Raw genomic sequence first — 57,671 nt, 5'->3', positions numbered from 1 at the left:
TAAGATTGTATCGAATCTTCTGAAAGGCGTCAACTCTCCGGCATTATTCAACGATACGGTCATTATAGAGAGTTTGCAGAAATGCGGCTTCTCGAATCAGGATGCACGCGAATACACTACATTGGGTTGTGTGGAGCTCGGTGCACCGGGTAAAACGTTTGGTTCCACCGATGCTGCCCTTTTCAATATGCCGATTTGCCTGGAGATGGCATTGAACAAAGGGAAACTTTTCAATAGTATGCGTATGTCTGGTTGCAAGACCGCAGACCCGGAAACATTCAAAAGCATTGAAGATGTAAAAGAGGCATACCTCATTCAACTCCAGTACAAGGTAGATAAATTAGTGGGTGTATTGGCGCCAATAGAGTTGGGAAACAAGAAATTTCATCCAACTCCGTTTACTTCCGCCATGATTGATGGTTGTATTGAAAAAGGTAAAGACGTTACGGACGGAGGTGCCGTCTACAATTTCAGCGGTGTGCAGGGCGTAGGGATTACAGATGTTGGGGACAGTTTATATGCCATACATCAACTGGTATTTGTAAAGAAGAAATACACGTTGGTCAATTTAATCAAGGCATTGAAGCGTAATTTCGACGGAAACGAAAAAATGAGACTAGACTTGCTGCATGCAGATAAATTTGGCAACGATATTTCGGAAGTGGATCAGTTCAGCAGCTGGGTGGCCAATACGTTCTACAGTTGCTTTGAAAATAAAAAAAATACACGGGGCGGTCAGTTTGTGGCCGGCTATTATTCTACCACCACCCACTACAGTTTTGGAAAATATACTGCCGCACTTCCCAGCGGAAGAAAGAAAGGAATGCCTTTTTCTTCAGGAATTTCGCCTATGAACGGTGCCGATAAAAAGGGTCCTACAGCGTTGTTTAATTCCATCACTGCGATTGATTATGTCAGGGCGCATAACGGGGTGAATGTGAACGCAAAATTTGATACGGCAACTCTGAAAGGAGAGCATGGCAGAGAAATTCTAAAAAGCCTTATGTCAACATATTTCAAGAAAGGTGGCATGCAGCTGCAGTTGAATGTACTGGATACGGAAATGCTGAAAGATGCCAAACTGCATCCTGAAAAATATACGTCACTGATCGTCCGGGTGTCGGGTTATTCGGCTTATTTCAATGACCTCTCTCCGGCTATGAAAGACGAAATCATACAGCGCAGCAGTTTAAGCTGCTGATAGGTTACACCAATTCCAGTTGTGCTGCAGCCTGCAGTGAGTTGTCGTTCATCTTATACTGCAGCCAGTAGTTCAGCGTATTCAGGTAGTTCGCTTTGCCGCTGTTTGATTGCAGGAAATCCATCCAAAGCAATGCAATCGTTACTTCCGCGATATAAAAGGCAATATCCCTGGCTGCGGCAATCCTATTGTCTTTGTTTTTCGTGTTTTTAATGAAATTTACTATGGTGTTTACTTTTGCTGACAGCACTCTCTTTTGCTGTTCCAGTTCCGAAATCCCGATGTCCGATAAGATGCCATCGGCAAATTCCTGAAAGGCAGACAAGCCGTTTTCTTTCTCGATGGCACGCAGCATATCCAGCGACAATACATTGGTGGTGCCTTCCCAGATGCTGAGGGTCTGCACATCGCGCAGCATTACAGGAATACCGCTGTCCTCGAGATAGCCGATGCCGCCAAACATCTCAATATGTTCCGACGCGTACTGTATGGCCTGCCTGGCGGTATAGAGTTTGGCAATCGGTGTCAGCAGGCGTAACAGTGACTGCTCCGATTCCGATGCCAACCGGCAATCTTCCCTGCCTAGCAAACGTGCCAGAAACAGCGCCAGCATCGTATTGCTTTGAAAGGCAATTTCCATTTCACGAAGGCTCTTTCGGTGCAGTAGATGATTCTCTATCTTTTGTCCGAACGATTCCCGTTTAGAACTGTAAGCTTTGCTCAAGGCGTACGCTCTACGCAGGTACGAAACCGCACTCACCGTATTGTAGATCCTCGTCACATTGAACAGGGTGGCAATCGTTTTAACCCCTTTCCCTTTTTCGCCCACCATTTTCGCCTTAACACCCGTCAGGTTCAGCTGAGCCGTCGGCAGGGCGCGTGTTCCCAGTTTATCTTTCAACGCTTCCACTTCTATGCCGTTCAGCTTGCCGTTTCCATCCCGTATGGGAAGGTAAAACAGCGAAAGCGTCGCATTTCTTCCCGGTTCGGAATGCTCGGTGGAGGCGAGTGTAAACGCCATATCCGCGGTGATGGCAGAGGTGAACCATTTATGTCCTCTCAGGAGGTATCCGTTTCCGTCCGGAGTGGCGAACGTCATGGAGCGCGACACATCCGATCCGCCGGTACGCTCGGTCATCCATTGCCCGCTTGTCTTAAACCGAGCCGGATTACGGGAAGTCAGTGCAGCAAAAGCATCCGCTTTCAATTCCTCATCGCCGTAATATTCTATCAGCCTTGCCGCACCGTCGGTCATCGCCAGCGGGCAGGTATAGATGGCGGACGATGCCGTGTACAGGTATAATTTGGTAAACTGATACAAACGGGAATGTTCCTGATAGCTGCGTTCGTAACCGATGGCTACCAGTCCTTCTTCGGCGGCCACTCTTTCCAGGTTCAGCCAGCCTTGTGAAACCTTTATCTCATCAATCCGGTTTCCCCAGGCGTCAAACTGTGTTAATACGGGAGGATTGGTTTCCGCTTCCCGCGCCCATTCGATGCAGTCCCCGACTACCCGCCTTCCGAACTGTATCAGGTCGGGTGTGATGGCCTGCAGCATGTCTGCAGGCAGATATGTCTGCAGGTAATCCTGCAAAAAGAGGTCATCGGTAAATTCGTTGTTCAGTTTGGGCAGCGACTGAATAAAATCAGAATATAGAGTAGCTTTCTTGTTCATAAGGAAGGAATCTTGGGACTGTAAAATTACGCTATTTTGGGGTAAGAAAAGAGCAAAATTACAGCATTGCAGTATTTTTGATTTCTTCTCGGTTTAATTTTCACTTCCTGGATATAATCACTTCTTATGAATGTCAGGCATGAATTGATTGGCACTTTCTGTATCCCGCCCAGGGAGGGATACAGGGAAAGGTAACTGTCTGTATTATCACGTAACTATTGGGAATAGTTGTTGCGAGAATGTTAAAGCGATACCAAGACCAGTCTAGGCTAGGTATTAGACACATAATTGTATTTTATGAAGCTTATACTCTGAACTCTTACCAATATCATCTATTACAAGATTATGAATTCTGACAAGATGATTGTTTACAAACGAAATTATTTCAATTAAATCTCTATAGTCATTTATTGAAATATTAATGCTCTCATGCATATAAAGATGTAAGTTATTTCGATACTCAAAATATGGTTTACATACTGAAATTATGTTTGGTGAAATATTAAATAATTTTTGATATTCCTTTGAAAGGAGCTCTTTCATCCCAATCGTATTCTTTAAGATTCCTTTTATTTGATTGCGCATTTCAGGATTAGTTGTTTGAAGTTTTTCATTAATTTCCCATTTGTTTGTACTTAATATTTCTTGAAGAGCTATTGGGCGATTAAATTGCTGATAATATAAGTCTTTAAAGGAATTTTTTTCAAGCTTATGGATAATATATCCATTTAACAATAAAAGTGACTTCATAAAATTTTCGAAACATAATGAAATTTTTATGCAATCCAATAACTGATTGAAACCAAATTCTGAAGCAATCCTATCGTCTATTGAGGCTTTTTCGTTAGCAAAACATAACTCTTTATATTCACCAAGTCGTTTTATTTTTTCAACTCTTTGAAATTGATGAAATCCAAAAGCCATTAAGTTCATTGCACAACCTTTACTATTGTGTGGATGAAAATATATTGCTTGATAATTTTGTTCTAAGTCGGTCATTAAAGATTGTGTCTTACTTGTTCCGAAGTTTAGTGTTTATCGGTTTGTATTAAGTATACTTTTGCTTCATTAAATACGAATGCCATCAGTTTGGATTCCCTACAACTGTATCGCCTTATTTGCCAGCAAATAAGTGATGAGCGCCAGGAGCGGGCACAATCCCTGAATAAAAACACCTTTCAGCATGTTGGGCTTGGAAACAAACAGGACAACAGCTGCCAGAAACATGCTGGCGCAGTTGAATAAAATGAGCGTTTTGCCTACGGTGACATGTTCCGTCGTCAATAAATACATTCCGGCAAAAATACCCGCCGACAGGAACAGGTTGTAAAAACCCTGGTTGAACATCGTCAGTCGGAGCGTTTGGGCATCTTCGATTTTTTTTACGCCAAAGTTGCGGTGCACTTTCGGGTTCATATAGAACACGCTTTCCATCAGAAAGAACAGAACGTGCAGCAAAGCGGCGAGAAAGGCAAATAGCAGGGTAACAGCAGGCATGGTATATCTGTTTATCCAAATTTAACAAAAAACCGCCGATTTGCCATCCTTTCAGATTTATTTCCTAATTTTGCAGCAATGTCGGATACTATTCTTCTAAACGGGAAGCAGATTCAACTGACGATAGAGCGGTTGAGCAGAGAAGTTATCGAATCCATCAATTTTCAAAACACCGTCATTATCGGCGTACAGCCGAGAGGGGTGCTGTTGGCAGAAAAAATTCATCAGAAAATACTGGAACTGACCAAAATCGATATTCCGTTCGGAAAAATCGATACGACTTTTCACCGCGATGATTTCAGGCGCGGCAAATCGCTGAATGCGAAAGTGACGGAAATCGATTTCCTTATTGAGGAGAAAAATGTATTGCTGATGGATGATGTCTTGTTTACCGGCAGAACCATCCGCGCGGCGCTGGATGCGTTGCTGTCATTCGGAAGGCCCCATAAAATAGAATTACTGGTGCTGATAGACCGACGGTTTAACCGTGAGCTGCCAATTCAGCCCGACTTTATGGGCGATGTCGTGGATACGATTGAAAAAGTGGATGTGGAAGTGCAGTGGGCCGAAAAGGATGGAGAAGACAGAGTGGTTTTTATTAAAGCGAAAGAATAAACGGTACAGGTATCGCAGACAAGAAAAATGAAACAGGAATTTAAATTGTCATCGATGAACTGCAACTGTGAACAGTAAACTGCAACCATATTATGAATCAACTAAGTTCAAAGCACGTTATCGGGATAGAACATCTGAACGTAGATGACATTCAGTTGATTTTAAAAACCGCTACCCAGTTCAAAGACATCATCAACCGGCCGATAAAAAAGGTACCGACATTGCGGGATATTACGGTAGCCAATTTGTTTTTTGAAAATTCCACCAGGACACGCATCTCGTTTGAACTGGCCCAAAAGCGTCTGTCGGCGGATATCATCAATTTTTCTTCCTCTTCCTCTTCCGTCAAAAAAGGGGAGACTTTGCTCGATACGGTCAACAATATCCTGTCGATGAAGGTGGATATGATTGTGATGCGGCATTCCAGTCCGGGCGCTGCGCACTATCTGTCCGAACGCATCGGCGCACACATCGTGAACGCCGGCGACGGCACGCATGAACATCCTACACAGGCTTTGCTGGATGCGTATTCCATGCAGGAAAAAATCGGAGACCTGAAAGGAAAAAAAATCGCCATTATCGGTGATATCATGCATTCCAGAGTGGCTCTGTCGAATATCTTTTGCCTGAAAAAATTAGGCGCAGATGTGGCACTCTGTGGTCCATCCACCCTCATTCCAAAACATATTGAAGCGTTGGGTGTCCATATCTCTCACAATGTGGACGAGACCCTGCAGTGGTGTGAGGTGGCCAATGTGCTGCGCATACAGCTGGAACGCCAGAACACCAAATACTTTCCTTCCCTGCGGGAATATGCCTTATACTTCGGGTTAAATAAACAACGACTCGAAAAGCTGCAGAAAGAAATCGTCATCATGCATCCGGGACCTATCAACCGCGGCGTGGAGATTACGAGTGATGTGGCTGACAGCGAACATTCCATAATCCTGGATCAGGTGGAAAACGGCGTGGCTGTGAGAATGGCAGTGATGTACCTGCTTGTGAATAAACAACAGGCAGACAACTGATTTTCATTTCAACATTTTCTTTCCTGACAATCATACGATTCTATCATTAAATATTTTACATGAATCTTCTAGATTAAGAAATTGTATGTTTTGTCAATACATGATTTTAGTCATAGCCTGCCGTATATTTATTTGCTACTTTTGACCTGTGAAAATCTTTATTCTGCTTATTCTGTCACTGCTTATGGTTATCCGGCCGATAGTGCCGGTATTGGAATATGCGGTTAATTATGAATACATTTCCAAGGTGCTTTGTATAAATAAACAGAGTCCTCAAAAAAAATGTAACGGGAAATGCCATTTGAAGAAGGAATTGAACGACGTGTTCGATGATAAAAAATCACCCCCGGGATCGGATAAATTGAGTTTAGTCGAAACTGTCATCATCTTTTTTGAAAAAAATGCAGCCTTCAACTTTGCCATTGTGACAGAAGAATCTCCTGTAAAGCAGATATCCTGGTATGCAGAATTGTATTCCTTTTCATTTTACAAGGACTTTTTTCACCCGCCTGCCTCCTCTGTCCTGTAATCTTTAACGGCTATCCTGATTGATAGTGCAATTGATTTTTCTATTCATGCGAATAGGATGCGCAAAGGATTCTCCAAGTTGTCAATTTATAAAAAATAAAAATAATTTTATGAAAAAAGTAATTTTTATGGCTATGGCCATGTTCAGCATATTCATGTTTTCCTGTAAAAAAGAGACACTCCCCGTAAATGAAACGGAAGGATTGGTAAAAGTACAGGAAATGTCAAATGATACCAATATAGTGGAACTTTATACCAAGACCGGTTCTTTACAGGTAGGGTATAATGAAGTTTATCTGCGTATAAGAGATAAGAAAACAGCCATCTATAAAACGGATGCGGTGATTAACTGGAGCCCTCTCATGCACATGATGGCTATGACACACTCCTGCCCTAAGTCAGCTATTGCAAAAGTAGCCGGAAAAACAACTGTCTACAAAGGTTTCATCGTATTTCAGATGCCTGAAAACGCAACGGAAAGATGGACGCTGTCACTGAACTTTCAAACAGGCGGAGCTTCGTCTTCTGTAGAAGATACGGTGTCTGTACCCAATTCTGTGAAGAAGCGGGTATCTGTCTTCACCGGTTCCGATACAAAAAAATATATCGTAGCCTTGGCAGAACCGGCAAACCCTGCCGTTGCAGTGAATGATCTGGTAGTGGGTTTGTTTACAATGGAAAGTATGATGTCCTTTCCGGCGGTTACGGATTTTACCATAGAAATGGACCCTAGAATGCCGAGTATGGGCAACCATTCTTCACCAAATAATGAAAATCCTGTTTTCAGTGCAACAGACAATTTATATCACGGAAAACTATCGCTGACGATGACCGGCTACTGGAAACTGAACCTGATCGTTAAGAATGCTTCAAGTGAGGTTGTAATGGGAGAGGCAGTAACGGTTTCCAATGAAAGCAGCAGCTTGTTTTTGGAAGTGGAAATATAACTTTAATGCTATCAGTATATAAGCTGTCAGATTGAAAGGCGGCTTATTGCTGATGCTGATAATAGCATTTTATGAAATCGTTTTTTCTTACAGCAGGTATATTGTTTTCTTTAATTCCGGTGCTGAAAGCTCAAGCCGAAATTATTGATACGCTGCCTTCCGTGAAATTGGAGGAAGTGGTGGTGGTGAGTAAGGTATTGATTAATTACAACAAACAATCCAAGCCCTTATCATCTTTGGATGAGTATTTGGAGAAATCGTCCAGGGTTTCGATGATTAAGCGCGGTAATTATGCATGGGAACCTATGGTCAACAATATGTCGTCAGAGCGCCTTCTGGTTACTATAGACGGCATGCATATCTTTGGCGCCTGCACCGATAAGATGGATCCGATTACCTCCTATGTGGATGTTTCCAATTTATCGGAGGTGAATATATTTTCCGGACAGGAAGGTTCTGCCTACGGTCCTACCATCGGAGGCGCCATCGATTTGGTAAGGACCAAACATGATTTCTGCTATCCGGGCTGGAGCGGGTCGGTAGATCTGGGATATGAATCCAACGGCAATCTATTTACTACCGGAGTCGGTATAAAATACGCACATCCAACCTTTTTTGCAGATGTTGATTTTATGTACCGGGATGCGGGTAATTATTCAGCAGGTAAAAGAACAGTTGTCCCTTTTTCACAGTTTACTAAATACAATACGTCGGTTACCTTAGGCGCTAAACTCCACGCCAAACACAGTCTTATCGGTTCATTTATCTTTGACAACGCCAAAGATGTGGGTTATCCGGCTTTGCCGATGGATGTCTCGCTTGCCCGCGCTTATATTGGAACGATTGAGCATACGGCGGAAAATCTGAATGCATTCATAGAAGAGTGGAATACGAAAGTATATTTTAATACCATCAGCCATAAGATGGACGATACGAAACGTCCGGACGTACCTATTCATATGGATATGCCGGGCTGGAGTACGACGTATGGCTTTTATACCCGGCTGAAAGCAACTAAGAAGAAACAGGAATTCGGCATTACATTGAATGCTTATTATAATCAGTCAAAGGCGGAGATGACGATGTATCCTGAGAATAAGGAGGAAAACATCATGTTTATGTATACCTGGCCGGATGTCAGAACCATCTATACCGGTGTCAACTTTAAAGACAAAATAAGCTGGAAGCAACGCCACGTGCTGAATTATTCTGCTGGTCTGGGTTTCCATAGAAATTATATTGCCAGTGATTTTGGATTAAACAGCCTGCGCATTTTTTACCCCGGAATGAATGCCGGCAAAAACAGGTTTATCATGAGTGCACAGACAGGTTATGTCTTTCAGAAAAATGGTTTCGAGGTATCTGCGGGAATAGGGTATGGAGAACGCGCACCTTCCGTTTCTGAAGGCTATGGATTTTATCTGTTTAACAGTTTTGACCGCTATGACTATATCGGCAATCCTTCTCTGCGAAATGAAAAGTCCATAGAAGTGAACGGTGGTGCGACGTATAAAATGAATAAGTTCAAGGCGAATATGACAACGTCCTGGTTTCATATTTTTGATTACATTATCGGTATTCCCAATACAGCCTTTATCCATATGACTATCGGTGCATCGGGGGTGAGGGAATATAAGGCACTCAAGTCGGTGAATATCTTTAATGCCGAGTTGGGATTGGATTATCGTCCTCATCCTTCGTGGAGAACCAAAGCGGCTTTTACCTATAGCGTGGGCAGGGATTATAACAATCAGAATCTGCCTTTAATCCGTCCTTTCAGTTTCAGGGTGAGCCTTGCTTATAAAATAAAGGCACTGGATATGGAACTGGGCGTGGAAGGAGCATCTCAGCAATATGCATACAGTAAAGCGTATGGGGAAGATAAAACTCCCGCTTATGCTGTTGTAAATTTCTCAGCCGGGTATATGTTATTGATACAGCAGCACCGTTTATACCTGAAATTTGGCATAGAAAATATCGGGGATACCCATTATTCTACCTATTCCGACTGGAATAACATTCCGAGGAAAGGCCGTAATTTCTTTATCAACCTGTCTTTCGCATTTGAAAACAGGAAGAAGCTGCAGGAGTAGGTTATGAAGAAAAGGGATTGTTAAAATGACCGTACCGGTCTAAAGTGATGTTCTTCTGCTTTATCTGAGTTTTCCTGAGTATAAGGTTCATCCGAAGAGATCGTATTCGCACCGGTACCGTTTTCGGAAGATGAAAAATACAGTACACCTGGCTTTAACCCCAAATCTACCGAACCGTTAAACTGCATGATTAATTTTAATTCTTCTACAGACGGCAAAAACCAATCACTGAAGCCATTCAATGTAAGGTTGGCACAGTTTTTTCCCGCACCATTACATCCGGCGGTTACGATATCCTGGGTATTTTGAGCACCAGTACCCACATTTTGTCCGTCAGCACCGGTAATGGTTGTTCCGGAACATCCCCAGGTGGATTTAGGATCATCGGCTGTGCCGTTCCAGCCGGATTTTGCCGCTATCAGTCCATGTTGTTTGGTGGCATCGGTCAAATAGAAAATGATGCCGCCCTGATGTTCCTGTCCGATATTCAGCCCTGTAAAGGTCTCGGGGCCCTTCGCACAGGAAGTGACAAGAAGTAGCAGCATACCGGTTATGGCAGCATACGGGGAAAGTCGTTTCGGAATATGGAGGTTTGCTTTCATGCTCTATTTTTAGGAAATTTGAAATTACAAATAAAATGGTTAATTCATTTCAAAAATACACAATACATCATAATGCTCATTGGTATCCTGAATGGATGTGATCTTTATTGTCCGGTTGCCGTCTACCTTATAAAGCACATATCCTAATTTATCCTGTAATTGAGTCAGCAGTTGCTTTTCGGAGGTTTCGTTCTTATTCAGGTTCTTGTTGTCGATTTCAATGAATAGAATCGGATGGAATTTTATAAGAGTGCTGACGCCACCGTTGATGACGAAATTTTCAAAACCTTCGACATCTATTTTTATAAAGTCAACTGTTGGGATGTTGTGTTGCCGGACAAACTCATCAATGGTGATGGAATAGACGACATCGGATTTGGATGATTTCTCCTTGTTTAAAGAAATGCCTGCGCTGTTTTTATTATCCGGAATCTCAAAAAATAACTCTTCCTTTTTATCTGAGACAGCCAGTTTTTGTAAGGAGATGTTGTGGAAGTGGTTGAGGTTGAAATTGGTTTTTAAACGCTCAAATAAGAAGGGAACCGGTTCAAAACTGTATATCATTCCTCTGGGTGCCAGCCGGGAGAAGTTGAAGGTGGTTTCGCCAATGTTTGCACCCACATCGAAACAGACGAAATCTTCCTTAATCAGACTATATAAGACCCGTCGGTCAAAGTCACCGCCGTCGGAGATGCCGAAGTAAATGGCATGTTCCATGTAATCACTGATATCTACACGGTAGTTGATATTGTTTCTGGTACAATTCCTGAAGGATCCTTTAGGATAAAGCTGGTTGCCGGCAATCAGTTTCTGGGATAATTTACTGCCGTTAATTATACTTTCCGCTAATTTGCTTTCAATCGAAGGTATCCGGCTGATTCGCCTGAAGAGGTTTAAAAAGCGTGTTTTAAGATTCATGCACAAATTTACTGTTTAATCATCAACTTAAAACCTACACCGTGAACATTCTGTATTTCCACATTGGGGTCGTCTTTTAAATATTTACGGAGTTTGGTGATGTACACATCCATACTCCTCCCGGCAAAGTAGCTGTCATCTTTCCATATTTTCACCAGCATATCTTCCCGTTTGACAGGTTGGTTGATGTATTTGGCGAGATATTCGAGCAGGGCGGCTTCTTTTTTGGTAAGTGAAGCAATCTCGCTCCCTTTATATAATTTTAGTTCATCCACTTTCAGGATATATTTCCCGATGGAAAATTCCTTTTGTTCCGGTTCAGCAGATTTGGTGCGTTTTAAGATGGCCTCCATCCGCATGACCAGTTCGTCAAAGTTAAACGGTTTGGTGATATAGTCATCACCGCCAACGATAAAACCCCTTAGTTTGTCTTCCTGCATTTCACGGGCGGTCAGAAAAATAATAGGCGTATCGTCTTTCTTTTCCCGGATTTCCTGTGCAAGGGTAAACCCGTCTTTCTTCGGCATCATGACATCCAGTAAGTATAAGTCGAATTTTTCTTTATAAATAATACGCTCGGCATCCAGTCCGTTAACACAATGCGTCACGTGGTAGCCTTTGTCGGTTAGGTTATCTTTGATGATAAATCCCAGATTCGGATCGTCTTCTGCCAATAATATTTTTACCTTTTCCATTTGCGTCAGATTTGATGAATATGAATAAGCTATCTTAAAGTTACTTAGATTTATTGTGAAACCAAATAGTAAATGTCGTTCCTGCCTTTGGGACGCTGTGTAAGGCTATTTTGCCTTTATGCAGTTTTATCATATTTTTCACATAAAACAAGCCGAGTCCAAACCCTTTTACATCGTGCAGGTTGCCGCTCGGAACCCTGAAAAATTTCTGAAAGATCATACGCTGGGACTCTTTTTCTATACCCTTCCCATTGTCTTTTACCGATATTTCAATTCCTCTGTGCTTATTGACGGTGGTCATCTGAATTTCCGGAATCTTGTCACAGTATTTGATGGCATTATCCAGCAGGTTGTATAAAATGTTGGTTAAATGTACTTCATCTGCGGATATCAATGTGTTTTGGGCATTCAGGGATAGTTTTATAGTGCCGTGCAGTTCCGCCACCCGCGGTTCAAAGTTCTTGATGATTCGATGAATCAATTCATGAACATCAACATCCGTCAGTTTGAGCTGCAGCTTATTGGAATCAATCTGGGAAACCTGCAATACCGACTCCACCTGATTTTTCAACCGTTTGTTTTCATCGCTGATGATACTGGCATAATGTTTCAGCCGTTCCGGATTCTGAATGATATCATCTCGCATCAAAACATCGCTTGCCAGAGCGATGGTGGAGATGGGTGTTTTAAACTCATGTGTCATATTGTTCACAAAATCAGTTTTGATTTCGCTGAGTTTTTTTTGTTTTAATATGACCAGAATGGTGTAGGTGAAAAACCCAATGACCACCAGCAAAACCACAGAGAAGAACAGCAGCAGGTTGAAATCGTCTTCCAGATAACTTCTCTTCTTGGGAAACAGCACGCCGATATAATAGTTTTCGGAGGGCTTAGCCTTGATTTTGAGCTGCTCGATTTCCCCGACATTACTCATGTTGATAAAGCGCCCGAAATAAAAGGAGTCGGTGGTGCATTCAAAGATACCATATTCAAAGTCGGCATTGAGGTTCTGGTTCTTTGATTCAATAATCAGGTAGCTCTCCAGCATGGTGACATTCACCGGAGAGCTGAAGTCGAGAGTGTAATAGTTGGATGCCTTTTTGTTAATTCCGTCTAACTCTACATTGTATTTGGAGTCCCGGATTAATCTGTCGGCGACACTTTTTAGTGCTACATATGCCCTGTGGTTGAATTGCTGTTCTTTTAAATCCACCGCTTTCTTTATCCAGAAAATCTGTGTGGTGATAATACCGGCTAATGAAATAAAAGCCAATAAAATGATATTTCTGACTGCAGCGCGTACCATGGAACAAAGATAATACTATATTTTTATAATCAAATGATTAACAATAATTTAGGATACGATTTTTTAATTTTGCGGCATTGGTCGTTACGAATCGGATAAAGAAGGAAATGGAGGGACTGTTCAGTCATCGATTTGTGTCAGCAAATATAAGATTCCGCGAAAAATCAGGGTGAGCAGATGCATCAATAAGTAAAATATAATAATCAATGCTGTAAATAAGTGCAGTTCACCGGATTGTTTGTAGGAAAAAACAGAGATAAAATTACCGGAGAAAAGAATATAGAAGGCAATTGAAATGAATATCAGAGTAGATTTTGTAAAATATTGGAGTGGTTTTTGCTGGAAAGCTCCGAGGACTGGATTGTAAAAACAAAACAGCAGAATGGGAGAAATCAGCATATCCCAGGCCAACATGGAATCTTGATGAAACACTAAACAGACAATCGAAATAAGCGTAACCAGCAATGCGGACAGCATTCCCTGTTGAAATGGACTCAGATTTACACAGTCAAATTTCAGATAATGAATCATTTGTACGGGAAATGCTCTAATTAGTCAACATCAAAAACAACTATTTGTTTCAAAATAGTAGATTTGTATAAAAAATCATGGATTCCAGGTTAATTGCATTTGAGCGTTTACTGAACATAATGGACGATTTGAGGGAAAAGTGCCCGTGGGATAAAAAGCAGACTATTCAGACACTTCGTAAGCTGACCATTGAAGAAACCTATGAGCTTTCAGATGCTATCATAAAGGAAGACTGGAAATCTGTTAAGGAAGAACTGGGGGACTTGTTTTTACACCTCGTTTTTTACAGTAAAATCGGAAAAGAACAAAATCAGTTTGATGTGACAGATGTTTTAGATGCCGTTTCGGAGAAGCTGACATTCCGTCATCCGCATATTTATGGAGATGTGGTGGTGAAAAATGAAGAGGATGTAAAGAAAAACTGGGAATTGCTGAAACTGAAAGAAGGTAAGCAATCTGTGCTGGAAGGTGTGCCGGCCGGATTGCCGGCTATCAACAAATCGCAGCGTATACAGGATAAGGTCAGAAGCTTAGGTTTTGACTGGGATAATAAGGAACAGGTAATGGATAAGGTGCTGGAAGAATTGGGGGAGCTGTCGGAAGCTGTAGCGTCCCAAAATCAGGAGGAAATAGAACTGGAATTCGGAGATGTACTTTTTGTGCTTATTAATTATTCGCGTTTCATTGACGTCGATGCTGATAAAGCATTGGAGAAAACAAACCAGAAATTCATGAAGCGTTTCCGCTGGATGGAACAGTATGCCAGGGAACATAATTTGGATATGCATAATATGAATCTGGAGCAACTGGATGAAATATGGAATAAGGCCAAAGAGACATTAAAGAAAGAAATTTAACAAATTGGATTTTTGGAGAAAACATAAGGTTGCCGTCGCCGCTGTTGCAGGCATAGTATTATTAACCGTTAGTGTGTTGATAGATACGATCCAGATGGTTGCACCCAACGTGTATAAGGCCAAAAGAATTGTAGAACGTAAGTTGCATGCGCAGGAAAAGGCTGCTGAAAAAATGGTTCAGTCACCGCAGTTACTGACTTCCGCGGATTCATACGATAAAATCATTGCGGTCAATAATCAGTATAACAAGGATGGGAAAATACTGCTGTATGTCTATAAGGAAGATGCACTTGTTTTCTGGTCTGCAAATTCATTCGTTCCTGAAAACATAGATAAACTTTCTGAACGCGACATTCATTTTCTTAAGGAAGCGAACGGATTTTACGAGGTGATTCATAAATCTTCTGAGGACGGATTGGTAAATGTTTATGCGCTATTACCGGTTTATTTCCAGTATTCCACCAACAATAAATTCCTTGCGAACGGATTCGTCTGGAATCATCCGTTCCTGAAGCGATTTGTGGTATCCAACAAAGAAACCAGTAAGACAAATTCCGTCTTCAGCCATAGCGGCACTTACTTATTCTCGATACGCGTGGCGGATAACGCTGACACCATCTACAATCCCTATATCGTTTTGGTGGAAATATTTGGTTTGCTCCTGTTGTTCTGGTCCATGTATCAGATCATTAAACAGATGCTGAACCGCAAGCGATACTGGACAGCATTTATAGTTGTCTTACTCATATCCTTATTTACAGAGCTGATGTGCAATCAATTGAAATTATTTTCACTGACTAAAACCTCTCTCTTGTTTTCTTCCAATCTGTATGCCTCAGCTTACTGGAGCAATACGCTGGGCGCCTTGTTGATCCGGATTTTTTTGCTGACCTGGTCGCTTTCTTTCCTAAGGTTCATTCCATCTGATAAAATAAGAATGAATTTTATCTATTTTATCCTGGCATTTCCGGTGGCTATTTATTTTGTGATGATATATATCATGCAGAGTGTGATCCAGAACTCCGTTATCAGTTTCAATTTTTACCTGATTAACACTTTAGACCGGTACACCTTTATCAGCCTGGTTGTCTTTGGGTTGCTGATGTCAGGTTTGTTGTACTGGATGAAATGGATTTTCGATGCAAAACCGGACAAACGGTTTGTTGTTTATCTTCTGGTTTATGCATTGATCGGTTGGGCAGTTGGTTATATTATCGGAGAGTTCACGGATCTCTTTTATCCTTTCTTTCTGCTCCTGTGGCTCTTTACTTTCTTTCTGTTCTTTTATTACGAACATTCGTTTATACAGAACAACAGGAAATACAGATTTATAGCTAATCTGGTTTTGTTGTCATTGATTGCTTTCCTCACTTCTGTGGTAGTTATCTACAATACCGGTAAAAAGGATATAGAAAAGCGTAAATACAGAATGGAGGAACTGGTAGCGGAGCGCGACGTAGGTGAAGAGTTTGGATTGATTGAGACGGAACAGCAGATAGTAAAGGATAATTTTATTAAATCCTATTTTAAGAGTCCCTATCTGTCAAATTTCGATGTTGATAAACGCATTTCTTCCAAATATTTTAAGCAGTTTGTAAAGCGGTATCATATTCAGACTTATATGTTTGACAAAGATGGGGTTCCACTGGTGGGGATTGCCCAAAAGGAATTTTATAAATTAAATAATGCCCGCTTTTACAAAAAAGCCAAATCAATCTCAGCTAATTTCTATTATCTGTCGATAAAGGAAAACGGAGAAAAATACCTGGGCTATTTCCCAATTAAAGAGGATGGCGTGTTGTTGGGTTACCTGTTTGTAGAACTCATTCCTAAAATATTCAGTTCATATAGTGCTTATCCCGAATTGTTGCTGAAACAGAAAAATTACTACGACGAAGAGTTTGACAATTTTTCATATGCCATCTATGACAGCAAATACCTGGTTAAGCAGAAAGGGGAATATGAATATCAGATAAAGTTTAATTTTCCCGTAAAGTCCAACAAGGAGTTTACTTACTTCAAGAACAACGACTATAATCACATGATTTACTACGGCAGGGATAAACAAATTGTGCTGTCCGAAAGCAATCAGCCTGCGTTGAGTACCTTGTCTGTTTTTTCCTATATCCTGATATTCTTTCTGTTCTTCTTCATCCTGATGGATTACATCGGGTTTTCTGAAAGATTTTGGGGTAACGACTCCCTGCGGAATTTCTTAAAAGGGAATACATTGCAAAAACAAATACAGAATTCCATGATTACACTGGTGCTCTTTTCATTACTGGTGATTGGCGTTGTAACCATGGTTTATTTTCAGTACCAGTACAACCTTTATCACAATAACCGTCTGCTCAAGAAAGTGAATACGGTGATGAAGAATGTATCACAATATTACCTCGAAGAATATCCTTTGTATGGCAGCAATACATTCGATAAGGTGATACAGCAAAAGACCAAAACGCTCTCGACCATACACGCTCTGGATATTAATGTCTACAGTCCTAAAGGGGAATTGCTGCAGTCCTCTCAGCCGGAGATATTTAAAAGAAATCTGATATCGGAAAAGATGGATGCCGGTGCTTATTATAATTTAATCATCAAAGGAAAGTCTAAGTTTGTACAGGATGAAACGGTCGGCAATCTTACCTATTTAAGCGCCTATCAGCCGTTCAGGAGCAATGGGAAGGTGTTGGGTTATTTTAATTTCCCCTATTACGGAAAACAAAAAAGCTTTCAGGAAGATTTGTCCTATTTTTTAGTGGCGCTGGTCAATGTATATGTGATTTTCCTGATAGCAGCCGCTTTCTTCGCCGTCGTCTTGTCGCGTTCGATTACCAATTCGCTGACGCTTATTTCCGAAAGTATTAAAGGCTTGCAGTTTGGTAAAACCAATACGCCGATTACCTGGAAAAATGATGATGAGATCGGATTGCTGGTGAAACAATATAACCTCATGCTGGCGGAGTTGGAAAAGAGCGCGGATTTGTTGGCAAAGTCAGAACGGGAAGGAGCCTGGCGGGAAATGGCCAAACAGGTGGCACACGAAATTAAGAATCCGCTTACCCCGATGAAACTGAGTATTCAGCATTTACAACGTGCACTCAGAGATGACTCGCCGGATATCAAGGATATGACCGAAAAAATAGCACATCGCCTGATTGAGCAGATAGATAATTTATCCAATATTGCTACAGCCTTTTCAGATTTTGCCAAAATGCCGCAGGGCAGTTTTGAAAAGGTGGACAGCGTACCCTTGCTGATTTCAACGATAGAATTATTCAGGGAAATGGAGCATGTGGAGATTTCCGTCAGCCCGTTGCCGGAACATGCGTACGTATACGGCGACAGGGAACAGCTGATGCGCGTGTTTACCAATGTGATTAAAAATGCCACACAGGCAATACCCGAAACAAGAGAAGGCCGAATTGATATAGAAATGAATGTAACTGAAGACGGTTATGTTGTCTTGGTAAAAGACAATGGTATTGGGATTTCGGAAGATAAGAGAACGCACATTTTTGAGCCCAATTTCACCACAAAATCCAGTGGTACCGGATTGGGATTGGCCATTAGCAAGAATATTGTGGAACGGATGAATGGAAAAATATGGTTTGATTCCGTCGTAAGTGAGCATACTGTTTTTTATATTCAGCTACCAAAATGGAAAGATGCCTGATTGGAAGACCGTCATAGAAAAATTTGGCAGAAAAGGGGAGAAAACCGGCTGGTCCTATATCTTTATTCCATCTGATATTGCCGAAAAGATGAATCCGGGTGACAAAAAATCGTTTAGGGTAAAAGGATACCTCGATGAAACTGCTATCAATGGTATATCGTTAATACCGATGGGCGAAGGAAATTATATTCTTCCATTGAAGTCAGACTTGCGGAAACGGATGGGGAAAAAGACCGGGGCGGAGATTTTTGTGCAACTGGAAAAAGATGAAACGGAATATGAATTAAACCGGGACCTGATGCTTTGCCTGCAGGATGATGCGGAGGCGTTAGCCTTTTTTACATCGCTTCCGTCTTCTCATCAGAACTATTTCAGCAAATATGTGGATGCGGCTAAAACCCCGGAAACAAAAGAAAAACGTATTGTCCGGATAGTGCGGGCAATGCTCCTGAAACAGAATTACGCCGAAATGATCCGCAGTTCTAAAGAGAATATATGATCATTTAATCCAAACAATACATCCGATTTCGTATTTTTACGCTTTATTTTTCTAGAGTGAATGAATGTAAACAAATGAAACAAGATAATTCCAAACGACTTTTTGAAAAAGCAAGATCCTTGATGCCGGGAGGCGTCAATTCTCCGGTGCGTGCGTTTAAATCAGTAGGCGGCACACCCGTATTTATGAAAAAAGGAAAAGGTGCCCATGTCTGGGATGAAGACGGCAATGAATTTATTGACTATTGCTGTTCCTGGGGCCCACTTATTCTCGGCCATGCAAATGATGCTGTTGAACAGGCAATTATTGAAACCGTTAAAAATGGCGCTTCTTTCGGCACGCCGACAGCTTTGGAAAACCAATTGGCGGAATTGATTATTTCGAATCATAGCTTTATCGAGATGATAAGATTCGTCAGCAGCGGAACGGAAGCGGTCATGTCCGCATTGCGTTTGGCGCGCGGTGTCACACAAAAATCAAAAATCATCAAGTTTGAAGGCTGCTATCACGGACATGTCGATTCTTTATTGGTGAAAGCGGGTTCCGGTCTGGTCACATTCGGTGAATCAACATCTGCCGGTGTGCCGGAGAGCTTTGCGAATGAAACCATCGTGTTGCCGTTAAATGACGAGGAAGCCTTTCGTACAACTTTGGAAAAACTGCACCACGAAATTGCCGCTGTCATCATAGAGCCGATACCGGCCAATAACGGATTGCTGATTCAGTCGCATAAATTCTTGCTGTATCTCCGCGAAATGTGTACGAAGTATAACGTTCTGTTGATTTTCGATGAAGTCATTTCAGGGTTCCGTGTCGGCTTTGAAGGTGCAGCGGGTCTTTATAAGATACAACCCGATATCATCACATTCGGAAAAATCATCGGCGGCGGAATGCCGGTAGGTGCCTATGGTGCCAGCCATGAAATCATGAATCATATCTCGCCGCTCGGCCCTGTTTACCAGGCAGGCACACTCAGCGGTAATCCGGTGGCGATGGCCGCAGGTGCGGCGCAGCTTACGGCATGTTTGCAGCCTGATTTTTACCATCAGCTGCAACATAAGACTGATAAATTGGTAGATGGCATCCGGCAGCATATCCGTGCGAAAGGCTACGAGATTACGATTTACAATATCGGTTCCATTTTCTGGTTTGCGTTTTCCGATATGGCACACCTGAATCGTGCCGACCAGATTAATTCAGGCAAGATGTCTTTATTCGCCAAGGTGTATCACTACCTGCTGGATAATGGCATCTATTTCGGTCCTTCCGGCTATGAAGTGGGTTTTGTTTCTGCGGCACATTCGGATGAAGATATTGATAAAACAACCGTTGTGATGAACAATGCATTTGATAATTTATTTATACAGGCGTAAATCTTTCATTTTTTTAAAAGAGACACGGATATCAAACATAAGGTATGATCAAAAAGACCGGCATATTACTCGTAAATCTTGGAACACCCGACAGCCCGAACAATGGCGATGTGTTTAAATATTTGAATGAGTTTTTAACCGACGGCCGTGTGATTGACTATCCGTGGCTGGTTCGCCAATTGCTGGTGCGCGGCATCATTGTTCCACTGCGCTATAAAAATTCTGCCAAAACCTACCGCGAGATATGGGATAAGAACCGAGGGTCGCCCTTGCTTTATCACCTGCAGGACCTGACTAAAAAAGTAGCTGCAAAACTGAATGGTGATGAATTTGTGGTGGAATATGCCATGCGGTACCAAAATCCAAGTCTGGCGAGTGTCCTGGAGAAATTCAGGCTGCAGCAGGTGAATAAGATTGTGGTGCTGCCCTTGTTTCCGCAATACTCTTCCGCCTGTAACGATTCAGTGATTCAGAAAGTACAGGAAATTACATCCAAATGGCTGACCATTCCGGATTTGAAATATATTCATCATTTTTACGACAAGGAGAAATTTATCGATGCGTTTGCGGCGCAGGGCAATAAATTCAATTTCGATGATTACGACCATGTCTTGTTTTCCTACCATGGCTTGCCGGCGCGTCATTTAAAGAACGCCGATATTACGGGTAAGCATTGTTTGCAAAACAAAGACTGCTGTGCGAAGATGACAGAAATCAATCAGCATTGTTACAAAGCGCAATGCTATGAAACGACGAGGCTGATTACGGAAAAATTGAATCTCCCGAAAGATAAATTTACCGTGACATTTCAGTCGCGTTTGGGGAAGGAAGTCTGGCTGGAACCCTATACGGTGGCAGTCATCCCAGAACTGACAAAAGCAGGTAAGAAAAAGCTGCTGGTTTTTTCCCCGGCATTCGTGGCGGATTGCCTGGAAACCTTGTACGAAATCCGTACGGAATACCTGGAACTGTACCAAGAACATGGCGGCGAAAGCATCACACTGGTGGAAAGCCTGAATTCCGAAGACAAATGGGTGGAAGCGGTCTGTGATCTCGTGACCGGGTAATCTTTAATACCCCAGGCTGATGATCTTTCCGTCTTCCATTTCTATGGTTCGGTCTGAGGCTCTGGCAAAATCCGTATCATGTGTGACGGCTATGATGGTTTGCTTGAAATCATGTGCCAGTTCTTTTAATATGTCAAATACGTTATTTGTATTGGCAGTATCCAGATTTCCGGTGGGTTCATCACCCATAATGATCAGCGGGTCGTTGATCAGGGCCCTTGCAATCGCCACCCGCTGCTGTTGACCGCCCGAAAGCTTGGAAGACGGTTTCAGTGCCTGGTCCTTTAATCCCAGCAATTTCAGCTTTTCATACGCTCTGGCTTCAATTTCTTCTCTGGAATATTTCCCAAGTTTTAATGCCGGAATCATGATGTTCTTAAGACAGGAAAATTCAGGGAGTAAGAAATGGAACTGAAAGATAAACCCGATTTTCTCATTGCGGATGGCGGCCAGTTGTTCCTGTTTATAGTGTGTCAGGTTTTCGCCATCTATGATCAGTTCGCCTTCGTAATCCGTATCCATGGTGGAAAGGATATAGAGCAACGTGGACTTTCCGCAGCCTGATTTACCAATGATGCTGAGGAATTCGCCCTGACGGATATCAAATGTTATGCTGTCCAATACCTTGAACTTCACCGGTTCATAGAAATATTTACCGATGCCCTTCGCACTCAATATGATTTTCCTATCCGTCATTTCCTGAAAATCCTTACCGGGTCAACATTGGCAGCTTTCCGGGATGGAATATAACCGGCGATAAAGGTGATGATTAATCCGAAAAGGATTCCTTCGGCTACAATAAGCGGTTCAAGGCGTATGGGGAAATATCCGGTGTCGCCGCCAATATAGACATTGCTCATCGCCCGCACCAGAACGAAGTTCAGCGCGATGCCTAGCAAAACACCTGCTACCCCAATGAATACAGCCTGTGACACAAAAATGCGTACGACATCTTTTCCGGAAAATCCGGTGGCTTTAAGTATGGCGATGTCATTCATTTTTTCCAGGATGGACATGTTCAGAATATTAAAAATGCCGAATCCCGCTACCAGCAGTATAGATAAGGAAATGGCATAACCCATAATTCTTCTTGCCTTGTAAGCCGACAGTATCGCTTCGTTGGCTTTTTTCCAGTCTTCCGCCGCATAACCCGTCAGTCTGGAGAAGGCAGGAATGGAGCGGTCTGAAATGTCGGGATTCTTGATGTTGACGTATATATCCGTTACATATGTGGGACCTGCTTGCAGGAGTTGCTGCGCCGCCGCTATGTTGATGTATGATTTCGATTTGTCGACCAGGGAGTTGTTTGATTGGAAAAATCCAACCACCTTCATTACCTTGAATACGCCTTTGGAAGAAGTCACCGTAATGTTGTCGTGGAGTTGAATGTTCAGACTGGCGGCAATACCCGTTCCAAGGATAATACCGTTCTGAGTGGTTTGTAAATCGTTAATATTGCCTTCCACTAAAAAGGATTCGATGTTGAACATTTTATTTTGTTCCGGCACATTTATGCCGGAGGCAATACCGCTTAGCTGAGACTTTCCGTTGTTGTAAAAAATATTGACCGTTACATTCGGCGCTACAGCAACGACATCCGGTTGTTTTTTCAGCATAGCGACAATCTGAAAGGGGTTAATCAGGTTTTTCGCGTCTGTTGCGATCTTGGGATTGATGATAACAGGGGTCGTGCTTTGGTAGGGATCCGGCAAGATGGATCTACTGATGACATCTTCTTTGTAAATCCGGATGTGCGGCATCGTTTTAAAAAAGGATTCATTGGCAGAGCGGTCAAAACCGGTCATCATGGAATTCATGAAAATATAAATAGCCACTCCAATCATTACCCCCAAAGCCGCCACAATAGTTTGCTTCCTGCGGGTGAGCAGGTGGGTAAGCGCTATTTCTACATTTACGGTGGTTCGCATGCAGTTATGGTAGATTTTCTGTGGTGATGAGGGTTGTCTCCTGAATACCGCCGGTGATTTCCACCCATTCGTCAGCAATGAAGCCGGTCGTTACCTTTACCGGTTCTTTCTTACCTTTGACCATCACTGTATTGCCATAGCCTAAATAGTTGCGGGGAATCAGCAGCGCATTCTTTTTATGGCCAATGATAATATTTGCCTGTAATTGTGTACGGGCTAACTTGAAGTCAAGAGAGTCTGTAAACTTGACCTTGCAGTAAAACGACTGGGTGCTTTCGTCAAAGGAAGGCAGTATCTCATACAGGTTGCCCTTATAGTATTTGCTTTTATACGTGTTGAGTTGAATTGCCACTTCCTGCCCGACCTGCACTTTTGCAATATTGGACTCATCCACACTTAACTTGGCATAAAGTACATTTGGATTTCCGATAGTCGCAATAATATCACCTTTGCGGACGTAGTCTCCTTTTTCCTTGAATTTTTTATAGACCTTTCCGCTTACGACCACTTTCAGCTGATTGTTGCTGTTCAGGTAATTATTTACTTTTGTTTGTGTTCGCTGCGTTATCAACTGCTGTTGCGTTTGTTTTTTCAAGGCGTCGTAAGAAGCCCTGAGTGCATCCAGGTTGGCTTTGGAACTGCTTGTCGCCAGTTGCCTGGTTTCATATTCATTCCTGGTAGCGGCACCCTTTTCATACAGTACTTTGTACCGTTCTTCCTGCACGATATCCAGTTTTAATTTTTCTGCTGCTGCGCTGATATTGGCTTCGATCTGTTTGAAAGCGGGCGCATTCTTATTGGTATTGTATTCTGCAACTGATAACAACTCATTAGAGCCGATAGCGCTGATGGTGTTTTGAATATTGTCTATCACCGCTACTACTTTTCCGGCTGGGATTGTATTGCCTTCTTCCAGATTTAATTCCGTCAGATGGCCTTCCGCCTGAGCCGTCAGATTGTATTGTTGATCCGGCTCCAGGGTGCCCGATGCAAAAACGGTTTCTGTGATGTCTTTACGGACTGGTTTGGTCGTTTCCGATTTTCTTCCGCAACTCACCAAAAAAAAAGCATAAAGCAGAAAATAATAATAGTATTTACGGGTAAGCATAGGTTGTCTGGCTATCTGTAGCTTTTTATCAAAACAATACCTTTAAAGGTACATTTTTTTTGAATGTAAATTCTATACAGGATATGATATTTATCAGGTGTTATTCCGCATTCACCTCTATCCGGCTCGCTAAGTAAATACACAGAATACCAATCAACACAGCAATATAGGCAATGTAGTTGTAGTTGTTCAAATGCCCGGTCACCTCGTCTTTGGTAAGAATCAAGCCGCCGATTAATGCGGAGAACCCTTCACTCATTTCTATCAGGGAAGATCCGATGACCAGGAATTTACCTCGTTGTTCTTCCGTTGGTGCGCCTGTAATTAAAGTCTGGGCAGCAATCATACGGCCACTGTTGAAGATAAACATGAAAGCACATATCAGTAAGGCCATCATGATGGATGCCTCATGGATATGCGAAATCACTAAAATAGGAATGAAAGATAGCAGAATCAGAATCCGGAAAGATTTCAGCTTTCCCAGTGTATCAATAAATTTACCGATAGTAGGAGACGTGAGCGAAACGGAAATGCCTCCAACGATATACATCCATTTGGTGTCTTCCAGTTTGAATCCCAGGTTGCCCACCAGATACGGGTTGATGAAAGAGATGAACATAAAATGACCCAGTACCAGAAAGAAGCCGAAGAGCAAAGCATTTTGCAGGTTCTTGTCCTTCAATACGCGCAGCACTTCCGCAATCTTCGAGATATTTACTTTCAGCCGGTATCGTGCCGCCCGCGAAAGATAATAGACGAAAGGATAGGCTGCCAGTGAAAATATGGCAAGCGCAATGTCCTGGATACTATTGTTGTCCGGCGGAATGTGGTCGCGCATTTCGGGTAAGTAGTAAATGGCGGGTATCAATGTGACTAAAGACAGAATCCCAATCACACGGAAAGGCCAGAAAACATCCATGTGTTCGCAAATGAAGATGGCGAATGGAATACCGACGATAGAAGCCAGCCCAAACCCCAGATTCAGGATACCCATCGCTTTTCCCCGCCGCTCATACGGTACCATGTCGCTGATATAGGCGGTAGAAACACCGCCCAGTAATCCGCCGAACAGGCCGGTAAAGAACCTGGCAAACAGCATTAGATGATACGTATGTGCAAAGGAACATAAGATACTGCCGATAGCGAAAAAGAAGAATGCAGTGAGCAAGACGGTTTTTCGGTCATAGCGGTCTATGTAAAATGCAGCCATAAAAGCCGAAATGCCGCCGCTCAGCGAAAATGCAAATATCAGCATGCTGTACTCCCGGGGCTGGATGTGGTATAAATGCATCAATTCCGTTCCGAGTGGCAGCATCAGTAAAAAATCCACGATGGCGCAGAACCAGATAAACGTGAGAAGGTATAATATGAATTTTTCGTTTTTCACGGTACGAAGTTACGTATCTGAAATGTAAACCACATAGAATAAAAGAATCTATTCTTTTCTGTGTTTTTATTGTATAAAGTGTTAAAGAACTTTTTTCCTATGAAAATGTAGAATTACACAAAATTCTTTGAATTTACTCATAGACGACTATATAGCCAGGTGGTTAATATATTCATTATTAACAGGCAATTATGTACTTTTACAACAAGATTACACCTTTAATTGTTAAACCATTATGATAACCAATGCAGATGTTGTTGAAGTATTGATTCAAAACCTGAAAATAGATACATCCCTCAAGAATATTGCGGAGAAAGTATTAAACAAAGAGCGAATCACGTTTGACGAGGGTGTACTCTTGTACCAGAAAGGTGAGTTGGGTTTTGTCGGAACACTGGCCAATTATATCCGCAACATGAAACACGGGGATAATACGTATTTCAACCGCAACTTTCACGTGGAGCCTACGAATATCTGTGTCTATACCTGTAAGTTTTGTTCCTATTCCCGTTTAATCAAGCATAGAGAGCAGGGATGGGAATACTCTATTGACGATATCCTGGACATCATTAAAAAATACGACGGGCAACCCGTTACGGAAGTGCACATCACAGGCGGGGTGATACCGAAACAGGATTTTAATTTTTATGTCGAACTGTTCAAAGCCATCAAGGCGCATCGCCCGGATTTACACATCAAGGCTCTGACACCTGTCGAATATCATTATATTTTGAAAAAGGCTAAGATGAGTTATGAAGAGGGTATGCGTGCCATGCAGGCTGCCGGGTTGGATTCCATGCCGGGCGGCGGCGCTGAAATCTTTCATTCGGATATCCGGGATGAAATAGCGGGCGGAAAATGCAGCGCGCAAGAATGGCTGGAGATACATGAAATCGCCCACAAAATCGGTCTGCCGAGCAATGCGACGATGCTGTACGGGCATATCGAAACCTTTGAGCACCGGGTAGACCACCTGGAAAGGCTGCGTCAGCTGCAGGATAAGACGGGCGGCTTCAATGCATTTATCCCGCTTAAGTTTCGCAATCAGCACAATGAGATGAAGCACCTTCCGGAAGCCACGATTATAGAAGATTTACGTAATTATGCCATCTCCAGAATTTATTTAGATAATTTCGAACACATCAAATCCTATTGGGCGATGATAGGCAGGAATACGACACAGCTGTCGCTGAATTTTGGTGTGGACGATGTGGATGGAACGATTGACGATACCACTAAGATTTATTCCATGGCCGGCAGTGAAGAACAGCATCCGGCGATGAGTACCCGTGAACTGGTGAACCTGATTAAAGCGGTTGGCAGAAAACCGATAGAACGAGATACCGTTTACAATGTCATTCAGAATTACAGTAATTATATTTTTGAAGAAGATGAAAAGGAGAAAGCGAGGTTGTATAATTAGTTAATTAGCTGATGTGAAGAGGAAGAGTATTATTTCTATAATTCAAGATTTAATTCTATTGAAATGAACCACCAAACCGCAGAAGGTTTAGGTTTATGATGTTTTTCAGCAATAGCTGTAAAATAAACGAAGCGTGGCATCAGCATCTGTGTTTATTTTATCAGCGGTTAAAAATCTAAAAATAGATTTTAAAATTGCCTTTAAACATCATAAAAGCTTTTGGTACTTTTTGGCTCAAAAAGTGACAAATGAAATTATTATTCAGATTGCTTCGTTCCACGCAATGACGTATTCTTCCAAAAGCCGCAATAAAAAAGCCCCGCAGAAATGCGGGGCTTGTAAAAGTAATCGGTAAGCTATATTATGCTATTTTAACATTAACTGCATTTAAACCTTTTCTTCCTTCTTCCAGCTCAAACACTACCTCATCGTTTTCTCTGATACTGTCGATCAGGCCGTTAACGTGTACGAAGTACTCTTTGTTTGATTCTGCGTCTTTAATAAATCCAAAACCTTTTGAATCATTAAAGAACTTTACAATTCCTTTATTCATTTTAATTATTTAATTGGTGCAAAGATACGCTATTATACTTCCCTTTTCTAATTTTGGCGCTGTTATTATGATAATTATAACATATAAGGCTTCTAAAAGGCAATTAATTAATGTTTTATACCGTTTTACGGTCTTTCTTATTCGAGATAATAGTTATAATTTCGGCATCTGAACAACGATTTACCTATTTATGCCGCAGGATTCAAGCCATTTTCCCAAAAAAATTTACGTTATTCGCCATGGTCAGACGGATTTCAACGTCAAACAGGTGGTGCAGGGACGTGGCGTCAATTCTGATTTGAATGATACCGGTATACAACAGGCTAAGGCTTTTTTTGATAAATACCATCCGGTCGATTTTGATGTTATTTACACCTCTAAGCTCAAAAGGACGCATCAGACCGTCGCGCATTTTCTGACTAAAAATATTTCACATGAAATCCGTGAGAATATTGATGAAATTGACTGGGGTATCTTTGAAGGAGTGGAGCACCATCCCGATTTACAGAAAACATATTACGACATTATCGAAGAATGGAAAAATGGAAATCTGACCATAAAGATTGACGGTGGTGAGAGTGCTCAGGACCTTGCGGATAGAGTAATGCCTTTTGTGGAAGAAATCAAACAATCAGCCCACCAAACCATACTGATTTGCACGCATGGCAGAACATTGAGGGTACTGATCTGTTTATTGTTGGGTAAACCGGTTTCGAAAATGGATGAATTTTCACATGAAAATACTTGTCTGTATCATCTGGAATACGACGGAATCAAAGTTGATTTAATAAAGGAAAATGATTTGGAACATTTGAATGATGCCAATCTGGAAAATCCAGGAATTCCAGCTGAAAAACAAAAATAAAACGCTCTGTGGTAAAGATATCTGCCGTTTCCTATCTGAATGCAAAGCCTTTCCTGCACGGGCTGGATCTTTCTTCCGTTAAGAATAAGATTCAGCTTAGTATGGATACACCGGCTGTTTGTGCGCAGAAATTATTGAACAATGAGGCGGATATCGGATTGGTGCCGGTAGCTGTTATCCCCCAGCTGCAATATCCGCAGATCGTGTCTCCGTTTTGTATCGGTGCCGATGGAAATGTGAAAACGGTGTGTTTGTTTTCCAATGTGCCGCTCGAAGAAATCAATACCGTTTACCTCGATTATCAATCCAGGACCTCCGTTTTACTGGTGCAGTTGCTGATGCGGGAATACTGGAAAAAGGAGGTGGCTTTTCTTCCGGCACTCGAAGGATTTGAAAAGTCCATAAAAAATAATATTGCTGCCGTAATTATCGGCGACCGCGCAATTGAACACATGGGTAAACACCGCTTTGAATACGATTTGTCCGCAGCATGGAAACAACATACCGGATTGCCGTTTGTGTTTGCTGCCTGGGTGAGCAATAAAGAAATCGATAATGGATTCCTGGATGATTTCAATGCAGCCCTTCAGATAGGATTGAGTACCAGAAATCAAATTGTGGATACATATACAGCTTTCAACTCGCCGTACTTTGATGTGAAAGAATACTGGAATCAGAATGTACAGTTTGACCTGGATGAACCCAAAAAGAAGTCCCTGGAGTTATTTCTTAAAAAACTAAACCCGAACCAGCAGTTTTTTTATTGTTATTAGTCAGACACTTACTATCTTGTCCAATATATGGCGTATCAGTTTGTCCGTTGCCCCATGAGGGTCATTGCTGAACGTGCCGTCTACCCTGTTCGCTAAAATGGCATTGCAGGACAAGGCATGATGACCTAACAGTTTACTCATGCCGTAAATGGCGGATGTCTCCATTTCCATATTGGTCAGCTTCCTCCCGCCGGGTAACACGATGGCAGATAATTCGTCGATGTATTTCTTGTCTTTCGGTGCAATGCGCACTGTCCTGCCCTGCGGACCGTAAAATCCGCAATTGGTGAGCGTAACGCCTTTTCGCATATCTTTGGCAACCGAGTTGAGCAAACTGTCAGAACCTTTGACAATCACAGGGTGCACACCCAGGTTTCTGACAACAGGTACAATAGGTTCTAAAAATTGACTGTCTTCTTCGGAGACTTCAAAATTGTAAAATCCCAGTAAGCCATCCAGTCCGACACCATATTCGCTAGCTAAAAAACTATCCACCGGAATGTCGTGCTGCAGAGACCCGCAAGTGCCGATTCGGATTAAATTCAAGGATGTCAGGATACTTTTTGCCGTTCGGGTGCTTAGATCCATGTTGACCAATGCATCTAATTCCGTCACTACAATATCGATATTATCGGTGCCTATACCGGTGGAAAGACAGGTAAGTCGTTTATTGCCTAAATAACCCGTATGGGTTACAAATTCGCGCTTTTGTTTCCTAACTTCAATTTTATCAAAATAGCGGGACACTTCTTCCACCCGGTCCGGGTCGCCCACCAGAAAGATGGTCTCAGCTATATCTTCCGGCAAGATGTTTAAATGATAAATGCTGCCATCCGGGTTGAGTATCAGTTCGCTTTCTTCAATTTTCATTTTATTGGATTGTATTCCAAAATACAAATTCCTTTTTAATAGCCGTATGATAAATATCAATATAGATATCAATTTTCCTGTTTCATATTGTATTTTTGACAGAAAGTGACTACCCGGCATGATATATTGAAAAAGTACTTCGGGTTCGATGAATTTCGGACACCCCAGCTGGAGATCATCCAGTCTGTTTTAGAAGGAAAAGATACTATGGCGCTGCTGCCTACCGGCGGCGGCAAATCGCTTTGCTTTCAGGTGCCGGCACTGATGCAGGAGGGGATTTGTGTAGTGGTCTCTCCGTTGATTGCTTTAATGAAAGACCAGGTATTCCATCTCAAAAGAAGAGAGGTCAAAGCGGCGGCCGTATTCAGCGGGTTAACCTATCACGAAATTGACATGATTCTGGATAATTGCCAGTTTGGGTATTACAAATTTTTATTCGTATCGCCGGAGCGCTTAAAGACGGATATCTTCATCGAGCGTTTTAAGCAAATGAACGTGTGTCTTATTGCAGTGGATGAGGCGCATTGTGTTTCACAGTGGGGATATGATTTTCGACCGCCCTATCTGGAAATTGCTGAAATCAGGCAGTTTCATCCTAAAGTGCCGGTTTTAGCTTTAACGGCATCTGCAACGCCCGCTGTCCAGGAGGATATTGTTGACAAACTGAAGTTCAGGAAGGGATATGCTGTTTTCAAAAAATCATTTATTCGGGATAACCTGAGTTTTGTCGTAAGAAAAGAAGAAGCGAAATATCCCAAGCTGCTGGAAATTATACAAAAATTAAACGGCAGCGGCATCATTTATGTCCGAAATAGAAACAAGACAAAGGACGTGGCGGAGTATCTGCAGAAAAACAAAATTAAAGCGGATTTTTATCATGCCGGGTTGAGTACCAGAGAGCGAAGCCTGAAACAGGATAACTGGCTGCAAAATAAGAAACCGGTAATGGTTTGTACCAATGCATTCGGAATGGGAATCGACAAGCCGGATGTTCGGTTTGTCATACATCTCGATGTGCCGGAAAATCTCGAATCCTATTATCAGGAGGCGGGCAGGGCCGGACGCGATGGCAGATTATCCTATGCCGTTTTATTTTATACGCAAAGCGATTTGGATAACCTGGGTGAAAAACTGAAGCAGAAATTTCCACCGGTTGAAGCGATTAAAAAAGTATACAATTCGCTGGGAAATTATCTGGGTGTGGCTGTCGAAAGCGGTAATAGGATGACCTATCCGTTTGATATGGCTCATTTTTCCCATTCCTTCAAATTGGAATCTGCATTGGTGTATAATTGCCTGAAAATTTTGGAGCAGGAAAATTATCTCCAGTTAAGCGAAGGAGTGCTGATGCCGTCAAGGGCGATATTCAGGGTGGATAAACTGGCATTATACCGTTTTGAAGTGGCTAATGCAGCCTATGCACCTCTGATAAAATCACTGCTGCGAACATATGGCGGTATAATTGACCACTATGCAAAAGTCAGTGAAAAGGAACTGGCCAAACTGGCAAAACTGGATGAAAAGGAAGTGGTGAAGCAGCTGAAACATCTTCATAAAAATAAAGTATTAACCTATATACCATCCAGCGACCAGCCTACCATAACGCTGCTGACGGAGCGGATGCATGAAAGTAATCTGTACCTGAATACACAATATATCCGGCAGCGTAAAAAAGTGAATGAAGAGCAAATGGAGGCAATGTTGAACTATGTGGAGCAAAGCACAGATTGCCGGCAGGTGCTGATTTGTAGTTATTTTGGAGAAAAAAAGGTGGTGCCGTGCGGAAAATGCGATATTTGCCTAGAAAATAGGCGGAAATTAGAGCAAGATACTAATTTCAGCCAGGCTAAAAAGGAACTATTGGAAAAAACGGATAATGATTGGATAAAGGTGGACGACCTGTTGCCTCAAAATGCTCATTTTGCCGCTGCTTTATACAAAGAGGTGATTCGTTTTTTGCTGGATGAGAAACTTGTTGTTATGAATGATCAAAATGAACTGAAGCGTGTCTGAAAAAATTATTTTCACAGTAACCAATGATCTGGTCTTTGACAGGCGTATGCACCGCATATGTTCGGCACTGCAGCAGAATGGTTTTTTTGTGGAATTGGTTGGCCGCATTCAAAAGGATTCTGAACCCGTCGGTCATTTCCCGTTTTTACAGACCCGTCTGAAATGTTTCTTTAACAAAGGATTTTTGTTTTATGCGGAATTCAATATCCGACTTTTCTTCTTTTTACTGCTCAATCAGTTTGATATGATCTGCAGCTGCGATCTGGATACCTTGCCTGCGGGTGTATTGGCTGGTAAACTGAAGCGAAAAAAGAGGGTGTATGATGCGCATGAATATTTTCCGGAAAGCCCCGAACTGATTGGTAAATCGTTTAAACAGTCTTTTTGGCATCTGATGGAGAAATTACTGGTGCCAAATACGGATGCGCACTATACCGTTACGCAGTCTATCGCTGATTTATTTAATAAAAAATATCACACCGGCTGTAAAGTAATCAGGAATTTGCCTCATAAATGTAAAACGGCGGTACCGATGAAAGATACCGGTCATCCAACTTATCTGTTATATCAGGGTGCGGTGAATATCGGGAGAGGGCTGAATGAGATGCTCCTGGCAATGTTGAAGATAGACGGCATTCCGTTTTATATTGCCGGAGACGGGGATGAGATGCAGTATGTTACTGCCAGTATTCAAAAACTGAAACTGCAGCAAAAGGTTAAGCTGCTGGGTAAACAAACACCTGATAAATTAAAGGCAATTACAGAACAGGCCTATATCGGCATAAATCTGTTGGAAAACAGAGGGCTGAGTTATTATTACTCCTTAGGCAATAAGACCTTTGATTATATACAAGCAGGTATCCCGCAGATTTTAATCGGGTTTCCCGAATATATTGAATTGAACAGGCAATATCAGATAGGACTCATTGTAGATGAACTTTCGGTGGAGAAAATTGAAACGGCTATCCGGAAATTATTGAACGACAGAGAATTGTACGGGCAGCTTCATCAAAATTGCCTGAAGGCGGCAGCAGAATTAAATTGGGAGAAAGAACAACCTAAGCTGCTGGAAATCTATAAAAATCTGACACGTAATGCCTGAGGTTGTTTCCTTGAATATTATATGCTTTGATGTTCCGCTGCCTGCGGATTACGGTGGTGCTATCGAGGAATTCTATAAATTAAAATCCCTGTACCGGCTTGGTGTGAAAATTCATTTGCATTGTTTTGTTTACGGTGAAAGAAAGCCACAGCCGGAACTGGAGAAATATTGTGAAAAGATATTTTATTATGAACGCAAGAGAAGACTGAAGGATATTTTTACGGATACACCTTTTGTAGTGAAATCCAGGAAATCGGAAGATTTGCTTCGGAATCTGCTGTCAAATGATTTTCCGATACTATTTGATGCCACACATACGACCGGATTCATCAGCCATCCTGCAATAAGACACCGAAAGAAAATCGTGCGGCTTCATAACATTGAATGGATGTACTATAGTGTGCTGTTTCATTCGGCTATTACGTTGAAAGAACGGATATTTTATTTTACAGAGTATAAGAAACTGCGCAGATATGATAAAAATCTGGTGTTCGCAGATGTATTGTCCTGTTTATCCATAACAGATACGGAGTATTACAAAGATAAGTTTCCGAATAAGGAGGTCTCTTTTGAAAATGTATTTCATCAAAACGAAACCGTAGAATGCCTGCCCGGCAAGGGGGATTATCTGTTGTATCATGGCAATCTGTCGATACTGGATAATTACATGCTGGTAATAGACTTGTTGAATCATGAACTGAAAGACTGCAGGTATCCCGTCGTGTTGGCCGGAAAAAAACCGGATGAGCTACTGCTGGATTTTGTGAAAGATAAACCGAATATCCGAATCGTTTCCGATCCGTCTGATGCAGATCTGAAGAAGCTTATTCAGGGAGCGCATATTTGCCTTGCATTGGCTGCCAATCCATCCGGTGTGAAGCTGAAACTCATCAATTCGTTGTATTCAGGCAGATTTGTATTTGTCAATGATAACGCTTTGCACGGAAATGAGTTGTCAGGCGGTACCGTCAATATTTCCGAAAATTTCAATTCGGCTACCATTGGTGATTACATGCAAAAAACATTTACAGAAGAGGATATAGGGAAAAGAAAAGATAGGCTATACGGCATTTTTGATAATCTAAAAAATGCAGAACAATTATTAAATCGGATTGTTAATTAAAAAATCATGAAGAGAAGATTTATCCCCGTTTTTTTAGTGATAGCAATTGCAAATGTATTGTACTTTGTGGTTTTTAATCACAAACAGCTGCCCCTTGATAAAACGGTCTTGTACGATGAGCAAAATCAGGTGGTTACACCGGACAAATATAAAAATACGGTCCGGATCTTTTCATTTTTTCAAACGTGGTGCGGTGATTGCAGACGTGAAATGGACGATTTAAAAAAGCTGCAGCTGCGATTTAACGGGCAGCTAAAGATCATAATGATATCAGATGAGTCATTCGGGCTTGTCAACGAGATGAAGAGGTACCTGAATGTAGAATTCATTTTTTTAAGGAGCGAAACGAAACTGAAAGAAATGGGGATACGACGGTATCCCACTACCTTTCTCCTGGATAAAGATGGAAAGGTGATATTGGTCAAAAAGGAAGGCAAAGACTGGTACAGCGAAAAAATGATTAATAAGATGGAACAGTTGCTGCGCTGATGGGATATAGGTTATTCTAAACTCTGTTTAATTCTTTTCATCGATTCTTCATAAGTTATGGCAGACTTCCATCCCAGTTCTTTCCGGGCTTTTTCCGTGGAAACGGTACGGTTGGTACCCGTTGCTTTTACAGACTTTTTAGCAAGCGGTGGTATTTTGCCGAAAAGCGGGAATACTGCTTCCGCAATGCTCGCTGCCGTATAGGCAATCCGGAAAGGTATGGAGCTGCCGACGGTTTTGTTTTTCATTGCAGCCAGGTCTGTCAGGTATTGTTTCCAGGAAATGTCCCAGTCGTCTGAGAAAAAGTAAGTTTGATTATGTGCCGCTTCATGGGTGATGCATTTGAATATCCCGTTCGCCAGATTTTCTGCATCTATCAGGCAGGCAGGATGTTTTCCGCCTTCGATGAGTTTTAATCCAACAGGGGTATCTATCCGCTTTAATGGTTCGGTTACCCATACGCTTCCCTTTCCTATTACGGCAGAAGGACGTATGATGGTGTAAAACAGGTTGTGTATTTTGCAAAAGTCTTTCACCAGCCGTTCCGTATCTATCTTGGCATCATCATAATAAACGCCTGTTTTGACAAGGGGTGTTGATTCGTCCGGAATGATTTTATTTCGGTTGATGCCGGATGCCACTCCGACAGAACTCACATAAATGAAATGTTTGACTTTATGGTGAAAGGCATCCTTGAGTAAGTAATCGGTGGCGTGAAAATGGGCGTCGTAAAAATCCTTTTTGCTGCCATGGTCTATCACTTTTGCTGCTGTGTGAACAACAGCCTCACATCCTTTGGTTATATCTTTCAAGGCATGTTCATTGCAAATGTCTGCCTGAATCATTTCTAATCCTTTGGAAGTATACGGATCCGTATTTCGATTCGAAAAATACTGTCCGCGAATATCGGTGTAGCCGTTTTGAAGCAATACTTCCATCAGGTGGTGCCCGATTAAGCCGGTAATGCCGGTGATGAGAATCTTCATGAGAAAAATAATTCAGGTGAATCCAATGCTGCCATTTTATTTCATGAGTAAATGTACAGTTTCTTCAATATTATCGGATGGCAATCCACAGCTTTTATTTTCACAGATATAGAACAAAGTCCTGCCTTCCCGGTATCGGCCGCTCATTAATGGCAGATCACTCATTTCTATACTTCCGGTGATTAATACGTTTGGTAAATAATGACGGTTGATTTTTTTTGCCTTTTCAACGGCATCTTTACCCATAATCACCAGTTCTTTGTTCAGGTTCAAATGCATATCCAGTACAATTGCCCAGTTGGAATAGTAAATGGGGTTTTTCAGCACATCATCCAGCATATTATTCAGCATGGTCAGGCTCATTTGTTCGTACTCAGGCTTGTCAAAATATTTTGACAGCAATAATAGGTTTTTTGCCATGGCAGAGTTGCCTGACGGTATGACATTGTCGCTGCTGTCGGTACTTCTGGTGATTAAGGCTGCATCTTGGTCGGAGGTAAGGTGAAACATGCCGTTTTCGGTATTGTAAAAATGATTCAGCACATATTCTGTGAAGTGAAGAGCTTCCGTCAGGTAATTTCCTTCTAACGTTACCTGATGCAAAGCGATTAATGCATCGATGAGAAAGGCATAATCCTGTAAAAAGCCGTTGATGGATGACTGGCCGTTTTTATAGTTTCTTTCCAGCCGGTAATCTTCTTTTTTGCAATGTTGTAAAATGAAGTTTGCCGTTCGGACCGCTTTGTTCAAATACATTTCATCTCCAAATGCCTTATAAGCGTCCGCCAGACCTTTTACTGCAATGGCATTCCATTCCGTCAGTATTTTGTCATCGGTATTCGGGCGTATCTTTTTTGTACGCATTTCAAATAACTGACGGTGAAGTGTTTCAAGTTTCTGCTGAAATGCTTCATTTGTAATCTTGTATTTTTCCATAAAATATTCATGGTCTTTCGTGCGAAACAATACATTCATGCCATGTTCAAAATTCCCTTTAGAATCTATGTTGTACACTTCAGCAAACAAATCAAAATCATTGCCTGCTATTTCTTTTAATTCTGCTTCCTCCCAGCAGTAAAATTTCCCCTCCACGCCTTCACTGTCTGCATCTAGGGACGAGTAAAGGCCGCCGCTTATATCCGTCATCTCACGCTCCAGCCAGCCGGTTGTTTTTTCAGCAACCCGTTTGTATAATGGCCTTTTAGTAATCTGATAGGCATGTGCATAAACGCTGAGCAGCTGGCCGTTGTCATACAGCATCTTTTCAAAATGCGGCACCTTCCAAAAGCTGTCCACACTGTATCTTGCAAACCCTCCGCCTACTGCATCATACAACCCGCCAAATGCCCATCTCTTTAGTGTGGTTTTGATGGCTTCACCCACCTCCGTGTTTTTGGTTTGAAAAAGATATCGGAGCAGGAATTCGTAATTATTCGGCATCATAAACTTTGGTGCGCCCTTTTTACCGCCCCATTCAAAGTCTACTTTATCTTTCCAGTTTTCCCATAGGATGTGCAGGAGATTTTCGTCAATATTCCTCTCGGTTTTGTACAAAGGGATATGCTCGATTTCATGTAACCCTTGTGTAATCCTTTCTGCCTGTTCAGTCAGCTTTTGCGGTTCCCTTTGATATAATTCAAAAAAATAGGTGAGCACTTTTATCCAGTTTGCTTTTGGAAAATAGGTTCCTGCAAAAACAGGTTTCCCGTCTGGTAAAGCAATTACATTCAGCGGCCATCCGCCCTGTCCGGTTATAATCATGGCTGCGTTCATATATATCTGGTCAATATCCGGACGTTCTTCCCTGTCTACTTTTATAGATACAAAGAAATCATTCATGACTTTTGCCACATCCTGATCCTCAAAACTTTCATGCTCCATTACATGACACCAGTGGCAGGCTGCATAGCCGACAGAAATGAGGAGGAGTTTTTGTTCGTTAAATGCCTTTTCCAAAGCAATTGCCGACCATGGAAACCAATCCACCGGATTGTTCTTATGCTGCTGCAGGTATGGGGATGTTTCGTACTGAAGGTGATTCATGGAGCAAATTATTTGATTTTTCGGAATTATTCTGCCTTGCTTCTAATATTGAGATGAAAATAATGTTAATTACTTCGTTTTTTTTAAAAAATTTAAGCTAAAAAAGTATATTTGAGTTGAAAAATAAATTTTTATGAAAAATAATTTACTACTTGTACTAGTATTGATGTTGGTCAGCAGTCTTTCAACCCGTACCATAGCCAACACTAAGCATACAAATCATGATGAAAAATGCGGAACAGTCGCTCCCGGATTAGAATGGGAAAATGACTTCCAGCGGAATTTGGCAACGTATATGCTGGATAGAACAACCTCCAGGAATATGGCAGATGATTCTGTAACGATTCCGGTAATTGTTCACGTTTGTTTTTATTCTATTTCCAACCCTGCGCCAGGTACAACCTACAACATCTCAAAAGCGCAGGTAGACGGACAGTTTCCTGTATTAAACGCAAATTTTGCCGGTAATAGTGCTTACATAGGCAACATACCCGCAGCATTCCTGCCGTTAAAGGCGAATACTAAAATTAAATGGTGTCAGGCTAATTTCGACCCTAATGGTAACCCTTTAGCAGAACCCGGAATTAACCGGATTAACACCAGGGTGGTAAATTTACCCGCGCCGGGAAGTTCGTCTGTATGGAGAAGATCCTATATTGAAGACACCCTAAAACCGGCTACCATCTGGAATCCCAAATACTATTGTAATTTATGGGTTGTACCAGGAATGTCAGGTGGCGTTTTGGCTTATGCAACGTTCCCGACCACCACTACATTAGATGGATTAGGTGGCGGAACCGGTTACGATTATAATGATGGGGTTGTTTGCGTAAGACAGGCTTTTGGAACAGGAGGTGTTACAGCAGTTCCTTATAATAATGGAGGCACTGTTTGTCACGAGTTAGGTCACTGGTTAGGTCTGAGACATATTTGGGGAGATGACGGAAGGGATTCTTTAGGAAATACGTTGCCTTATACGGATGCCCGTACATGTCTGGGCAGTGATTATTGTGATGACACACCCAATCAGTCTATAGAAAATTACGGTACACCTACCTACCCCAACAGAGCAAATACCTGCGGTAATGGTGTAAATGGGGATATGTTCATGAACTATATGGATTATGTAAACGATAATGTATACAACATGTTTACATTAGGTCAGAAAGACAGGATGTGGACGGCCATGAATACCGGACAATTCAGAATTCCGTTAAAAACTTCCACTGCCTGCAACACAACGGCACCGCCTCCAATCGCTGATTTTTCTGATTCTGTTAAAACTCAGGTGCTTTGTACTTCCAAAACGATTAAATTTATCAATAAATCTTTATTCTGGTACGATGCTTCCGGCCCTACAACCTGGTCGTGGTCATTTCCCGGGGGGACGCCTTCAACTTCATCTGCAAGATTTCCTGAGGTAACATATACATCCGGCGGGTTAAAATCTGTTACGCTGACGGTGACGAATTCAAGAGGGACAGACGTTTTAACAAAAAATATCAGTGTTTCCATTTCATCTACCGGGGCATTCCCATTGGTGGAAGATTTTGAAGGAGCTTTTTTTCCGCCTGTTGGATGGGAAACCGTTAATCGAAATGGCAATCAGTTAATCAACTGGGAAGCAGTTAATGGTTACAGTGCTTATGGTGTTGGTAACCGCACCATGAAATTTGATAATACTACATTAGATGCCCAGTTAAAGAAGGATGACATCATGACGTACAAGATTAACTTATCGGGTGTTACGGATGCAAAACTTAAATTCGATCTTTCTCATGCTCCTTATTACAATGCGTCAGGAACAGGTATTGGCTTGCAGCAGCCAAACCCTAAATGGATTTGGGATACCCTGGAAGTCTTGATTACAGATAACTGCCAATCCACGACTCAAAGTATCTACAGAAAAGGGGATAGTGCCTTGGCTACGGTAATGCCCGGACAAGGGGAGGAATTTTATCCGGCTGCAAATCAGTGGAGAACCGACTCAGTGGTTATTCCTGCCGGTTACCTGAACAAACCAAATGTTCAAATCATTTTCAGAAATTACGGAGGCTACGGACATTCTATCTATATTGATAATATTAATGTTAAGAGTCCGTCACCTACGACGCCAACCGCAACGGCCTCCTTCACCATGAGTGATTCGACGGTATGCATAGGGGGCAGTTTAGTGTTTACGAATACCTCTACGGCATCGAGCGGCAGCCCGGACTCTGTCCGGTGGACGATAAATGGCGGAACACCCTCCACTTCTACCTCCACCACGACCGTGAGTTCAGTTTTCAGTACCCCGGTACCTATACGATCACCTTAAGGGCTTATAAGGCAGGCAATGGAAGTGCACCGTTTAGTAAGACGATTCGTGTTAAATCGAAACCGACGGTTACGGTGAACTCCCCGACAATCTGTTCGGGCCAGACGGCGACGCTGACGGCAAACGGAGCGACCAGCTACACATGGACAGGCGGTTTGAGCGGCAATCCGGCGACGACACCCGCCTTAACAAGTGCAGCCACCTATACGGTAACAGGCACAGCAGATGGCTGCAGCAATACGGCAGTTGCATCGGTATCCGTGACGGCATTGCCAACGGTAACGGTGAACTCCCCGACAATCTGTTCGGGTCAGACAGCGACGCTGACAGCCGGCGGAGCGACGAGTTATACCTGGACAGGCGGTTTGAGCGGTAACCCTGCGACTACCCCTGCCTTAACAGGAACGGCCACCTATACGGTAACGGGCACAGCGGGCGGCTGCAGTAAAACAGCGGTAGCGACGGTCACAGTGACACCATTGCCAAGCGTAATAGTGAACTCTCCGACGATCTGTTCCGGTCAGACAGCGACGCTGACGGCCGGCGGAGCGACGAGTTATACCTGGACAGGTGGACTGACGGGTAATCCGGCGACGACACCTGCCTTGTTTTCAACTACGACCTATACGGTAACAGGTACGGCGAGCGGATGTACGAATACGGCGGTAGCCACGGTGAGCGTCTCGTCCGGCTTAAATGTGACGGTAAATTCCCCGACAATCTGTGCGGGTCAGACGGCGACGCTGACACCAAACGGAGCCACGAGCTACACGTGGACAGGCGGACTAAGCGGCAATCCTGCGACGACGCCTGCTTTAACGACTACGACCACCTACACGGTAACAGGCACGACAGGTGGCTGTACGGGAACAGCGATAGCAACGGTTACGGTTACGGCCTTGCCAACGGTAACGGTGAACTCCCCGACAATCTGTTCGGGTCAGACAGCGACGTTGACGGCAAACGGAGCGACCAGCTATGTATGGACAGGCGGTTTGAGCGGCAATCCGGCGACGACACTTCCATTGACGAGTACAACTACGTATACGGTAACGGGAACAGCGGGTGGCTGCAGTAAGACAGCCGTAGCGACGGTTACGGTGACGGCCTTGCCGACGGTTACGGTGAACTCCCCGACAATCTGTTCGGGCCAGACAGCGACGCTGACTGCAAACGGCGCAACGAGCTATGTATGGACAGGCGGTTTGAGCGGTAACCCTGCGACCACCCCTGCCTTAACAGGAACGACCACCTATACGGTAACGGGCACAGCGGGCGGCTGCAGTAAAACGGCGGTAGCGACGGTCACGGTAACACCATTGCCAACGGTAACGGTGAACTCCCCGACAATCTGTTCCGGTCAGACAGCGACGCTGACGGCCGGCGGTGCGACGAGTTATACCTGGACAGGCGGACTTACGGGTAATCCGGCGACGACACCTGCCTTAACGAATACGACGACCTACACGGTAACAGGTACGGCGAGCGGATGTACGAATACGGCGGTAGCCACGGTGAACGTCTCGTCCGGCTTAAATGTGACGGTAAATTCCCCGACAATCTGTGCGGGTCAGACGGCGACGCTGACACCAAACGGAGCCACGAGCTACACGTGGACAGGCGGACTGAGCGGCAACCCTGCAACAACCCCGGCTTTAACAGGAACGATGACATATACAGTGACGGGAAGCAGTGGAGCGTGCACAGGAACAGCGATAGCGACGGTTACGGTGACGGCCTTGCCAACGGTAACGGTGAACTCCCCGACAATCTGTTCGGGCAATACAGCGACCCTGACGGCAGACGGAGCGACGATATACACCTGGACGGGCGGCTTGAGCGGCAACCCTGCGACGACACCGGCATTGTCAAATACAACAACTTACACGGTGACGGGAAGTACGGGATCCTGCAGTAAAACGGCAGTAGCTACAGTGACGGTAAACTCAACCCCTGCGACACCGGCTATTACCCAAAGTAATGATACGTTATACAGCAGCACCATTGTAGTCGGCGCTTCTTACGAGTGGTATAAGGGTGGTGTATTGCAGGCAACTACCTCTGTTCCTTCCTTTAAGATTACGAGTTCAGGTGTTTATACGGTAAAAGTGATTAGTAACAACTGTCCATCACAGATATCAGCAAACTTTAACGCTTCTCTGACAGCAATTACGGTAAATAAACTTGATATCACCTTTACGGTTAGTCCAAACCCTAACAACGGGGAATTTGAAATCAGATTTTATTCTGCAAAGAATAAGAACTATAGCTTATCTGTCTACAATCTGACGGGTCAGGTGATTTTGAAAGAAGATGTTACCTTGAGAATAGGGAATAATTCAAAGAGAATTAATCTTAACGGAATTGAAAAAGGTGCTTATTTCTTGAGTATTATCGGGGAAGAAGGATTTGCAGTTCAGAATATCATTATTCAGTAATATCTGGATTTTAGTTTAAATTAAAAAAGAAGGCTCAGCAAATGCTGAGCCTTCTTTTTTTAACAGGCTGTTATATCCTGTGAAAATATTTGGCGAATTGCATCATGGCTCCAATATTACTGACACGAATCTGTCCGCCCATAAATGCCATCGTTGGATCCAATCGCCCCAGTTCAATGTCTTCATAAACTTTGGCATCTGTTGTAACGATACACTCAGGTGTTCCCTGTAAACCTTCTTCAATCCTGGCATCTCCATCGTTTACAATTAATGTGTATTGCCCGCCATTTTCTCCGGAGAGGTCAAACTGAAAAACGGTAGAGTAAGCGGAAGCTTTATCTTTCTTGATTCGTAAAGGTATGGATAGGATGATTTCTTTGGCAGTCTGCGGATTACCCCAGCTTTTTTCATCGTTTGATGCAGCAGCAGTAGATCTTGTTTCGTCAGGGTTGCTGTAAACCTTCTTGTAACGGACATCATCTATGATTATCTTTGATAAGATTTCCCGCATGATTTGTGTTGTGCCTCCTACAATGGTTCCAACCCTCGCATCCCGGTAGGCACGCGCAATCGGAAAGTCTTCCATATAGCCGTAACCGCCGAACATTTGAAGACATTTATCTACTATCTTATTTCCTAATTCAGTCATGTACAGCTTTACCATGGATGCTTCCTTGACAGGCACCTCTCCATTCTGAAACATCCTGCAGGCGTTGTAGGTCATTTGTCTTCCAGCTTCCAGTTCTGTATAAAGTTGAACCATCTCATGTCGGAGTACCTGATATTTTTTAATAGGCCTTCCAAACACTTCCCGTTCGTTCATATATTTTAGTGTGGTTTCCAGACAGGCTTCACCACCACCGATTCCCAATATTCCGGCCACCAGTCTTTCTATCTGAAAGCTTTCCATGATGTAAAAGAATCCCATACCTTCTTTTCCTACAAGGTTAGATACAGGCACCTTTACATTATCAAAAGCAAGTTCGCCGGTGTCAGAGGAGTGCCATCCTATTTTCTTTAATTGAGAAGATGTGAATCCTTCCGTTCCTCTTTCTACTACAATCAGACTGATTCCGTTTATGCCGGCATTGCTGTCTGTTTTACAGGCAACGACAGCAAAATCACAAAAATGTCCGTTCGTAATAAATGTCTTGGAACCATTGATGATATAATAATCCCCTTCCTTTCGTGCGGTGGTCCGCATAGCCTGAACATCGGAGCCTCCAAACGGTTCTGTGATGGCTATGGCGCCTACTTTTCTGCCATCAATGGATGGCCGAAGAAAACGTTCCTTTAATGCAGGGCTGCCCGCTTCAGCAATATGGTTGACAGCCATATACTGATGCACGCTGACAGCGGCACAAACGCCGGCATAGCTGCTTTTGGCCAGTTCTTCCAGGTAGGCGCAGGTATAAAAAATATCAGCCTTAGAACCGCCATACGCCTCATCATGGTTGATGCCTAAAAATCCCTGCTCACCCAGTTTGATAAATAAATCACGGGATATTTTTTCATCTTTTTCCCATTGGTTGCCAAAGGGCATGATTTCTTTTTCTACAAATTGCCGGACACTTTGTCTGAATAATTCGTGTTCTTCTGTAAAATAGGGTGAATTCATAATTAAAATTTATACTGTTTAGAATTATACAGCTAAAAGTACTAAAATAATTAACACCATTTGATTTGAACAACTTAAATTTACTTATGTTTAGTCTTTAGTATTTTGTTTAAGAAAATTAGCATTATATTTAAACAACAATTGTATGCAGAAAAGATTACCAACCTTCCATAGGTACAGTATAAAAGACCTGGAGCAACTGAGTAACATCAAAGCACATACGCTTCGGGTTTGGGAACAGCGTTACGGAATGCTGAAACCACAACGAACAGATACCAACATCCGTTATTACACGGATGCCGAACTGCGGTATATCCTCAATGTTTCATTATTAAATCAAAACGGGTTTAAGATTTCCAAAATTGCGGCTCTTTCACAGGAAATGATTGAAAGGGAAGTGAAAAGGATAACCAGTTTGAAATTGGATCATGACAGTCAGATAAATGCTCTGGTACTGGCAATGATCGACCTGAATGAATTTTCATTTACTAAAATATTTTCTGATTCTATTCTGCGCCTTGGATTTGAAGAAACGATTATTCAGATCATTTTCCCGTTCCTGGAAAAGATCGGTAATCTTTGGGTGACAGGCAGTATAAGGCCTGTACACGAGCATTTCATCAGTAACCTGATCAGACAGAAGCTGATAGTAAATATCGATGCGCATCCTAAAGAATTGAAACCCAATGCTAAAAAATTTCTCTTATTCACACCGGAAAATGAAATCCATGAACTGGCGCTGCTGTTTAGTTATTATCTGTTGAAATCCAGAAATCACGATGTCATGTATATCGGATTGAATATTCCGGTTCATGATCTGATTTCCGTGTTTCACCATCATCAGCCTGATTATCTGCTCAGCAATTTTACGGTTCATCCAAAAGGGGAAATGCTCAAAAAGTACCTGCAGCTCCTTTCTAAGAATTTTCATTCGTCTCAAATCATACTTTCCGGATATCAGATACGCCATTTCAAAGGAACACTCCCTCCTAATGTCATGAAAATGACAGATATAAGCACCTTGCTGCAGTTTATAGAAAAAATTTAGAATAATTTAACATTGACTATCGATTTTATTGTTTAATATTACACCACAAAAGTTAAACAAAATGAAACAACTCAATTTTCAATCAGAAGTTAAAATGGCTAACAGCATACTTAAGCCTCATGCAATGCGCTTAACAAGGGATCTGAATGATGCCGAAGACCTGATACAGGAAACCATCGTACGGGCATTGACCAATGAAGATAAATTCCAGGAAGGGACAAACATCCGTGCCTGGCTGTTTACCATCATGAAAAATATCTTTATCAATGACTACCGCAAGAAAGCCAAACGCAGTACGATTATAGACAGTACGGATAATTTATACTACCTCAATGCATCTTCTGCCATCAGCAATGCCGGAGAGCGTTCATTTGTCATGAATGACATCAGGAATGCGCTGCTGAAGATATCCAATGAGCTGCGTATCCCGTTTTTAATGCACTATAAAGGATATAAGTACCACGAAATAGCAGAACAACTCAATCTTCCGCTGGGAACGGTCAAGAGCCGTATTTTCTTTGCCAGAAAAGAACTGGCATCCATCCTGGGAAAAGATTACAGATAGAGTGAATTAGTAGGAATATAGCTGTTCCTTAACCCCTGAAAGTGTTGACCTAAATCAACACTTTTTTTGTTAAATGAAGAAGTTGATACCCTTATTTTTATGTAGGCACCACACTTTTTTAATTCATTTAATGCACTCCCAGGCCTAAAATAATTCTTTTCAAAGACGTATTTAAATACAAAATCAATTACCCAAAAAAGGGTATTTTTTATACATAAGTCCTTGATTTTCCCTTGTTTTATAATATAATGTTCTACTTTTCCACAGTCGTTAGCAAAAGTTGTAAAAATAAAATTTTAAAATTGTGCTAAAATTAACACTAAACTATTACCTTCGTTATTAAAAGTTAAAATAACCGATTATGATAAGCAGAACAAAAACCAATCATTTTAAACTTCTCGCTTCGCTTTTACTGCTAGTTCTTCTGGTAGGCTGGCAGAGTGCTATTGCTCAGACAATAAACTTGGAAGTTAGACCCTCGCAGGGAGCACTCGTCTCCTCGGGCAGCTACGGTAGTAATTGCGGTGGCAACGACTGCGGTGGTTTTGGAAACGAGCCCGACCCACGTATTCAATTCAGGGCAAAACACAGTGGCACTGCATCATGGGGAGGAACCTATACCGCATCAGCGGATGATGTGGGATGTGGAACCTGGCTAGGTTATGCAGGTACTTCCCAGTTTACCGGTATAGGAATAGCCAATACGGTGAATGTTCAGATAAACGGATATGAAGCGGATGGCTTTCTGAGCGGTGGTGATGACGGAAACTGCGGTGGATTAGGCAGTCCTAATTCCGGAGCGAATAATGTATCGATTACTTCCATCTCACCTTGTGCTTATTCTGCTGTTCAGACTTCTTTCAGATCCGGATGTGCATCGGATGACGTGACAGAGACCTACGGGGCAAGATGGCAGTGGAGATGGACATGGAATGAAGCCAGTTTGTCAGATGCTAACAGTGGCGGCCCTATCGCATTAAGCGTGCCGTCAGAGGCTACTATCTGTGCAGGCGGCGATCCGAATGTGATTAACAATTCTGTTTCACCTAGAGACCCGGATCCGACAACCGGAGCTATTGAAAATGTTCAGTGGCAGCAAAGAATAAATGCCGGTGGCTTCACAGATATTGGTGGTGCTACAGCAACAACATACAATCCGGGTGTATTAAATTTAGTGGGTGGTGTAACCACTACTTACACTTTCAGAAGGAGGGTTCAGTTTTGCAGAGATGTCGATGACATTTTTGGTATCTCCTTATATAAAGACATCTATTCTAACCAGATAACCATTACGGTTAAACCGGATCCAAATGATCCTACAGCTGATAAAGCACCTAATGCCAATCAGGTTTGTCCAGGTACTTCACTGACATTGCAAAATCCACAATACGGCACTGAATCAGGTGCTTCCTGTGCATTTGAATATCAGTCCAGTATCAATGGCGGTTCTACCTGGTCAGCTTCTTCGCCGGCAGCTCCTTCTGTTACGGCTACAGGTTCTGATAACAGAATCAGAGTGAGAGTTTCTGCCTGCGGTAACGGTTGCGCTGCCAGTAACTGGGTAGAGTATGCCTGGTTGGTAGTGACAGACACTACGGCACCCGTTGTATCCGGTTTATTGTCGATTTGCGAGGGAACAGGTACCAGCCTAACAGCTAATGCGCCGTTGGCTTCAACGGTAAGATGGTATTCCAATCCGGGTTTGACAACTTTGGAAAATGTGGGGCCAACTTTCAATACTCCTTCCTTAACAACTACAACAACCTATTATGTAACACAAACGCAGGGAACCTGCGAAAGCGCTGCTACACCGGTGACCGTTACGGTAACACCGTCCAGCGGTTCAGCAATTGTATTGACTGCAACACCTAATCCGGTAACTGCAGGTAATACTGCTTCTCTGTCTTCCACCTCCTCCAGTACCATCTGGTACAGCGATGCGGGGATAACCAGAGTAGGGACAGGTACTACTTATAATACCAACCCATTATTTACCACCACCACTTTCTATGGCAGAGATTCTGCATTCGGTGCTTGTGCTACCATCAGTTCTGTTGTAGTGAATGTGTTGGCTTGTAATATTCCGGGACCAACCGTTACAGGAGATTTTACCTGTTTCAATGGTAACGCAACTTTAACGGCTACACCTAACAATGGTCAGAATACCGTTCATTGGTATGAAGGTTCTGATGTAGGTTCTTTCCTGGCTTCAGGTACAACGTATGTCACACCTAATCTGACACAGAATACCTATTATTATGTCAGAGAAGATGATGGTGCAGGTTGTTTGTCAGAACCGGTTCAGGTATTGGCACAGGTAAATGCATATTCCAATTTTGTTCATCTTGTCGATAATGTGGTAGGATGTACAGGCCAGCCTTTAACACTGAACTTCACTGTGGATGCTCCGGCTCCGGATACCGCTATTTATTTTGACGTGTTTATTTACAATAGCTCCAGTGTGCAGATTGCTGGAGGTAGCTTTGGACCAATTAATCAGGCTTCCGGTTCTGATCCTCAGGTACTGACATTATTTGGCTTTGCAGCAGGTGATTATTCCATAGATGTTCGCTACAGATCCGTTGGACATTCCTGCATTGGTGCCGTTAGTTTAGGTACTTTCCAGGTGCTGGAAACGCCGCTGGCTCCTGTCGGACAAAATGCGGGTGTGTGCGAAGGAGATGTGGTTACGTTATCTGTAACGGCTGATCCGGGTGCTACCGTAAAATGGTATGCAGATGCTTCTTTAGAGGTGCCGATTAATTTTGGTGCTCAGCATATCACTACACCTATCACCTCTAATACCTCTTATTGGGTTACTCAAACGGTGGGGGGCTGCGAAAGTCCTGCCACTCAGATTGACGTAACACTGTTGCAGGTAATGCCGGATCCAGCTGTTTCTAACACCGTGGTGTGTGCAGGCAGTGCTGCTACCCTGACCGGTGCAGGCGCAGGCGGTCAGTGGTCTACCGATCCGGATTTTGTAGATATCGTGGGTTCAGGTGACAGCTATACAACACCTGCCCTGGCTCAAACGACTACCTTCTATGTAAGAACATTGCCTGAGACAGGAGCTTTCTGTCCTAGTGCTATCATACCTGTTACCGTTAGTGTGATTAATGATCCATCTAACCCTACAGTGACTGCCAGCAGTGTTTGTGCAGGCAGCAGTGCGACCATTACGATAGCAACTTCTGAAAATGGCATGGTTGTACTTTCTGCTGCTGATGGAACTCCATTAGACAGCGTGGATGTTACAACAGCTCCTACATCTGTATCCTTTACGGTTGCTGCAGGGTCCATTCCTTCAGCAGGTACTTATACATTCTTAATTATACAAAGAGGTGCAACAGGCTGCTTGTCCAGTCCGGTTGCGGTGGTGGTTAATGTCACCGACGCTCCGGCAGCACCGGCCGTTACTTCCAGCAACAATCCAATTTGCTCCGGAGATTATGCCGACAGAAGACCGGTGCTGGCAGCGGTTACAGCTTCCTTGGTGCCGGGTGCGAGCGTTTACTGGTACAATACAGCTACGGCTACAGTTCCGGTTCACGAAGGCAGATGGTTTGAAGTGCCGCAGGCAGCTTTAGGATTTAACTTTGGAAATGCACCAATAAGAATCCCATTCTGGGTACGTCAATCCGTAAACGGATGTTTGAGTGATACGGCTCGGGTTACCGTTGTTTTAAATCCGGAACCTACTTATTTAGGATTTAATGTGGATCCGTTCTACCAGCCGGTATGTTTTGGTGGCATTGCTGAAATTGCACTGGATACGACAGGCAGAGGTAACAGTACTTTCTATTGGGCATTAGATCCATCGTTGTCTTCAGCTAGCTTCATTACAGATCCGACATTATTTACAACACCACAGAATTATAACTTAACAACCTATTATATTATTGAGCGTAATCAGTATGGCTGTTATGCCAGAGAATTCAACTATGCTACGGCACTTGTTGAACCGGTTATTATTCCATCGGTAACAGTTCCTGATGTTCAGCCTGTCTGCGAAGGCGAGGATGTTGTCATTACCGTGACATTACCGGAAAATACGGATGACATAGTTGTCGGTATACCGGGAGGTCCGGTCATATATACAGGTTCTACCACCGGTTTTGGCGGAGGTACTTTCACCTTGACCATTCCTGGAGCAGCATTTCCTCCGGGCGGCGGTGATTTCGGATTATACGTTGAAAATTATTCCGATTTGGGCTGTGAAAGTGAAAGAACTTACTTTAACGTTCATATCAATGCAAGACCGGATGCTCCTGCCGCAGAACCTGTTACAACCTGTATCGGTCAGCCGGCATTCTTAACGGCAGAAGGTGAACAGGGTGCTGATATCAGATGGTATCCGTCCGATGATTTGATTAATGCCGTTCAGGTGGGTGCTGAATATACAACACCACCTTTATCCCAAAATACCACCTATTATGTTACTCAGAGCTTAAACGGTTGTGAAAGTGACCCGGCAATAGTAGATGTAACCGTTAACCCTGCACCTGAACTGCCTTTTGGCACGCAAGGATACACCATTTGTTTAGGACAAACGGTTCCTCCGGGAGAAGGCTTACAGGGAAATTGTTCCGGTACGGTTGCTCCTCCGGTGATTACAACGGTTAGCATTCCTGTTGCAGTAACTTCCACACCTTTACCGGTGGTGATTGGACCGGATGCACTTTTCGCTGGTACAATTTCTTTTGATGCCTCTTCCATACCTGCCGGTGCAACTATCAATAAAGTGACATTGTCCGTTGATATGTACCACACATGGGCTGCAGATATTTATCTTAAACTGAATTCACCGGCTGCCACATCCGTAGATGTAACAGACCCGGGTTGGACTACAGGCGGCTCCAGTAACTATGGTGCGTCAGCTGGGGTTGCAGCGAATTACATTTTTGATGATGCAGCTGTAGATTATCCACAACCAATTGGTACGGCAAATTATATCCCTTCCGGTTCTTATAAATCGTATGATTTACTGAGCGCATTTAACGGTCAGGATCCTTCCGGAACCTGGACATTGGATGTCGTTGATTTAGTAGGTTCAGATGATGGATTTTTAAATGCAGCTACCATCAACATTGATTATACATTAGGAAGCACCAGCACGGCAAATGTTCCTGCTGCGTCAGTTACTCCACCTATAATACCTATTGGTCCGGATGCAGGTTCTCCTCAGACGATTACCTTTGATGCAACGGCTTTACCTTCCGGTGCTACCGTTACCAAGGTTACAATAGATGTCAAAATGGCGCATACCTGGGGTGGTGATGTTAAATTAGACCTTGCCTCTCCTTTGTCTTCCATTCAGCTAGTCAATAACAATGGAGTTGGCAGTGATAATTATGGAACAGGAGGTACATCACCTTTATTATATACATTTGATGATGCAGCTGCTGCTACAATTACGGCTGTAGCAGGTTCTGATATTCCTGCCGGTTCCTATAAACCGAATCAGGCATTGTCAGGATTTAACGGACAATCTCCGCAAGGAACCTGGACACTTACAGCAGATGATTTGGTAGACGGAGACGGCGGAACAATAACTGCTGCTTCCATTACGATTACTTATTCTGAACCAGGTGCTTCTACCGGTAATACAATAACCTGGTGGGATGCTCCTGCCGGCGGCACTCAGGTGGGATCAGGTAATCCGTTTGTTCCGGCTCAATACGATACACTGGCTCCTGGTAATTATACGTTCTATGCTCAGTGTGATTCCAATTCAACCTGTGCAAATACCCGTGTACCGGTTATCTTTACCGTATTGCCGGCTATCACAGCTCCTGTTGTAAATCAGGTTGCTCCGATATGTGTCGGTGAAACGGTTACATTAACGGTGAACAATCCTGCTTCTCAGGTGGAATGGTATGCAGACAGCAACCTGACTATCTTATTGCATGTTGGCTCAGTATATACCACTCAGCCTTTAGGCAGCAACACTACCATCTATGTGGTGAATAATAATGGTACCTGCAACAGTGCAGCTACCCAGGTGGATATCATCGTAAACCCAAGACCGGAATTACCGGAACCTACGGTTGATGGCTATGTTTATACTTGCTTTGATACACCGGTTGCTGTATCAGTAGATAATCCAAACGAATATATTATTAACTGGTACGCAGACAAAGGAGGAGAGGTATTATTAACAAACCATTTCAATCCTGACGATGAAAACGGAACATTTACCACACCAGAAATTTCTTCTTGGACTATATTCTATTACGACGCAACTGACCCTGTTACAGGCTGCCGAAGTGTGATGGGTAATGTGGAAGTGAAATCAAGACCAAAATTCGAAGCACCTAGAGTGCAGGATATTACCGTTTGTCAATCTGAGAATCCGACAGATAGTATCACATTAATTGCACATGTAACTTTCCCGGATGATATCTTATGGGATGATGATGATTACAATGATTATCTCATTTCTGCAGTTCAATTCTATGATAATTTAGGTAACCCGATTGGAGATCCTCAGTCTATACCTTTATTGTATGGTAGTTTAGATGCAACCGCAACTCTTACAATTTCACCCGCTGATTACGGATATGATGTTGCAGGAACTTACCAAATTGAAGCTCAGACATTTACTATATGGCCGGAATGGTTTAATGATGACAGAGAATGGTGCTATTCGGATTACGGAACAGGCACACTGACCGTTGTTCCTACACCGGAAGCTCCTAGTGCTCGTGGCACCGTGATTTGTGCAGATAACTCTACACGTTTGGTTGCTTCTGGTCAGGATAGTGCAAGTTTCTTCTGGTACGATGATCAGGCACTGACACATGTTGTACAGGAAGGTGCGGAATATATCACACCTACACTTTCTAATACTACTTCTTACTGGGTTACTCAAACGGTTGACGGTTGTCAAAGTGCAGCGACAGAAGTGGTGGTAACGGTTAATGCATTACCGGAAACGCCTGCACCAACCAGCAATGCTCCGCTTTGCGAAGGTGCAACGCTGGAATTGTTTGCGAACGTACAAGGTGATTACACTTATTTGTGGACTGGCCCTAACGGCTTCACTTCTACAGAACAGAATCCTACGATTGCAGATGTAACCGAGGCTAATAACCAGGGTGTATATACATTGGTTATTACAGATACAGAAACAGGTTGTCCTTCTTTACCGGGTACTACTTATGTAGAAATTTACCCTACACCGGAACCGCCATCAATCAGTTCCAATAGTCCATTGTGCGAAGGTGAAGACCTTATTCTGACAGCATCTGCTGTAGATGGTGCGACTGAATATAACTGGTATGGTCCGGGGGATGTTTTGTTGGGAACTACAACAGATCCTACATTTACAGTTCCGGCAATTACGGTAGCTCAGGCTGGTCTTTACAGTGTAACTGTAACAGTAAACGGATGTGTTTCTCAAAAAGCTACGACTACAGTAGTGGTTAAACCTAAACCGGCTGCTCCGATTGTACCGGCCGATCCGGTTCAGGTTTGCGAAGGTGAAGATGTATCATTCTGTGCGTCTACTCCTGAGAAAGGTGCAGTGTACAACTGGTACGGTCCTAACGGATTTGAAGCGAATACCAACTGTATCACATTATCGAATGTTACTCCTGTTCAGTCCGGATGGTACAAAGTATGTATCACGGTGGACGGTTGCCGTTCAGAAGCGGATTCAGTGCTGGTGATTGTAAATGCTGCTCCGGTTGCGGATAGCGTATGAAGCAACTCACCACTGTGCGAACATCAGACATTGAACTTGTTTGTGACAGTTGACAATCAGGATGCACCTTACGCTTACCATTGGGATGGCCCGAATGGATATTCTTCCGAAGAACAAAATCCTTCTATTGCAGATGTAACAGAAGTGGATGACCAGGGTTTTTACACAGTAACACTTACTGACACCATAACAGGCTGTACATCTAAATACACGATTTTAGTTGAAATCTACTCATTCCCTGACAAAGTAATCGCTGATAACGATGGTCCTGTCTGTGAAGGCGGTAAGATTAAATTAAACGTTACAAATGTATTTGGCGGTACCTATCATTGGACAGGTCCAAACGGTGAAACATTTGATATTAAGAATCCGGTGTTAGATCCTGCGGATACATTATTTACAGGAGTTTGGACAGTTACAGTTACACTGCCAGGTGGATGCGTTGATTCTGCCACAACAGATGTAATTGTTTGGCCGAATCCGGTGGCACTGGCTGGTGAAGATGATTCTGTGTTACAGGGTACCGTCTACCAATTGAACGGCGGTTCAGTAAATGATCAGGGCATCACATTCAACTGGACACCAAATGACTTGCTGAACATCGATAATATCAAGAATCCGTTCTTCTTTACAGACAGTCTTCCGGAACCAAATCCTTATCCGCTGGTATTTACCGTTTGGGATAAAAACGGATGTATGGACAAAGATACGGTAGAGATAAGGGTGATACCTGACCTGATACTGATTATCCCGGATATCATCACACCGAATGGCGATGGATTGAACGATACATGGGTTATACCTCATATTGAGAACCTCAATAATGCGGGTATTCCATATACGATTCAGATATTTGCCCGTGGCGGTGCATTGCTGTACAGTTCATCAGCCTATAACAACGGCGACGGATTTGACGGAACATATAGTGGCAACACACTTCCGGACGGTGCTTACTGGTTTATCATCACAACGCCAACGAAGACATATAAAGGTGCAATCCACATTAAAAGATAATAGGAATGAAGCGAATTAATAGTAATAATCTAAGTAAAATCATAAAAATGAACATACATAAAATCATCAGCTTAGCAGCCTTGTTAGTCGCAGGAATCCAATTGTCGGATGCACAACAGCTACCAGTTTATAACACGTACTTTCTCAATCCATTCCTGTACAACCCGGCGAGGGCAGGTACGGACCCGGATGGCGGCAGGATCAATTTAGGCTTCCAGAAACAATGGGACAGACAGACAAACAGTCCTATGAGTGTTTATGGTACCTGGGATGGCCGTATCAAATCCGGTAACATGGCTTTGGGTGCTACCATCCAGCATGACAGGGCAACCAATAAATGGGAAACCACAACCGGAAGTTTGGCCTATGCATACCATATTTCTTTGACTAAAGACAAAGCGCATGTTTTAGCAATAGGGTTGCAGGCAGGGGTGAATTCTGTCAATCTGAGACCTTTTTTAGCTAACGATCCTTTAGATCCGAAAGCATTAGGAGGAAGAAGTATCGCTTTTGATATGTCTATCGGTATCAACTACCACTGGAAAGGCTTGAATGTCGGTTTCTCGGTGCCTCAGGTTATTGGCAACAAAGCTAATTTTAAGTCGGTTGATCCTGCTCTTTCTTCAAGTGTGAGATATCAACGTCAATTTATCGGTATGGTCAGTTACGAGGCGGTGATAGGTAAAAAGAAAGACTGGACATTGGCACCTTTTGTCATGGTGAACTTCATCAAGAAATCATTGCCGGTGTATCTGGATATCACTTTGATGGCTAAATACAAACAGTTGGTTTGGTTGGCGGTTGGATACAATAACGGTGGTGGTTTGAAACCGACAGGTGAAGGTAATGGCTTTATTTCGCCAAATGCTGCCGGTATACATGCTACAGCCGGTACCAGTATCAAAGGGTTGGTTGATATCAACTATACATACAAAGCGCCGGTTGGCAGCAAAGGCAACATGAACTTTTCTCAATTGGGTTCTACCCATGAAGTGTTATTGTCTTTCCGCCTGAAACGCAAAACAGATCAGTCTGAGTTCGAAAAGAACAAGAAACGTACGGATGAAGAGATTGCTAAGGTGAATCAGAAGGCAGAAGATGCTGACAAGAAAGGGGACAAGGCTATTGCTAAGGTTGACTCGCTGGGTGAAGCGCTCAACGGACGAATTGACAGTGTAGAAAGTACGGCAAACAATGCATTAACCACTGCGAATAACAATACCAAAGAAATCGAGAAGGTATCTGCCCGTTTAGATAATATCGTGTACAAAAAATTCGGTTCTGTGTACTTTGAAGTGGACAAAAACGAACTGACAGACGAAGCTAAAGCCAGTCTGGATGCGTTCAAGACCAAGTTAGGTGATATGAAAGGTAACTACTTCATCTATCTGGCAGGTAATGCTTCCAGCGAAGGTTCAACCAGCTACAATCATGCTTTATCTGCTAAACGTTGTGACGCTGTAAAACGTTACCTGGAAGGTGCAGGGATCTCTCAAAGAGTGTTATTGCTGCCTTATGGAGAAAACTCCTGGGTGACTGACAAACAGTCTAAAGAAGAAGACAGAGCTCAAAACCGTCGTGTAGATATCTACCTGAGTGGTGAATAAGAAAATCTGTTGATTCATAAATAAAAATGCCTCCCAAGCGGGAGGCATTTTTTGTTGAGCGGCCGTATTATACCAGTGTCAATAGGCTGTTCTTTATGGCATCTGCATTGCGGGAGCTTTCCTCCAGCAGTTTGTTGATGGGCCTTCTGTTGCCGGGTTGAATAGCTTCCAGATAATCTATCAGTACAAGTTTATCGTGCCAGTTGCCGATCCTATCCTGAAGCGTATTGTACCGGCTGAGTTTCCGTTTCTGGATGAAACCCGGCTCCATATCGGCAGTATATTTTAACCTTTTTATCTCTTTACGGATGTCATGTAAAACAGCTGCGGTATCCGGGTGCTCGATTTTATATTGGATGGCAGCCTCTTTCTCTGACAAATACTTCTTTATGCAGTCTGCAGTCAGACGGGATGTATTCCTAATCAGCTGTTTTTCAAAATTCCTGACAGCATGCAGGATTGCCGGAATATGTCTGCACAGCCGGTCAATAGATTTCAGCTTTTTAGCTTCCGCTGTAGCTGCCTCCGGGCAGGTAAGGGATATCTTGTTTTTTTCCAGTAATTGACCTATGATATCCGAGTCTCTGACCATACCTGATTCTTTGTAAAATTTCCGGATTTTTTTGAAAGACTTACTCGTAGGGATGTCCGGATGGCAGGATTTGGCCAGCAGATACAATGCCTTTAGCTTCTTGAATTCCACCCTGAACTGATGCAGCGCTTCCGGATCTTTAATGACAGGATAGGTCTTCAGGGCATTTCGTAAGCTTTTAAATCGGTTGGCAATATATTTCTTACAGTTACTCATACCGGCAATACCTGGGCTTTGACTTTCAATATAAAAAAAATCCCGGCATTTTGCCGGGATTTAATGTTAACAGGGGATACCTGATATACTTATTTGCTTGCTTTAACAGCTTCTTTGATGCGGGATGCTTTTCCTTTCAGTTCCCGGATGTAGAAAATTTTTGCTCTGCGTACTTTACCCACCTTGTTGACTTCGATTTTGTCGATATTTGGCGACAAAAGCGGGAAGATACGTTCTACACCGACACCGTTGGATATTTTGCGAACGGTAAAGGTTTGGGTAGTCCCGGTACCTTTGCGCTGGATAACATCGCCGCGGAACACCTGGATACGCTCTTTGCTTCCTTCAATAATTTTGTAATGCACGTTTATATTGTCTCCCGCCTTGAAATCAGGGATATCTTTCGTTGCTGTTAATTTTTTGGTTAATTCTTTTACCTTGTCCATCTCGATAGATTTTTAGCGTGTGCAAAGATACGCAGTTTCTTCTAAAAACCAATGTTATTTAATCGTTTTCTAACAAATCCGGTCTTCGTGCTTTGGTACGCTCCAAAGATTGCTGAAATCGCCATTCTTCAATCCGCTTATCATTTCCCGAAAGCAGGATATCGGGTATTTTCCACCCGTTGTAGTCTGCCGGGCGGGTATATACAGGCGGTGCCAGCAGATTGTCCTGAAAGGAATCCGTCAGTGCGGACGTTTCATCATTCAAGACACCGGGAATCAGCCTCCCTATGGCATCCACCAGGACCGCTGCCGGCAGTTCGCCTCCGGAAAG

General features: G+C 42.9%; 45 protein-coding genes (2 of these 45 running past the window's edge). 25 read left to right on the top strand and 20 right to left on the bottom strand.

The features are described 5' to 3' along the window. On the top strand, positions 1-1,201 hold the 3' end of the coding sequence (locus IPM95_05255; GenBank protein ID MBK9328725.1) for a formate C-acetyltransferase/glycerol dehydratase family glycyl radical enzyme. 1,202 nt of this gene lie to the left of the window's left edge; the window shows 1,201 of its 2,403 coding nt (coding positions 1,203-2,403); its start codon lies off the left edge, out of view; its stop codon occupies positions 1,199-1,201. A gap of 4 nt (positions 1,202-1,205) precedes the next feature. Here the strand turns inward: IPM95_05255 and IPM95_05250 are convergent, their stop codons facing one another. The 3 genes from IPM95_05250 to IPM95_05240 form a co-directional block, all read right to left on the bottom strand. Continuing rightward, positions 1,206-2,876, bottom strand: coding sequence for an acyl-CoA dehydrogenase family protein (locus IPM95_05250; protein ID MBK9328724.1), 1,671 nt, complete (start codon positions 2,874-2,876; stop codon positions 1,206-1,208). Between the two features lie 276 nt (positions 2,877-3,152). Beyond that, positions 3,153-3,875 carry a hypothetical protein gene (locus IPM95_05245; GenBank protein MBK9328723.1) on the bottom strand — a complete coding sequence of 241 codons (723 nt, stop codon included), beginning with the start codon at positions 3,873-3,875 and terminating at the stop codon, positions 3,153-3,155. A 99-nt stretch (positions 3,876-3,974) separates the two neighbouring features. After that, the gene (locus IPM95_05240; protein MBK9328722.1) at positions 3,975-4,373 is read right to left on the bottom strand and encodes a DUF1304 domain-containing protein; all 399 of its coding nucleotides are present in this window, start codon (positions 4,371-4,373) and stop codon (positions 3,975-3,977) included. 78 nt (positions 4,374-4,451) lie between these two features. On the opposite strand from IPM95_05240, the gene pyrR reads away from it, so the two are divergent. The 5 genes from pyrR to IPM95_05215 all read left to right on the top strand — a co-directional run bounded on the left by pyrR (position 4,452) and on the right by IPM95_05215 (position 9,584). After that, positions 4,452-4,988 (top strand): bifunctional pyr operon transcriptional regulator/uracil phosphoribosyltransferase PyrR, encoded by a 537-nt coding sequence (gene pyrR, locus IPM95_05235; protein ID MBK9328721.1) that lies wholly within the window; start codon positions 4,452-4,454, stop codon positions 4,986-4,988. Between the two features lie 92 nt (positions 4,989-5,080). Beyond that, positions 5,081-6,016 (top strand): aspartate carbamoyltransferase catalytic subunit, encoded by a 936-nt coding sequence (locus tag IPM95_05230; GenBank protein ID MBK9328720.1) that lies wholly within the window; start codon positions 5,081-5,083, stop codon positions 6,014-6,016. 148 nt (positions 6,017-6,164) lie between these two features. Continuing rightward, positions 6,165-6,545, top strand: a complete 381-nt coding sequence (locus IPM95_05225; protein ID MBK9328719.1) for a hypothetical protein — start codon at positions 6,165-6,167, stop codon at positions 6,543-6,545. Between the two features lie 109 nt (positions 6,546-6,654). Next, positions 6,655-7,491, top strand: a complete 837-nt coding sequence (locus tag IPM95_05220) for a hypothetical protein (protein ID MBK9328718.1) — start codon at positions 6,655-6,657, stop codon at positions 7,489-7,491. A 71-nt stretch (positions 7,492-7,562) separates the two neighbouring features. Continuing rightward, positions 7,563-9,584 carry a TonB-dependent receptor gene (locus IPM95_05215; GenBank protein ID MBK9328717.1) on the top strand — a complete coding sequence of 674 codons (2,022 nt, stop codon included), beginning with the start codon at positions 7,563-7,565 and terminating at the stop codon, positions 9,582-9,584. A gap of 20 nt (positions 9,585-9,604) precedes the next feature. On the opposite strand, the gene IPM95_05210 is transcribed toward IPM95_05215, so the two are convergent. The 5 genes from IPM95_05210 to IPM95_05190 all read right to left on the bottom strand — a co-directional run bounded on the left by IPM95_05210 (position 9,605) and on the right by IPM95_05190 (position 13,636). Beyond that, positions 9,605-10,186 (bottom strand): hypothetical protein, encoded by a 582-nt coding sequence (locus tag IPM95_05210; protein ID MBK9328716.1) that lies wholly within the window; start codon positions 10,184-10,186, stop codon positions 9,605-9,607. A gap of 39 nt (positions 10,187-10,225) precedes the next feature. Next, entirely contained in the window at positions 10,226-11,104 is an 879-nt protein-coding gene (locus IPM95_05205; protein MBK9328715.1) for an FkbM family methyltransferase, read from the bottom strand. A gap of 8 nt (positions 11,105-11,112) precedes the next feature. Next, positions 11,113-11,799, bottom strand: coding sequence for a response regulator transcription factor (locus IPM95_05200; GenBank protein MBK9328714.1), 687 nt, complete (start codon positions 11,797-11,799; stop codon positions 11,113-11,115). 40 nt (positions 11,800-11,839) lie between these two features. Next, complete coding sequence (locus IPM95_05195) at positions 11,840-13,105, bottom strand: HAMP domain-containing histidine kinase (GenBank protein MBK9328713.1); 1,266 nt, start codon at positions 13,103-13,105, stop codon at positions 11,840-11,842. Between the two features lie 120 nt (positions 13,106-13,225). Continuing rightward, positions 13,226-13,636 (bottom strand): hypothetical protein, encoded by a 411-nt coding sequence (locus tag IPM95_05190; protein ID MBK9328712.1) that lies wholly within the window; start codon positions 13,634-13,636, stop codon positions 13,226-13,228. A gap of 77 nt (positions 13,637-13,713) precedes the next feature. Here IPM95_05190 and mazG point away from each other — a divergent pair, with 77 nt between their 5' ends. From mazG to hemH, 5 genes are all read left to right on the top strand, one after another. Then, the gene (gene mazG, locus IPM95_05185) at positions 13,714-14,493 is read left to right on the top strand and encodes a nucleoside triphosphate pyrophosphohydrolase (GenBank protein ID MBK9328711.1); all 780 of its coding nucleotides are present in this window, start codon (positions 13,714-13,716) and stop codon (positions 14,491-14,493) included. 4 nt (positions 14,494-14,497) lie between these two features. Next, positions 14,498-18,169 (top strand): GHKL domain-containing protein, encoded by a 3,672-nt coding sequence (locus IPM95_05180; protein ID MBK9328710.1) that lies wholly within the window; start codon positions 14,498-14,500, stop codon positions 18,167-18,169. Continuing rightward, positions 18,162-18,668 carry a DUF1905 domain-containing protein gene (locus tag IPM95_05175; GenBank protein MBK9328709.1) on the top strand — a complete coding sequence of 169 codons (507 nt, stop codon included), beginning with the start codon at positions 18,162-18,164 and terminating at the stop codon, positions 18,666-18,668. The genes IPM95_05180 and IPM95_05175 overlap by 8 nt, the downstream gene beginning before the upstream one ends. 74 nt (positions 18,669-18,742) lie before the next feature. Then, positions 18,743-20,041: a glutamate-1-semialdehyde 2,1-aminomutase gene (gene hemL, locus IPM95_05170; protein ID MBK9328708.1), complete on the top strand. Its 1,299-nt coding sequence runs from the start codon at positions 18,743-18,745 to the stop codon at positions 20,039-20,041. Between the two features lie 44 nt (positions 20,042-20,085). Then, positions 20,086-21,108, top strand: a complete 1,023-nt coding sequence (hemH, locus tag IPM95_05165) for a ferrochelatase (GenBank protein ID MBK9328707.1) — start codon at positions 20,086-20,088, stop codon at positions 21,106-21,108. Between the two features lie 3 nt (positions 21,109-21,111). Here hemH and IPM95_05160 read toward each other — a convergent pair whose 3' ends face one another. The 4 genes from IPM95_05160 to IPM95_05145 form a co-directional block, all read right to left on the bottom strand. Continuing rightward, entirely contained in the window at positions 21,112-21,804 is a 693-nt protein-coding gene (locus IPM95_05160; protein ID MBK9328706.1) for an ABC transporter ATP-binding protein, read from the bottom strand. After that, on the bottom strand, positions 21,801-23,036 hold the full coding sequence (locus tag IPM95_05155) for an ABC transporter permease (GenBank protein ID MBK9328705.1): 1,236 nt from the start codon (positions 23,034-23,036) through the stop codon (positions 21,801-21,803). Before IPM95_05155 ends, IPM95_05160 begins: the two co-directional genes overlap by 4 nt. A 4-nt stretch (positions 23,037-23,040) precedes the next feature. Beyond that, positions 23,041-24,144 (bottom strand): HlyD family efflux transporter periplasmic adaptor subunit, encoded by a 1,104-nt coding sequence (locus tag IPM95_05150; protein MBK9328704.1) that lies wholly within the window; start codon positions 24,142-24,144, stop codon positions 23,041-23,043. Between the two features lie 100 nt (positions 24,145-24,244). After that, positions 24,245-25,531: an MFS transporter gene (locus tag IPM95_05145; protein ID MBK9328703.1), complete on the bottom strand. Its 1,287-nt coding sequence runs from the start codon at positions 25,529-25,531 to the stop codon at positions 24,245-24,247. Between the two features lie 235 nt (positions 25,532-25,766). Here IPM95_05145 and mqnE point away from each other — a divergent pair, with 235 nt between their 5' ends. Together mqnE and IPM95_05135 are read left to right on the top strand one after the other, a co-directional pair. Further along, a complete protein-coding gene (gene mqnE, locus IPM95_05140; GenBank protein ID MBK9328702.1) occupies positions 25,767-26,954 on the top strand; it encodes an aminofutalosine synthase MqnE in 1,188 nt (395 codons plus the stop codon). Between the two features lie 133 nt (positions 26,955-27,087). Then, positions 27,088-27,309: a hypothetical protein gene (locus tag IPM95_05135; protein MBK9328701.1), complete on the top strand. Its 222-nt coding sequence runs from the start codon at positions 27,088-27,090 to the stop codon at positions 27,307-27,309. Positions 27,310-27,315: 6 nt separating this feature from the next. On the opposite strand, the gene IPM95_05130 is transcribed toward IPM95_05135, so the two are convergent. Then, positions 27,316-27,507: a cold shock domain-containing protein gene (locus tag IPM95_05130; GenBank protein ID MBK9328700.1), complete on the bottom strand. Its 192-nt coding sequence runs from the start codon at positions 27,505-27,507 to the stop codon at positions 27,316-27,318. A 190-nt stretch (positions 27,508-27,697) separates the two neighbouring features. Between IPM95_05130 and IPM95_05125 the strand changes: the two genes are divergently transcribed. Continuing rightward, positions 27,698-28,372 carry a histidine phosphatase family protein gene (locus IPM95_05125; GenBank protein ID MBK9328699.1) on the top strand — a complete coding sequence of 225 codons (675 nt, stop codon included), beginning with the start codon at positions 27,698-27,700 and terminating at the stop codon, positions 28,370-28,372. A gap of 8 nt (positions 28,373-28,380) precedes the next feature. Then, complete coding sequence (locus IPM95_05120) at positions 28,381-29,145, top strand: menaquinone biosynthesis protein (protein ID MBK9328698.1); 765 nt, start codon at positions 28,381-28,383, stop codon at positions 29,143-29,145. Here IPM95_05120 and IPM95_05115 read toward each other — a convergent pair whose 3' ends face one another. Then, positions 29,146-30,015, bottom strand: coding sequence for a nucleoside phosphorylase (locus tag IPM95_05115; protein ID MBK9328697.1), 870 nt, complete (start codon positions 30,013-30,015; stop codon positions 29,146-29,148). A 126-nt stretch (positions 30,016-30,141) separates the two neighbouring features. Between IPM95_05115 and IPM95_05110 the strand changes: the two genes are divergently transcribed. Genes IPM95_05110 through IPM95_05095 form a run of 4 tightly spaced genes read left to right on the top strand, consistent with a single transcriptional unit; the run spans position 30,142 to position 34,742 of the window. Then, positions 30,142-32,028, top strand: a complete 1,887-nt coding sequence (locus IPM95_05110; protein MBK9328696.1) for a RecQ family ATP-dependent DNA helicase — start codon at positions 30,142-30,144, stop codon at positions 32,026-32,028. After that, positions 32,021-33,130 (top strand): glycosyltransferase, encoded by a 1,110-nt coding sequence (locus tag IPM95_05105; GenBank protein ID MBK9328695.1) that lies wholly within the window; start codon positions 32,021-32,023, stop codon positions 33,128-33,130. Before IPM95_05110 ends, IPM95_05105 begins: the two co-directional genes overlap by 8 nt. Further along, the gene (locus IPM95_05100; GenBank protein ID MBK9328694.1) at positions 33,123-34,253 is read left to right on the top strand and encodes a hypothetical protein; all 1,131 of its coding nucleotides are present in this window, start codon (positions 33,123-33,125) and stop codon (positions 34,251-34,253) included. Before IPM95_05105 ends, IPM95_05100 begins: the two co-directional genes overlap by 8 nt. Before the next feature lie 6 nt (positions 34,254-34,259). Beyond that, entirely contained in the window at positions 34,260-34,742 is a 483-nt protein-coding gene (locus IPM95_05095; protein MBK9328693.1) for a TlpA family protein disulfide reductase, read from the top strand. Between the two features lie 11 nt (positions 34,743-34,753). Here IPM95_05095 and IPM95_05090 read toward each other — a convergent pair whose 3' ends face one another. Together IPM95_05090 and IPM95_05085 are read right to left on the bottom strand one after the other, a co-directional pair. Beyond that, positions 34,754-35,728 (bottom strand): NAD-dependent epimerase/dehydratase family protein, encoded by a 975-nt coding sequence (locus IPM95_05090; protein MBK9328692.1) that lies wholly within the window; start codon positions 35,726-35,728, stop codon positions 34,754-34,756. A 36-nt stretch (positions 35,729-35,764) separates the two neighbouring features. After that, positions 35,765-37,771: a thioredoxin domain-containing protein gene (locus tag IPM95_05085; protein MBK9328691.1), complete on the bottom strand. Its 2,007-nt coding sequence runs from the start codon at positions 37,769-37,771 to the stop codon at positions 35,765-35,767. 2,154 nt (positions 37,772-39,925) lie between these two features. Here IPM95_05085 and IPM95_05080 point away from each other — a divergent pair. Continuing rightward, positions 39,926-42,526, top strand: coding sequence for a T9SS type A sorting domain-containing protein (locus tag IPM95_05080; GenBank protein MBK9328690.1), 2,601 nt, complete (start codon positions 39,926-39,928; stop codon positions 42,524-42,526). A gap of 70 nt (positions 42,527-42,596) precedes the next feature. On the opposite strand, the gene IPM95_05075 is transcribed toward IPM95_05080, so the two are convergent. Then, positions 42,597-44,144, bottom strand: a complete 1,548-nt coding sequence (locus tag IPM95_05075; GenBank protein ID MBK9328689.1) for an acyl-CoA dehydrogenase family protein — start codon at positions 44,142-44,144, stop codon at positions 42,597-42,599. A gap of 145 nt (positions 44,145-44,289) precedes the next feature. On the opposite strand from IPM95_05075, the gene IPM95_05070 reads away from it, so the two are divergent. The 5 genes from IPM95_05070 (at position 44,290) to IPM95_05050 (ending at position 56,086) form a co-directional block, all read left to right on the top strand. After that, entirely contained in the window at positions 44,290-45,192 is a 903-nt protein-coding gene (locus IPM95_05070) for a MerR family transcriptional regulator (GenBank protein ID MBK9328688.1), read from the top strand. 61 nt (positions 45,193-45,253) lie between these two features. Then, positions 45,254-45,757: an RNA polymerase sigma factor gene (locus tag IPM95_05065; GenBank protein ID MBK9328687.1), complete on the top strand. Its 504-nt coding sequence runs from the start codon at positions 45,254-45,256 to the stop codon at positions 45,755-45,757. A 361-nt stretch (positions 45,758-46,118) separates the two neighbouring features. Then, complete coding sequence (locus IPM95_05060) at positions 46,119-53,465, top strand: proprotein convertase P-domain-containing protein (protein ID MBK9328686.1); 7,347 nt, start codon at positions 46,119-46,121, stop codon at positions 53,463-53,465. Positions 53,466-53,507: 42 nt separating this feature from the next. After that, positions 53,508-54,479, top strand: a complete 972-nt coding sequence (locus IPM95_05055) for a gliding motility-associated C-terminal domain-containing protein (protein ID MBK9328685.1) — start codon at positions 53,508-53,510, stop codon at positions 54,477-54,479. Positions 54,480-54,526: 47 nt separating this feature from the next. Next, a complete protein-coding gene (locus tag IPM95_05050; GenBank protein MBK9328684.1) occupies positions 54,527-56,086 on the top strand; it encodes a PorP/SprF family type IX secretion system membrane protein in 1,560 nt (519 codons plus the stop codon). Between the two features lie 67 nt (positions 56,087-56,153). Here IPM95_05050 and IPM95_05045 read toward each other — a convergent pair whose 3' ends face one another. The 3 genes from IPM95_05045 to trmD all read right to left on the bottom strand — a co-directional run. Beyond that, a complete protein-coding gene (locus IPM95_05045; GenBank protein ID MBK9328683.1) occupies positions 56,154-56,894 on the bottom strand; it encodes a CHAD domain-containing protein in 741 nt (246 codons plus the stop codon). An 89-nt stretch (positions 56,895-56,983) separates the two neighbouring features. Beyond that, positions 56,984-57,340, bottom strand: a complete 357-nt coding sequence (rplS, locus tag IPM95_05040; GenBank protein MBK9328682.1) for a 50S ribosomal protein L19 — start codon at positions 57,338-57,340, stop codon at positions 56,984-56,986. A gap of 58 nt (positions 57,341-57,398) precedes the next feature. Beyond that, positions 57,399-57,671: the 3' portion of a tRNA (guanosine(37)-N1)-methyltransferase TrmD gene (gene trmD, locus IPM95_05035; protein MBK9328681.1), read on the bottom strand. The gene runs 408 nt beyond the window's last position; the window shows 273 of its 681 coding nt (coding positions 409-681); the start codon falls outside the window, past its right edge — the gene reads right to left on this strand; its stop codon occupies positions 57,399-57,401.

It is taken from the genome of Sphingobacteriales bacterium, from assembly GCA_016719635.1.
In the GTDB taxonomy this organism is placed as follows: Bacteria; Bacteroidota; Bacteroidia; order Chitinophagales; family JADIYW01; genus JADJSS01.
The sequence above is the reverse complement of the archived record's forward strand: the minus strand, read 5'-3'. Positions and strand labels throughout refer to the sequence as shown.

Coding starts and splice junctions, on each gene's coding strand:
- IPM95_05155 (MBK9328705.1), bottom strand. CDS start 23,036: ATGCGAACCACCGTAAATGTAGAAATAGCGCTTACCCACCTGCTCACC.
- IPM95_05190 (MBK9328712.1), bottom strand. CDS start 13,636: ATGATTCATTATCTGAAATTTGACTGTGTAAATCTGAGTCCATTTCAA.
- pyrR (MBK9328721.1), top strand. CDS start 4,452: ATGTCGGATACTATTCTTCTAAACGGGAAGCAGATTCAACTGACGATA.
- IPM95_05175 (MBK9328709.1), top strand. CDS start 18,162: ATGCCTGATTGGAAGACCGTCATAGAAAAATTTGGCAGAAAAGGGGAG.
- IPM95_05100 (MBK9328694.1), top strand. CDS start 33,123: ATGCCTGAGGTTGTTTCCTTGAATATTATATGCTTTGATGTTCCGCTG.
- IPM95_05195 (MBK9328713.1), bottom strand. CDS start 13,105: ATGGTACGCGCTGCAGTCAGAAATATCATTTTATTGGCTTTTATTTCA.
- IPM95_05230 (MBK9328720.1), top strand. CDS start 5,081: ATGAATCAACTAAGTTCAAAGCACGTTATCGGGATAGAACATCTGAAC.
- IPM95_05080 (MBK9328690.1), top strand. CDS start 39,926: ATGCATAGGGGGCAGTTTAGTGTTTACGAATACCTCTACGGCATCGAG.
- IPM95_05090 (MBK9328692.1), bottom strand. CDS start 35,728: ATGAAGATTCTCATCACCGGCATTACCGGCTTAATCGGGCACCACCTG.
- IPM95_05095 (MBK9328693.1), top strand. CDS start 34,260: ATGAAGAGAAGATTTATCCCCGTTTTTTTAGTGATAGCAATTGCAAAT.
- mqnE (MBK9328702.1), top strand. CDS start 25,767: ATGATAACCAATGCAGATGTTGTTGAAGTATTGATTCAAAACCTGAAA.
- IPM95_05060 (MBK9328686.1), top strand. CDS start 46,119: ATGATAAGCAGAACAAAAACCAATCATTTTAAACTTCTCGCTTCGCTT.
- IPM95_05070 (MBK9328688.1), top strand. CDS start 44,290: ATGCAGAAAAGATTACCAACCTTCCATAGGTACAGTATAAAAGACCTG.
- IPM95_05205 (MBK9328715.1), bottom strand. CDS start 11,104: ATGAATCTTAAAACACGCTTTTTAAACCTCTTCAGGCGAATCAGCCGG.
- IPM95_05160 (MBK9328706.1), bottom strand. CDS start 21,804: ATGACGGATAGGAAAATCATATTGAGTGCGAAGGGCATCGGTAAATAT.
- hemL (MBK9328708.1), top strand. CDS start 18,743: ATGAAACAAGATAATTCCAAACGACTTTTTGAAAAAGCAAGATCCTTG.
- IPM95_05220 (MBK9328718.1), top strand. CDS start 6,655: ATGAAAAAAGTAATTTTTATGGCTATGGCCATGTTCAGCATATTCATG.
- IPM95_05085 (MBK9328691.1), bottom strand. CDS start 37,771: ATGAATCACCTTCAGTACGAAACATCCCCATACCTGCAGCAGCATAAG.
- IPM95_05130 (MBK9328700.1), bottom strand. CDS start 27,507: ATGAATAAAGGAATTGTAAAGTTCTTTAATGATTCAAAAGGTTTTGGA.
- IPM95_05065 (MBK9328687.1), top strand. CDS start 45,254: ATGAAACAACTCAATTTTCAATCAGAAGTTAAAATGGCTAACAGCATA.
- mazG (MBK9328711.1), top strand. CDS start 13,714: ATGGATTCCAGGTTAATTGCATTTGAGCGTTTACTGAACATAATGGAC.
- IPM95_05150 (MBK9328704.1), bottom strand. CDS start 24,144: ATGCTTACCCGTAAATACTATTATTATTTTCTGCTTTATGCTTTTTTT.
- rplS (MBK9328682.1), bottom strand. CDS start 57,340: ATGGACAAGGTAAAAGAATTAACCAAAAAATTAACAGCAACGAAAGAT.
- IPM95_05245 (MBK9328723.1), bottom strand. CDS start 3,875: ATGACCGACTTAGAACAAAATTATCAAGCAATATATTTTCATCCACAC.
- IPM95_05045 (MBK9328683.1), bottom strand. CDS start 56,894: ATGAGTAACTGTAAGAAATATATTGCCAACCGATTTAAAAGCTTACGA.
- IPM95_05210 (MBK9328716.1), bottom strand. CDS start 10,186: ATGAAAGCAAACCTCCATATTCCGAAACGACTTTCCCCGTATGCTGCC.
- IPM95_05125 (MBK9328699.1), top strand. CDS start 27,698: ATGCCGCAGGATTCAAGCCATTTTCCCAAAAAAATTTACGTTATTCGC.
- IPM95_05240 (MBK9328722.1), bottom strand. CDS start 4,373: ATGCCTGCTGTTACCCTGCTATTTGCCTTTCTCGCCGCTTTGCTGCAC.
- IPM95_05250 (MBK9328724.1), bottom strand. CDS start 2,876: ATGAACAAGAAAGCTACTCTATATTCTGATTTTATTCAGTCGCTGCCC.
- IPM95_05215 (MBK9328717.1), top strand. CDS start 7,563: ATGAAATCGTTTTTTCTTACAGCAGGTATATTGTTTTCTTTAATTCCG.
- IPM95_05115 (MBK9328697.1), bottom strand. CDS start 30,015: ATGAAAATTGAAGAAAGCGAACTGATACTCAACCCGGATGGCAGCATT.
- IPM95_05075 (MBK9328689.1), bottom strand. CDS start 44,144: ATGAATTCACCCTATTTTACAGAAGAACACGAATTATTCAGACAAAGT.
- IPM95_05200 (MBK9328714.1), bottom strand. CDS start 11,799: ATGGAAAAGGTAAAAATATTATTGGCAGAAGACGATCCGAATCTGGGA.
- IPM95_05050 (MBK9328684.1), top strand. CDS start 54,527: ATGAACATACATAAAATCATCAGCTTAGCAGCCTTGTTAGTCGCAGGA.
- hemH (MBK9328707.1), top strand. CDS start 20,086: ATGATCAAAAAGACCGGCATATTACTCGTAAATCTTGGAACACCCGAC.